This is a genomic window from Nonomuraea sp. NPDC049607 (genome assembly GCF_040675375.1).
GTDB lineage: Bacteria > Actinomycetota > Actinomycetes > Streptosporangiales > Streptosporangiaceae > Nonomuraea.
Genome location: NZ_JBFAOV010000042.1, coordinates 1 through 55454, shown reverse-complemented (window position 1 = coordinate 55454; position 55454 = coordinate 1). Strand labels below are relative to the sequence as shown.

Here is a 55454-nt window from a genome sequence, read left to right as displayed (position 1 = left end):
AGATCGGCTCCGGCGGGGGTGCGGGCCGGGCTGCGGCCGGCGAGCACGGCTCGAGACGGACCTGAACGTGGAGACCAAGTCTGTCGATTCCCGCGGCGCCTCGCTCATCGGGTTCGGCATCACCCGGCTGTTGAACTTCGACCTCATCACCCGGTTCAAGCAGATCAACGTGATGAAGGTGCACCTGCCCCCGCCGCACTGCTGATGGTCAATGTGCGGGAATCCTCTTACCGCAACTCAACCGCGGGTCTCACCGTCGTGCGCTCCACCGGCGTCACCAACGTCCGCAAGATCAGCACGGGCGAGTACTGCATCGAGCTCGACGCGGACATCAACGTCGCCAAGACCGTGCCCGTCGCCACCCCGCGCTCGCCATCCATCTGGGAAGCCGCGATCTTCATCGACAACAACACATCCAAGTGCGGGGACCGTTGCTTGTGCGGCCGCCTTCTCTGGCATGCCGCCGAATCGGAATGGCGTGTCGGCAACAGCGGATCGCGGGGAAGGGGGGACCAACCCGGCAGTCCGGCTCGGGCTCGATCCTGGACAGGTCCTCCAGCCAGGCCCGCACGGTGTCGACGGCATGGGGCGGGGGTGGCCATCAGGAGCAGCCCTCTTCGCTGGCCCGGCCCTCGTGGGCATCGGCGTCCGGCGGGGTTTCGGTCCGAAGGCCGCCCGCACCCTCAAGATCGGCCGCTCCACTGCCGGCCCAGCGCCGAGCAGCGGCCCTGCTCTCGCGCGGCCCGTTTCTGCCGGGTTCCGGGGCCCGAAGCTGAACGTCGAGACGATCCTGTGCCCGGCCCGCCGCGGGCGTTAGGCGTCTCGGCTCACGATGCCGTAGTCGACCTGGGTGAAGAAGCCCAGGAACTCCGCGAGGGTCAGGCGGAACGTGCCGGTGTCCGTCGCCGCGTCGAGCTTCTTGTCCAGGTTGGGGGAGTTCTTGTGGTGGGGGTTGATCAGGGTGATGGTCGACGCCCGGGTGTCGAGCGCGGCCAGGGCGGCGGCCATGGCCGCGAGGTTGTTCAGCGACCCGCCGCGCGCCGGGTTGGTCTCGTAGTCGGGAGCCGGCCAGTTCCCGGCAGGCTGGAGATCCACGGCGCCGATCATGTAGGCGTGCCGGGCGAACAGGTACGGCTGCGACGCGGGCATGCTCACCGGCGGCGCCAGCGCGGCGAGGAGCTTGACGACCCGGCTCGCCCATGGGGCCTCTGACCGGCGGGGGAGCAGGTCCTTGATGACGGCGGCGCACGCGTCCTGGAACTTCGCGTCGGATTCCAATGGGGTGAGGCCCTCTTCGCCCGCCTTTATGGCGGTTCCTAGCTTCTCGACGATGACGGCGAGATGCGGGTCGAGGCGCTCGAAGTCGTCGAGCCGGGCATCGCCGAGCTGCTTCCGGAACAGGTCGACCAGTTGCCCGCCGACGTCGCGCCAGCTGATGGCCGCGGTGGGGATCGCCAGGCAGGGCGAGGGGTTCGCGGCTTGATGACCGACCATGAGCAGCAGGTTGAACAGCTCCGAGCTGGGCCGGTCGAGGGAGTCGGGTGGGCGGGAGATCGACTTGTTCAGATTCGTCACCTGGACCGAGCCGCTGCGCCGGAAGCGATGGCCGTACAGGCAGGAGAGGATGGCGTGACTGGCGACGCTGCCGTTGCTGATGGCGACGTAGCCGTTGACGTCCTCGTCGGGGGTTTCCTTGTCGGCGAAGAGGCCGTGGGCGCCGGCCAGGACGGCGTACGCGCGCTCGACGATCGGCACCCACATGGCGGTCCGCAATTTGTAGGACTTCTCCAGGTACTCGTCGCCCGGATCGTCGTCGGCGCCGAGCGTCCTGCGCCGCCGGTGGACGGGGCCTCCGATCTGGACCCGGGCGCGGGCCCCCAGGAGGGCGTTCTGGTTGCTGTGCGGGAAGATCAGGGTGTCCAGCTTGACCTGCTGGGGCACGCGGAACTCCTGGTTCTTGTCCTTGATCGTGCGGGTGAAGGTGACCACGTACGTGTCGTCGTCCTTCTTGACCATCCGCCGGATGTGGTCGGGGTCATGCTGGGCGATGGCACCGAGCAGCGACAGCAGGAAACAGTCGCCGAGCTCGCCCTGGCGTACGTCGTCGGGGCTCGGGCCGCCCCCGAGCCAGAGCTCGTTCTTGGCCGTCAGGGTGACCGTCGTCGGCAGGTTCACGCCGGAGACGTCGTTCATGGTCTCCAGCACCTCGTCCGAGGGATGGGTGTACAGGTTGCCGGGCTTCGCGGGCGTGGGCACGTCGATCATGCGACCGTCCTTGGTCGCGAAGACGTTCGGCGGCCCGAGCACGATCGCCTTGCCGACGGCGCCCGGCGCCGCCTCCTTGTCCAGGCTGGGCGACGCCTGTAGCGAAAACTCGTCGATGGTCACCTCGAACGCGGCGGAGATGTCGAAATAGTCCGGCTCCGCGTGCTTCGACATCGCCTCCACGTACGTGTCGACCATCTGTGTGAACACCGGCTGGATCACGACGTCCGGGAGCGTGTTCAAGACCTTCTCCCGATCCGCCTCCGTGCACTCGGCCCACAGTCGCAGCAGCTTCGGCCAATCGCCCAGTCTCCCCTCCGTGGCGAAGTACAGGACGGCCTCCTCGGCCACCGCCTGGGCGAGACGCGGCCGTAGGATGATCTTCTGGAGCTCTTCCGGGGTTTTGACGCCGATCAGCTTGACCAGGTCGGCCGCCCTCGCGACGACGGTCTCGACGACGACGGTCTCGGTGCGTTTGGTCTTGGTCAGCGGCTCGATCGTGCTGAGCGGCTCCTGGCCGATGACCTGTGCCTGGTGGACGACGAACGCGGTCTCCTCGACGACCGCCACCGTGCCCTCATCGTCGCTGTCCTGATTCTCCGCCCTGACCTGGGCGCCGCCGGGCTGGACCTGATCGCCGGCCCCGCGCTCCGGGGACGGCCACCGGCGCGTCGACTTCCGCTTCGGCCGCTGGTTGAACTGCTTCATCGGTTCACTCCTGTCAACGCGGCCAGAAGGAGGGGAAGGCATCGCAAGAATCCATCGCGTCCCAGCCCGCGTCAATACGGATCGCGTGCAGGATCGGGGACGTGAACGCCGCGACTGTGGTCCTCCGGTGGCCGGCGTTCGGCCGCGCTGATCACGGGGACGGCTGTTGCACTAAAAGGCGGTGGGCCGCTCGGACAGCCAGCGAGAAGCGAGATCGGCGACGATCGCTCCGCCGCGGTCGTTCAGGTGCACGTGGTCGACGAGGAGGTCGCGCCCGCCATGGCGGGCGATCTCGTCCCAGCTGCGCCCGAGCAGGTAATGCTGGGCGGCGATGGCGAAGGCCAGCGGGAAACTGAAGGCGTACGGCTGCCGTCCGCCCTGTGTCCGCAGGTGGTCGGCCATGCGCTCATGCACGGGCAGGTACTGGACCTGTGCCCGGTGCGCTATTTCCTTGATCGCGGCGTTGTGTCCGGCGAGCGATCGGTTGATCGTGGTGTCCAGGTCCTCGCCGAGTGGCGGCAGGGACATCACGGCGATCCGCGCGGCGGTGCGGGCCTGGATGCGGGCGATGATCGCGCCGAGGTTGGCTCGGTAGCGCTCCAGCGCCACGCCGTCGCGGACGTCGTTGGTGCCGATCAGGAGCAGGACCGCGGCCGGCCGGCATGCCAGGATGTCGGTGTCGAGGCGCTTTAGCAGGTCGGCGGTGGTGTTGCCGTTGATGCCCGCGTTGACGAACTCGTAAGCGCGGTGCTCGGGCCGTGCGCGCAGGGCCGCCACCCAGTCCGCGCCGAGCGTGCCTTGGGTCATGCTGGCGCCGGCCGCGACCACGCGGGGGCGCTCGCCCGGCGGGCCCTGAGCGCACAGGTCGGCCGGAGGGTCGTCGGGCGGGCGGAGGAAGGTGAGATGGGCCACGGCGCCGGTGCCGGTGAGCGCGACGGGCACCAGCAGGATCACGGAGATGACGATCCGTCTTCTCATGGTCAGTACCCCAGGCTGATGCTGTGGCCGACGGTGGCAGGGTCGGCGAGTGCGGCAAGGATGGCGTGGGCCAGGTCGGCGCGGGCGATGGTGATGCCGCGGCGCACGTTGCGGTCGATGGCGGTGCGGTAGGGGCGGCGCTCGCCGTCGGTCAGGCGCGGAGGCCGCATGATGGTCCAGTCCAGACCGCTGGAGAGGACGGCCTCGTCGGTGCGGGCGAAGTCGGCGAATCCTTCTCGCAGAAGACGGCGTAGCAGGGGTTTGACCAGGGCTCGGTTCAGCGGCCCGTCGCCCTCGTCGACGATGTGCCCGCTGGCGGTGACGACGATCAGGCGGCGGGTCGCGGTGGCTCGCATCGCCGTCATGATCGCGCGGGCGCCGTCGGCGCACACCGACCCGCCCGCGCCCGGCCTGGGCCCCAGGGTGGACACCACGGCGTCCTGGCCGGTCACGCCGGCGCCGATCGCGTTGGCGTCCGTCAGTTCAGCGGTCACCACGTCGAGCCCGGGGCGGTCCGGCCGGCCGCAGCCGGGTCGGGTCGCGGACGATCGCGGTGACGTGGTGGCCGGCGGCGAGTGCCTGGTCGAGCAGCTGCTGTCCGGTGCCGCCGGTTGCGCCGAAAAGGGCGAGTTTCATCAGGGACTCCTGGTTAGTAAACGCTCGCTAACTGATAGGGTGACGTTAGTGAGCGTTTACTAACTACGTCAAGTCGCGAAGGAGCAGCAATGGGCACCAGGGACGCGATCCTCGACGCGGCCGCCACGGTCATGGCGGAGCAGGGCCTGGCGAACGTGACCACGCGACAGATCGCCCGCACCGCCGGATTCACCGAGGCCGCCCTCTACAAGCACTTCACCAACAAGGCCGACCTGCTCGTCGCGGTGATGCGCGAACGCTCACCCGGCTTCGGCCGGCTGGCCGAGGTGCTGCACGGCAAGGCCGGAACCGGGGACGTCGTGGACAATCTCACCGCCATCGCCACGGCGGCGATCACCTTCTACAGCGGCGGCTTCCCCATGTTCGCCTCGATGTTCGCCGACCCTGCCACCCTTGCCGCCCACAAGGCCGAGATCCGGCGCAAGGACGTCGGCCCCCACAAGGTCAACGAAGCGATCGCCGCGTACCTGCGCGCCGAACAACAACAGGGCCGCCTGAACCCGGACGCGGACGTCCGGGCCGCCGCCGGTCTCCTGGTCGGCGCCTGTTTCCAGCATGCCTTCCTCGGCCACATGTCCACCCCCGCACGCTCCGACACCCACGAGGCGGCCGCCGCTTTCGCCCGCACCCTGTACGAGTCCCTCGCTCCCTGAGGTCGGGCGCTGGGACAAGCCGATCTCGGGGCGCCCAGGACGTGTGGGCCGCCGCTCAGCGCTGTCGAGCAGGGAGTCCGATGGCCTGGGCCCTCCCGCTCGGGTCCGTGAGATCGCCCTCGTGCAGAGAACGCCGCCGGCGGACCGTCCACTTGAGGAAGGAGGCGATCGCGGTTGATGGCCCATGGGATCGACCAGTCCGGGCGCCGACCTCAACCCAGCGGCCTGGACGCGATGCGCGTGAGTCGGCGCCTAACGTTCGCCCGGAGTGACAACGCCGGATTCGTACGCCAGTACCACCGCCTGGACCCGGTCGCGCAGCCCGAGCTTCGTCAGGATGCGCCCCACGTGGGTCTTGATCGTGGTCTCCGACAGGAACAACTCGACTCCGATCTCGGCGTTGGACGCGCCTCCGGCCAGGCTGAGGAAGACTTCACGCTCACGCTCCGTGAGCACCTTGAGCACGGCGTCCGGGTCGGTGTCGGCCTTGGCGACGAGCCGCCCGATGAGCCGGCGGGTCGTGGCGGGCGCGATGATCGAGTCACCCCGGTGCACGTGCCGGATCGCAGCGATGATCTCCTCACCTGGCGCGTCCTTCAGCATGAACCCGCTCGCACCGGCGCGCAGCGCGGCCAGGGCGTGCTCGTCGAGATCGAACGTGGTCAGCACCAGCACCTTCGGCGGGTCGTCCAGCCGCTGGATCTCCCTGGTGGCGAGGACACCGTCCATCCGGGGCATGCGGATGTCCATCACCACCACGTCGACGTGCCGCGACTCCAGCGCCGACAGGGCCGCCAGGCCGTCAGCGGCCTCGGCGACCACCTCCATGTCGGGCTGGGACCTGACGACCATGGTCAGGCCGTTGCGCAGCAGCTCCTGATCGTCGACGATCATGATCCGGATGATGGGAGACTCCTCGGCTCGTAAGGCAGGGTGGCCGACAGTTCGAAGCCGGCGCCGGGGCGTCTGCCGGCCTCCAGGGTGCCTCCCACCATGCTGAGACGTTCGCGCATCCCGGTCAGCCCGACGCCGGCCTCTCCGGCGGGCGGGCCGGCGCCGTCGTTCGTGATGGTGATGTGCAGTCTGTCCGCGCGCCAGGCCAGCGTCATGTCGGCGGCGGCCGTCGCCCCCGCGTGTTTGATCACGTTGGTCAGTCCCTCTTGGACGACACGATAGGCGGTCAGGTCGACGGCGGGGCGCAGCGGCCGGGCGTCCCCGACCTCCTGTACGGCGAGCCGGACGCCTGTGTCGCGTACCTGGTCGAGCAGGTCGCAGAGATCGCCGAGGCCCGGTTGCGGAGTGGTGCCGCCGTCGGCGCGCAGCACGCCCAGGAGCCCGCGCATGTCGCGCAGGGCCTCGCGCCCGACCCCGGCGATGGTGGCGAACACGTCCGCCCCGGGCGAGCCTGGGGCGGACAGCCTGCCACCTTCCGCCTGGCTGACCATGACGGCGAGCGAGTGGGACACCACGTCGTGCATCTCGCGGCTGATGCGGTCGCGCTCCGCCCGCGCCGCCTCCTGCCGGTCCCGCGCACGGTCGGCCTCCGCGCGCTCGGCCTTCGCTCTGAGCTCGGACATGAACAACACCCGGATCCGGCTGAGGCGGCCCAGCGACCACAGGCACGCCGCTGCGGCGACCAGGCCGACCGACAGTCCGATCCGCCATGCGACCAGCTCGTAGGAGCCCGACGAGCCGCCCCATGAAGCCGGATTCCACAGGCGGGCCAGGACCAGGGCCACCCCCGTCAGGGCGACACCCAGACAGGCCAGGCTGGGCAGCAGGCCGAGCCGGCCGCAGGCCGTGTAGAGCAGCAGCCCGAAGACCAGCGTGCTCGGCAGCAGCACCGCCGGATAGTAGGCGCCGCCCGGGTCATGCAGGGGCGGGAGTGCCACCAGCAACAGCATCGCCGCGGCGGCCACGCCGTACGCCACCAGCGGGCGCAGCCGACGCGGAACGACGCACCCATGCAGCACCAGCAGGCCGAGACCCGCGAGCAGGCGGAGCGGCAGAGGACTGTCCGAGGCCCGGAGCAGGCTCAACGAGACCAGGCCGAGCGGCAGGAAGAGCAGCACCGCGAGCAGGGCATCGGTGCTCACCTGATGCCGGTCGAGAAACGAGTCAACCGCGGCATCGGAAGATGACGGGGACTCTCGCACGCCCACCATTATGGTCGGTGTGCGTGAACGAGGTGCCGGCGGCGGGAGAGGTAAGCCAGCGCCGCCACCGCCAGAGCCGCACCCCACAGCGGCCACAACATCTCCGGCAGCCAGGCCCCCAGTTCGGTGTCCGCCCCCGCAGGGCCGACCTGCTCGCCGGTGAGCTTCTTGCGGACGTACATCAGCCCGGCGGAGGTGACGGGGAGGGCGACGGCCAGAGCCGAGTAGGCCGGGAGCCGTGCCGGAATCGCACGCCCGCGCAGGAACGGCACCCAGCGCGGCCAGATCTCGCCCCACGGCCGGACCAGGCCGAAGGTCAGGCCCGCACCGATGAGACCGAGCGTGCTGAGACCGGCGCCGATCGGGGTGATCTCGGCGATGTGGGCCAGGAACCGATCACTGATCCCGACAGGCACGCCCAGCAACCAGCCGAAGCGGGTGACGGCGTAGACGACGGGGACGGCGACCGCGACGGCGGTCGCGTACCGCCCGACCCGTAGCGCGCGGGCGGCGCCACCGGGCCGCCCGGCCCCTGCTGTCAGCGCGCGCGTCCCCAGGAGCATCAGGCTGACGCCGGCCGCCATCAGGATGAGCAGGTTGACGCTCGGCCACGTGAGCATGGGCGCGATCATCGAGAACTCGGCCTGGCCGGCGAGCGCGGCGACCAGCATCACCGGCAGATATCCAGCGGTCATCATGATGCGCACGTCAGGCAGGAACACCGCCAGGCCGGCGCCGAGCGCGACGGCCACGACGGCGGGGGCCCGGTCGAGCGGACCTCTGCCGCCGAGCACCGCGACGACGCCGGCCACCAGCGCCGACACCGCGAGCACGGCCCCGCCGGCTGCCGCCGGAAGAGGATCGAGCAGGGTGCTGCCCGCGCCCGTACGGCCGGCGTCGAAGGGATATGCGGGCCCTCCGAGAGCCCAGAGCAGGCTGAGGGGCAGATAGCTCACCGACCAGACGGCGACGATCAGGGTCGGCACGATCGTGGGACGGTTTCGTGGGGGAGAGGTGTTCACCCGGCCAATCTGCTGCCGCGGGGGTGCCCCGCACATCGTCACGGGGTCTCGGCCGGCTCCTCCGGAGGTCGCGACGGCGTCGTCCCAAAGGATGACGCTCGACGCGAGAGCGGGGCGCCCCAAGCGGGGGAGTCCATGGCCGCGAACAGTGCATTCCCTCACTGCAAGGGTGCGCTGTTCGCGTTCCGACAGAAACCCCCCGCTCGGGGACGCCGGGCTGGGGGTTTCTGGCTGTTCGTCCGGGTTACTTCAGTCCGTAGGCCTTGTGGATCGTCTGGTCCACGGTGTTGCCTTCCTGGTCGGTGGCCTGGGCGCGGAGGCCGACGGTGCCGTCGGTCCGGGACAGGGGCGGGTGGGTGATGGTGCCGGTGAAGGTGCGGTCGCCGGAGGCCGACATGGGGACGGGTACCCAGTGGGCGCCGCCGTCGAAGGTGGCCGAGAGCCGGAGCGTGGTCAGTTTGGCGTCGGGCTGCCCGAAGGAGCCGTTGTAGCCGGTGACGGTGATGCGGCGGGCGAGCCCGGCCGTGGTCTGGTTGTCCAGGTCGAGGTCCAGGTCGTAGCTGAGGTTGAGCCGGCGGACCGGCGCGCAGGGAGCCAGGATCTGGGTGACGAGCCAGCCCGCGCACAGGCCGTCGGTGAGGTCCTTCATCCCGGATTCGGGGCGCTTGGAGCGGAAGGTCCAGGCCGTTTCGACGTCGGTCGCGAACCGCTGTCCCGGCTGAGGGGTGTGGAAGGTGTCGGTGAGCCGGTATTCGGCCTCGCCGGACGGAAGGGTGAAGGTCGGCAGCCTGATCCCGACGGGCCCGAGCGCGCCGATCTTCTCCTCCAGGGGCACTTCCTGACCGTTGCGGTAGAGGTGCAGTTCGTCCTTGCCGCCGGCCCACGCCTGGAAGTTGGCACTCCAGGTGAAGGGCTCCTGGTGGTTGGGTTCGGGGCCCATGACGGGCACCGCCGCCGTGAACAGGTCGCCGGTACGGCACGCGAAACAGGTGACCGTGCCCGAGCCGATCACGCGGTCACTGTCGCGCGGGCCGCCGGGCACTCGGGGCTGCATGCCCCACCGCTCCGTGCGACGTCCCGCCTTGGTGAAGACGTCGAGCGCGACCGTGGTGTAGCCGGTCCTGGAGGGGGTGCCCTCGTCGTACCGCATCCGGACGTCACGCTGCCACGTCACGTCGGGCGAGACCGGCCCGACGTACTCGGTCACCGTGGTCCGTGCCTGCAAGGTGCCGTCGAGACCCCACGCGACGAACGGTTCGGAGCCGTTGATCAGCACGGGGGTCCAGCTCATGCGCACCGTGCCGGGGCGGTCCGAGTGGAAGCGGTCGTCGATCTCCTGGAGGTTCTTCCTGGTCACCCGGTAGTCGAGGCCGGCGGGGATCCGGCCACGTTCGGGGAAGAACAGCGAGTACATGTACGGCGTGGCCGGGCTGCCCTCGACCTTGACGTCGACCGGCTTGCGGGCCAGCGCCCTGCCCTGGTCGGCGGGCAGGCTCATGGTCGGGATCGGGTAGAAGGCCCAGCTTCCGGTCGGGTCGAGGAAGGCCCGTCCCGACGCGCCGTAACCGAGCACGCCCACCGCGCCGGCGGCCGCCAGGGCCTCCACGCGGTCGAGCCCGTCGCCGGAGCAGGTCGTCTCCGGGCAGAGGTCGCCGAGGTCGAGCAGGGCGAGCTTGCCCCGTACGTCCAGGCCGGACAGGTCGGTGCCGTGGCCCACGTCCACCAGCGGGATGGTCTGCTTGCCGGTCAGCTTGGGGATGTCGGGGGTGATGCCCGCGTAGCGGGGGGCGAGCGCGCGTCCGGCGGCCTTCATCGTGACGAGCGGCGCGCCCTGCCAGAACTGGCCGGTGAGGTCGAGGGCGCCCTGCTTGACCGGTTCGGTGGGCAACATCCAGTAATGGTGCAGCCCGTACGCCGGGTAGGAGGAGAGGAAGTCGGCCACGATGCCGCTCGCGGTGGTGCGCCGCAGGGCGTAGTGGGACAGATAGGTCTCGGTCGTGCGGGGGGTGTCCAGGCGGACCTCGCGGGCCTTGCGCAGGTCGAGGGTGACCGTCGTGTCCCGGTCCACCTTGACCTCGGGCGCGGTCGGCAGCGACTGCTGCCACTCGCCGTTCTCACCTCGCCAGGCGGCGATGGTGTTGACGCTGAAGGTGCCCGGATAGACGCTCGCCTCGCCCTCGACCGTCTGGTAGAAGGAGTCCAGGTCGTCGCGGTCGTCGGTACGCAGGAACATCCACGGGACGGAGACCGCGTCGGTCGCGCCGTCCGGCATGATCAGTTCGGTCTTGAGCTTGACCCTGCGCGGCTCGACGAACGCGCCCACGGCCGTGCGCACGACCACGTCGCCGCCGGTGGCCGCCACCGAACCCTCGTACCAGGTGGCCGGTCCTGACGGGTCGAAGGAGACGGCCACGTCCGCGGCGCCGTGGGCGGGGACGGTCACCGTGTCGCGGTCCAGCTTGAGCGCCCGATCGGGGGTGGTGCCCCGGTGCGCCGCGATGCTCGCGCGCAGGGCCAGCGTCACCGGCTGGTCGCCGTTGTTGGTGTAGGTGATCGTCTTCGTGGCCGGGCCGCTCTGCGGGGAGCTCAGGAAGCCGAAGTCGAGGTTGCCCGAGCCACGTACCTGCTGGGTGACCGCCCTGGCCACGTCGATGCGCCCGGCGCCCTGCTGGTAGGCGGTCAGGCCGTCGTCCTTCGAGGTGCCGATGAGCGCCGCCTTGAGCTGCGGGCCCGTCCAGTCGGGGTGTTGCCCGGCGAGGATGGCCGCCGCGCCCGACACGTGCGGGGTCGCCATCGAGGTGCCGGAGGCGGCGGTGTGGAGCTCGTCCACGGGTGAACCCATCGACGTGCCCCGCGCGCGGGCCGCGACGATGCCGACGCCGGGCGCGACCACGTCGGGCTTGAGCCCGTAGTCGAACGGGCTCGGGCCTCGGCTGGAGAAGGGGGCCAGTTTCTCCTCGCGGTCGATCGCGCCGACCGTCAGCGCCGCCGCCGCTGATCCCGGCGCGTTGACGGTACGGTTGCCGCCGTCGTTGCCGGCGGCCACGACGAACAGCGCGCCCGTCTCGGCGCTGAGCGTGTTCACCGCCTGGTTGATGGGGCCGTTCTGGTCCTCGTACTCGCCGCCGATGCTGATCGAGACCACCTTGGCCTGCGCGGCGGCCCACTGCATGCCCGCGATGACCTGCGACGAGGTGCCCGAGCCCGACGAGCTGAGCACCTTGCCCACCAGGAGCGTGGCCTCGGGCGCCACGCCCGTGTACCGTCCGGAGCCGGCGATCGTGGAGGCGACGTGGGTGCCGTGGCCGTGGCCGTCGCGGGCGTCGGGATCGTCGGTGAAGTTGGCCATCGCCCCGATCCGGCCGGCCAGGTCGGGGTGGTCGGGATCGACGCCGGTGTCGAGCACGGCGACCTTGACGCCCTTGCCCTTGTAGCCGGCGGCCCAGGCCTGCGGCGCGCCGATCTGCGGCACGCTCTTGTCGAGCACGGGCTTCATCTTGCGGTCGAGCCAGATCGTCGTCGGCGCGGTCGTGCGTGCGGAGGGGGACACGGCGGCCGCGGCCCAGAACTCCCGCGCCGCCTTCTTGTCCACCTTGACGGCGGCGCCTCCGACGCTGGCCAGGGCGACGGGCGAGGCGGTGGCCGGGAGCGCGTCGGCCCGTGCCGACAGCGTCGCGGCGGCCTGCTTGGCGGTGCCGTACTGGACGATGACCGGCAGGGTCGGGCGTTCGGCGTCGGTGTAGCCGTTGGCGGTCAGGTACGCCACGTCGAACAGGCCCTTGTCCACCTGGCCCGAGGCCACCGGGGCCATCGCGTCGGAGGGGAAGACGTAGAAGGAGTCGCCCTTCCGCAGGGTCACGAAGGACACCGGCGCTCCTCCGGCGCGCTTGGCCGGTTCCACGTCGGCGCGAGGGGTGCCGTCGGCGGCCTTGCCGTACGTCACCACGTCGCCGGTGATCAGGGTGAGCCGGGTGGCGGCGGGTAAGGCGCCCGGGGTGGGGGGCGGGGTGTCGGCGGACTCGGGTGAAGGGGAGGGCGTGGCCATCCCCATGGACAGGACCAACCCCAACGCGGTCAGCCCGGCGAGCGGGCGGCGAGCCATGGTTCTCCTCGGAGTAGTACAAGATCGAGCACCCAAACCTCCCATTCCGCGCCATATCCGGAAAGATGACCTTTCGACCTCTTCACGCCGTTGGCGGGAAGAGGACACGATGGGCGCATGCTCGATTCCCTGGGCCTGTCGACGGCCGAAGAGGCGCTGTACCAGACGCTGATCGAGGTCTCGCCGATCACGGCCGCCGACCTTGAACGGCTCGCCGGCCCGCAGGCCGCGCTCTGCGCGAGGCTCCAGGAACTCGGCCTGGTCACCCGGCTGCCGGAGGACCCGCCCAGGTACGCCGCGGTAGCGCCGAGCATGGGCCTCGACACGCTGATCAGCGCCAGGTCCAGGGCACTGACCGCCGCCCGGGGCCGCATCGCCGGGCTCAGCGCCGCCTTCCACCGGGCGGGCACCGAGCGCGACGCCGCCGGGCTGGTCGAGGTGGTGATCGGCAGGCAGGCGGTGAACGACCGCTTCGAGCAGCTCCAGCGGGAGACGCACCGCTCGATCCGGGTGTTCGACGCGCCGCCGTACGCCGGGGTGATCGGGGAGAACGCGCGTGAGTTCGACCTGCTGGCGAGGGGCGTGAACTACCGCGTCCTGTACGACAGGAAGGCGATGGAGCTGCCCGGGGCGCTGACGGTGGTCACCGACTACATCACCGCCGGCGAGCAGGCCAGGGTCGGCGAGGTGCCGATGAAGCTCGTCCTGAACGACCGGCCGACGGCGATCGTGCCGCTCCGGCACGACCTGCACCTGGTCGAATCCGCGCTGGTGGTGCACGACCCGACGCTGCTGGAGGCGCTCGGCGCGCTGTTCGAGATGAACTGGCAGCGCGCCGTCCCGCTGGGCGTGCGGCAGGGGCAGGCCCGGCTGCCCGAGGAGCGGAGTCCCGCCGACGCGCACGAGGACCTGCTGCCCCTGCTCATCTCGGGGCTGACCGACGCGGCCATCGGGGCGCAGCTCGGCTGGAGCGTGCGCACGGTGCGCAGGCGGGTGCAGGCGATGATGGTCCAGCTCGACGCGCAGACCCGGTTCCAGGCCGGCTACCAGGCCGTCCTGCGCGGCTGGCTGCGATGACGCTCGAAGCGCTCGGGCTGGGCCCGGCCGAGGAGGAGCTCTACGAGCTGCTCGTCGAGTGCTCGCCGGCCTCCCTCGACCGGCTCGCCGCGGGCTTCGCCGGCCCCGGCCTGCCCGCGCTGCTGAGCGGGCTGGAGAGCAAGGGCCTGATCAACCGGCTGCCGGACGAACCGCCGCGGTACGTCGCCGTCGCCCCCGACGTCGCGCTCGACGCGCTGCTCACCGTCGCGGAAGAGGGGCTCGCACGCGCCAGGGAGCGTGCCGCCGATCTGGACGACGCCTTCCAGCAGCGTGCCTCCGGGCAGCAGCAGCCGCTGGTCGTGGAGGTGATCACCGGCGCCGCCGCGGTACGGCAACGCCTCCACCAGCTCCAGCGCGCGGCCCGCCACCAGGTACGGACCTTCTCCCAGCCGCCGTACTTCGACCGGCACGCCAGCGTGGCCGCCCACCGCGAGCTGCTGGAGCGCGGCATCACCAGCCGGGTCATCTACGAGCGCGACTTCATCGACCGGCCGGGCGCGCTGCGGCTGATCGAGGAGATGATCGGCGCGGGCCAGCTGGCCAGGGTGCTGCCCAGCCTGCCGATGAAGCTCTATCTGGTCGACGACCGGTTCGCGCTGCTGGTGCTGCGCTACGAGTCACCCGACTCCGCGGCGCTCCTGGTGCACCCCTCCGGGCTGCTGGAGGCGCTGAGCAGGCTGTTCGAGGGGACCTGGGAGCGGGCGCTGCCGATGCGGCTGACCGGTTCGCGCGAGGCACCGCAGGACGACGAACGGTTGATCGCCCTCCTGCTGACCGGCCTGACCGACGAGGCCATCGCCCGCCAGCTCGGCATCGGCTACCGCACCGCCCAGCGGCGCATCGCCGAGCTCATGACCAGGCTCGGCGCCCACACCCGCTTCCAGGCCGGCGTACAGGCCGCCCGATCCCAGGCCCGCAGCACCCCTGAGGACCCGCGCGGCGCGCCAAGGGCGTCGGGTGCCTGAGATCGCCGCTCATCGAAGGTCGTCTGCTGTGCCACCGGGCTCATGGAGGTGGTCGGGAAGGGAGCAGTGCCGGGAGGGGTGTTCGGCCAGATGGGCCAGTCGCGCCTTCGACGCCTCGTCTGCTGGTGCGTAGATGACCATGCGGGCCTCTGGTGCGCCGGTCACGGTAAGAGTGGTGGTGGTCAGACGCAGATCGCCGACTTCGGCGTAGCGGAGGACCTTGATGTGCGGCCCGGGGGAGGCCACGTCGTGAGCGCTCCAGATCCGGGCGAAGTCGGAGCCGGCATGGGGCCGGCCTTCAGCCCCGCCCTCAACGCGGCGTTGACCCGTGTCGCGCCGACGGACACGGCGAACGCCAGCGGCTTGATGTCGACCGCGACCCAGCTCGGCCAGGTCGCCGGCATCGCCGGCCTCGGAGCCGTCTTCCTGGCCCTCGACGTCCCGTCCCCATCGGCGGCGACCGCCGCCACGGTCACCAACGTCAGCGTGGCGGCACTGGTCTTGCTGTCAGGGGTGTTCGCCGCGTTCCTCCCGAACACCATGTGGTCACCGCCACCTCCATCCGGCCCGAGCCCGGCCGCCACCTGAGTCCCCTGCGGACGAGCGGTCCGTGCGGCCTCGACGCCCTTGAGCCCGCCCACTGCCGCGAGCTGACCGAGCCTGCGACGGCAGCTTCAGCTCTGACCTCAGGCCCGGGGTCGGGGTCGGCGCACAGGACGTCCTGGAGCCCAGTCTTCGCCGACAAGAAGTCCGGCAAGGAACGCCCAGCGCGCATGTGAGGGCAATGCGCGTGATTCCTTGGGGGGCTTTCCGGCGTGAATCCTCAGCCCCCCTGAGCGGTCACTCCCTACAGGTCCAGGCGCGCAAGCAGTTCCCGCGTGGCCAGAACCTCGGCGGTCAACGCCAGGTTCGGGCAACCGTCGGTGCCCGCAACGGGAACGCACGGCAGGCGATGGAGTTCTACCGCGACGTCTTGGGCTGCGACCTGGAGATGGGCACGTACGCCGAGTTCCCCACACCCCGGGCAACAACGTTGCGGTCTTCCTCGGCGGCGACGACGCCGAACTCCGCGGCTACTTCGAGAGGCTGTCCGTCGGCGGCACTGTGACGTTGCCCTTGGACAAGCAGTCGTGGGGGGACGAGGCCGGCTCGCTCATGGACCAGTTCGGGATCACCTGGACGGTCAACATCATCCAGCAGCAGTCCTGATCGACCACGGACGTCAGGCCGGCTCTTCCAACGCTGCGTTGATCAAGTCAGTGGGTTCGTCCCTTGCCTGCGCGGCCTTCCGGGGCGCCTCCAGCCCCCTCCGGCGGAGACCACCGCGGGCACGTCCTTGCGCTTCGGGACGTCCGGGTGGGATCAGGGGCGCGGCACCAGGCCGGGGGTGTTCCCTACTGCGGTTCGGGGGTGTTCGGGATGGGAGGTGAGGTCCGCGCTGCCTACATTCGCCGCATGAATCATGTGACTCGCCGGGCAGCGCTCGCTGCCGGAACCGCCCTCTCGCTCGTGGCCGCGCACGGCCGATGGGAGGTGGCAGGGGCGGCATGGATCTATCTGATCCTGCTGTTACGCTTCTCCCGCACCAGCCGGACGCTTCCGGCGATGGGCGGCATCGCACTCGCCACCGTGGTGTCCACCACGTTCTGGCTCTACGAGAGCGGGCTGCCGGTGTTCAGCCCGGTGCTGGCGCTCTCCCTGGTCATGGCGCTGGCGGGCGTAGTGCCGTACGTTCTCGACCGTCTCGTCGCGGCGCGCTTACCCGGGGCGTGGGCCACACTGATCTTCCCCCTTGGGGTGGTCGGCGTGGAGTACGCGCTCGCGAATGTCAGTCCCGTCGGCAACATCCTGAGCTCGCTGGCCGCCACCCAGCACGACAACCTCCCGCTGCTCCAGCTCGCCTCGGTGACCGGTGGCTATGGCATCAGCTTCCTCATCGCCTGGTTCGCCGCCGTCTGCAACCACCTCTGGCAGGACGGATTCACCTGGCGGCGGGTGGCACCCTTCGGGGCCGTGCTGACGCTGGTGCTCGTCGGCGGAAGCATGCGCCTGGCGTTCGCGGCGCCCGCCGGCGAGACCGTACGGGTGGCCGGGGTCAGTCCCGCACGTTCGGTTCTGGAGGCGTCCAACAAGGCCCTGAACGGTTTCCCCTCGCCTGAACAGCTCGCCGGGGCGGATCCCGACACGGTTCGGCGGGCGCTCGACCCTGTCAACGACTCCCTGCTGACCGCCACCGAACGCGAGGCGAGCGCCGGAGCCAAGATCGTGGTCTGGCCGGAGGCGGGCGGTGCGGCACGCGAGGCCGACAGGCAGCGGCTGATCGACGAGATCGCCGCCATCGCCGTCAGGACCGGCAGCTATGTGAACGCCGGAATGATCGTGATCACAGGTGCGCCGCCGTACATGCGTAACGAGACGGTGCTCGTCGATCCGAGAGGGCGGGTCCTATGGACGTACGAGAAGGCCCGCCCGGTGCCGGGCATGGATCCGTTCGACCCCGGGGACGGCAGGGTGCCGACCGCCGACACCCCGTTCGGCCGCCTGGCCAACGTCATCTGCTTCGACGCCGACTTCCCCGCCCTGATGAGGCAGGCCGCCGACGTGGACCTGATGATGGTGCCGTCCAACGACTGGTACGGCTTCGGCGCCACGCACACCGAGAAGGCGGTCGTCCGGGCGGTGGAGAACGGCTACTCGCTGATCCGGCAAGCCAGCAACGGCCTGGCCGCGGTCTTCGACCCGCAGGGCCGGACGCTCACCTCGGCCGACTACTTCACCACCAAGCAGCAGACGATGTCCGCGCATGTGCCTGTCGCCAGTGATCCGACGATATATGCGCGCATCGGCGACGTGTTCGCCTGGCTCTGCCTCGCGGCGATGGCCGCCCTCGGGGCCGCGGCCCTGCGCACCAGGCGGCTGACCGTCGCCGGGCCCTGGGTGACCGGTGCGAGGCAGGAGATCGAGGTTCAAGGACCGGGTCCCCGACCTCAGGGCGCTTGAGGCCGCGCCGGCTGCTCGTGGCATGAGCGAGAACACGGTGAAGTCGCACGTCCGGGCCCTCCTGCACAAGCTGGACCTGCGTGACCGCGTGCACGTGGTGATCTACGCCTGCGAGGACGGGCTCGTCGCTCGCCACCATTTCCATCCTGACGGGCGGTACCAGGTTCACCCCTTCGGGTGAGGCCGGACGATTCCGCCCGCCCTAGCTTCGAGATCGTGCGTTTCCTACGTCTCATACCTCTCAGCGTCGTCATGCCCGTCGGCTGGACATCCCCGTCCTATGCCGGTGACCAGGAGCTGATCGACGGGTCGTCCGTCGAGACGATCACGCTGCCGACGGACCGATGCTCCGTGGACGACCCGGTCGTCCAGATTCTCCCCGAGTTCAAGATGGCCGATCCGCGCTACACCAAGATCACTCATCGAGCTGGATCCTCGCGCCCGCACGAGACGAGGTCATCATGACGGCGTCCTCCACGCGCTCCGGTTCTGCCAGATCAACAGGTATCGATGTCACGTGGTTCTTCGCGATCGCCGTCCTGCTGTGTTTCGCGCTGTCCGTTCCGATGGCCTTCCGGCTGGTCCCGACGGACTTCTACAACCTGATCACGCCGATCCTGCAACTGACCCCGCTGCTCGCAGCGATCATCATGTGGCTTGCCCGACGCCCCGGAACGTTCCGAGAGACGTTCGCCACCAGGTGGCGCGGCACACCCAAGTGGGCCGGCATCGGCATCGGCCTCATCGCCGCGATCGCCGCGATCCAAACCGCCATCGCACTGGCATTGGGGATCTGGCGGCTCAACCCGCTTGACCAGATCCTCACGGCGACCATGTGGATCGTTCCGGTCTTCCTCATGCAGTCGGTCTTCGCCGTCGGCGAGGAGTTCGGCTGGCGCGGCTGGCTGGCGACGCGCGCCGCGTCATGGGGATTCTGGCCGCTGGCCCTTGTCAGCGGTCTGGTCTGGATCGTCTGGCACCTGCCGGTCCTCGCCGTCATCGGTGATCGACCACCCTGGGACATCGTCATCTACTTCGTGGGCATGCTGCCATGGGCTCCGCTGTTGCTCGCACTTCGCCGGCAGTCGGGGAGTGTCTGGCCCGCGGTCCTGACGCACGGAGCGATCAACAGCGTCCGGGTGTACCTGCTGCAATCCGTCCCCAACGCAACCGATCACCTGCTCATCGAAGTGATCGGCTGGGTGCTCACGCTCGCCGCTGCCGTGTGGCTGATGCGCCCGAGCCGGGCGCGGGTCCTTTGAAGGTTAGGTTGGTTCGGGTTCGAGTTCGGCCGTTGTCCCGTTGCGTAAGCCCACGTCAGAGCGCTGCGGGGGGTCCATGGGCACGCGGTTGATGACGAGACGGTAGCGGCCGTCGGCGGTGACCCGGTCGGTGAAGGCTGCCGGGGCCCGCTTCAGCTCCTCATCGACTCCCTCCGCCCGCCGGCGGAATGTTGTGGTTGAAGCGGAACATGTTGCCGGGGTCGTGGGCCGTCTTGACGGCGACCAGCCGCTCGTACGCCTCCGGCGTGAACGCCTGGCGCACGTCCTCCGGGTCGGTGTGGGCGACGCCCGCCATGAAGTTGAGCATGCGCGTCCCGCTGTTCCACGGGGCGAGGGTCTTGATGACCCGGTCGTGCCCGGCGTACACGGCCTGGTCCTCGCCGATGCCGAGGACACCGGCGGAGTACAGCTGGAACTGGGCGGTGGTGTGCGCGACCGCGTTCGGCAGGCGCGGCGGACGGGCGAGGGCGCCGCCGAGATGACGGATCTCGATGCCGACGGCGCTGTTCGACCCGGGGCCCACCAGCGCCAGGATCGCCTCGACGGCGTCATGGTCGAGGTGGGTGAGCTGGAAGCTGTTGATGTGGTACGAGCCGGGCGTCGGCGGATCGTTGTGAATGGTACCGACCTCGGTGTACGGGATGTCGGTGACCGTGTCGAGCAGCGGCGTGGCGATCTCGCGCAGCGGCTCGACCAGCCGGGCACCCTCCTGGGGCGAGCCGAGGTAGCTCAGGCGCAGGTGCATGGCGAAACGCCCGCGCAGTTCCTCGGGGACTTCGGGCACATCTGGCCAGGGCATCATGAAAAAGGAGGAGCTGAGCTCGTCGGGCACCCCGGCGACCCATGTGCGGTAGAAGTGCAGCACGTCCCGGATCGACTCGGCCGGGAAGTACAGGCCGCCGCCGTAGATCCGCGACACCTCCACCAGTTCCACCTCAAGTGAGGTGACCACGCCGAAGTTGCCCTTGCCGCCGCGCAACGCCCAGAACAGGTCGGTGTTCTCCTCCTCCGAGGCGGTGCGCAGTTCTCCGTCGGCGGTGACGACCTCGATGGTGCGGACGTGGTCGGCGGCGTAACCGTAACGGCGGGACAGGACGCCGATGCCGCCGCCCAACGTGTAGGAGACGGCGCCGACGAACGGCGCCGAGCCGTTCAGCGGGGCCAGGCCGTGGCGGGCGGCGGACGGGATGACCTCCCGCCACAGCGCACCCGCCTCCAGCCGCACGGTGCGGCGCTCGGGGTCGATCCGGTGGCCGTCCATGCGCCGCGTGGAGATGAGCAGGCCCCCGTCGGCGGGCAATCCCACACCGTGGCCGGTGGCCTGTACGGCGACGCCCAGGCCGTGGTCGCGGGCGAAGCGCACCGCGGCCACCACGTCGTCGGCGCCCGCCGCGCCGACGATGACGGCCGGGTGGTGTACGACGGAGCGGTCGAAGCCCTCCGCCTCCTCGGCGTACCCCGGGTCGCCGGGGAGGAAGACCGGTCCTTTGACGCTGTCGGCCAGTCTCGTCACCGCCCCGGCGGTCAGAATGGGGGCACCCGTCGGCTCGGTCTGCTCGATCACTGACATGTCCTCACGTGTCGTCGTTCAGGTGGTGCGTCGGCCGGTCCAGGTCAGCCCGTGGTGAACTCGAAGGTCGGGTTCCGCCGGGCCCCCACCCGCTCCAGCGCCTCGGCCAGCAGGTGGACCTGGTCCAGGGAACTGCTGGCCGGGTAGAGCACCAGGTCGTCGACGCCCGCGTCCGACAAAGCGATCAGTTCCTTGAGCAGGCGCTCGTCGGAGTCGAGCGAGTCGGCCCGGACCGGCTCGTAGTACGGGGACTCCCTGGAGCCGTAGTAGTGGGCCACATACTCGTCGGTGAGCTGGACGGCCTCGGAACCGCAGCAGAAGTAGCGGCCGGTGAGGATGTGCGGCTTGCCAGGCCGCTCAGCCGCGGCCCACGCCTCGGTGGCGCCCTGCACGCCGTTCACCAGCAGGTCCAGGCTCAGCGTCGGCGCCACCCAGCCGTCGCCGAAGCGGGCGGCGCGGGCATAGCCCGCAGGGATCAGGCCACCGATGAGCAGCTTGGGACGGCCCTTGCCGGGCAGCGGGGTGGGGCCGGAGACGCTGGTGACCTCCCCGTCCCAGACACGGCGCATTTCGGTCAGGGTGTCGTCGAAGATCTTGCCGTGGCCCTTTTCGGGAGCGCCGCTGAGGGTGAAGTCGTCCGGCCAGCCTCCGATGCCCAGGCCCGCCGTGAGCCGGCCCTCCGAGATCAGGTCGATGGTGGCGAGCTGCTTGGCGAACAGGATCGGGTTGCCCCGCCATCCGACGTTCAGCACGCTGGTGAACAGCTGGACGCGCTCGGTCACCGCCGCGGCGACGCCGAGGGAGACCAGCGGGTCCAGGATGTCGTAGACCAGGCGGTCGATGGATCCCAGGGAGTGGAAGCCGAGGCGCTCGCTGTCCTCCGCCCACTGCTTGACCTCCCGCGCAGGACGTCCGGGAACGGCGATCGGCAGACCAATTCCAATATTCACGAGCACTCCGTCTCAACCAGATCTCACTACGGGCACAACGATTCGGACAGTCCGTTTCCGGCTGTCCTCATGCGCCGGCGAGGCGCACAGCCGTGACGATATTCAGCGAGATCGGCATCGGTCTTGTACGGATCGGACACGCTCCGGGGATCTCCCACCTGACCGGGACCGCGGGAGCAGGCCGTTGCGCACCAGCGGGTCATCTTCACCGTGCACGAGAGGAAACGCCTCGGCCGTAGCGCGGCCGAGCTGCCGACCATCGCCGAGGACCTGGAACCGCCCACCGGTCCGGTGCAGGGCCTCTACGACTCCTCGGTCCGTGAGGGCGGCCGCTCGCCGGCCTCAGACGACATGATCGCCTACGCTCGCAGCCTGCACGCCCGCGGCGTACCGGTGCCCGACATCGCCCGCAAGCTCCTCATCCCCACTGGCAAGAACAAAGGCCACAACTCACCCACCACAAGAAGGGCAGCGGCAGGGCTCCCAGGCCGGATAAACCTGTGGCGTAACGAAAGATCCTTTGACATGGTGACCACGTTCTTGGCTGATTCGAAGGGAAACGACCATGGGCCGTGCAGTTACGTTGATCCGCTCGTCCTCCTTGTCCGACGTCGCCGAGTACGCCTACGCGGCCACGGCACCCCCCGGATCCCGCCTGATCTTCCTTGCCGGCGCCTGCCCGCTGAACAAGGATGGATCCACGGCGGCGGTGGGAGACTACGCAGGTCAGGCAGCGAAGGCCCTCGAAAACATGCAGACCGCGCTGACGGACGCCGGCGCCTCCCTGCATGACATCATCAGCACCAGGGTTCTCGTGGCGTCCAGCAGGCAGCAGGACCTGGGGGCCGCCTGGGCGGTAGTCCGGGCCTTCTTCGGTGATCACGACGTTCCCAGCACATTGATGGGCGTCACAGTGCTGGGTTACGAAGATCAACTCGTGGAGATCGAAGCCATCGCCGCCGTGCTCGACTCCTGAGGTTGATGAACTGATCGACGCGGCGTTCGCCACGGGAGGGGCACAGCCGGCCATCTCGCAGCCTTCCAGGCGCAGTGCCCCGCCGATCACGGCGTCTACGGCCTGCAGTCCGGGCGCCCGGGAGTCCGCGAGGTCCACCAGGCCGGTACGGGCTCCGGTGAGGACCGGCGCTTCCTCGAACTCACACTTGGTCAAGATCAGTGGGTGCTGCACCTCGGCGTACGACAGGTCCGATCGGCCCGCGATCCGGGCGCCGGACAGATGCAATCCGGGCGTCTGCCCGGCAAGGCGTTCCCGGGCGCCGAGCAACATCCTTGCGATGATCGCAGCCCGAACGGAGGCGCCAGGAAGATCCACAGGACGCACTGCGGCAAACGCCTCCCAGAGGGCGTCCGAGAGGGGGTCGCCGGGTTGCTTCCTGCGCACGGGCACCCGACCGCGAGCAGGCACGCAACCCGGCAAGCTCCGGTCACGACACTAGCTGTTGCTGATCTTCCCCCAGCCGGACTGCAGGGGGACGAGATGGGTGATCTTGAGTCGGTAGTGGTTGGTCAGGCCTCGCGTGACCGCACCGCATGTCGTTCCACCGCACGTGTAGGTCGGACCAACCTTGACGTTGAGGTCAACGTCCCACAGTTCGCCGGTCATGTACGGGGATGCCTGCCAACTGATCCAGCCGTTAGTCGCCGCCAGGGTGCCGGTGGTGCACGAGCCGTATGTGTTGTCCGGCTTCTGCGGGGTTGAACAGGTGCTGCTGGCCGCGTAGGCAGGCGACGAGACCGCCGTGGACAAGGCGGCGGCGACCACCACAGCGGTCAGCCCCCAGCTCATTCGTCTGAACCTCATGAACAGACCTTCCATCTCAGAAGCGGCTGAACACCGCTTCAGCCCTCGTTGTCACGTCGACCGTAGAGAGCCACCGTTGGACCCCCGTTGGGTGGTTGTTGGGCCAGACGCCTGACTTGTCGAATCTGGTAGGGGCCGGGCGTCGTGACGGCGCGACGTGGCTCGATGCGGCGGCGAGATCGGTCACTGTTTGACGCTGTAGCTGCTGGAGATGGCGTAGTCGTCGTAGGGCGCCTTGCAGAAGGCGCTCGCCGTCCCGCTGGGGACAGGTGCCCAGTCTCCCCAGAACCACTTCAGGTACCCATCCCTGGACTGGCACAGAACGCCGGCGGCGACGTACCCGACCCCCCTTGAGCACCGAGCGCCGGCTGCGGTGGGGGAGTAGACGTAGCTGGTGCAGCCTGACGGCAGGGGGTCGGCCCAGGCCGCACTCGGGATCAGGGCCGGCAGGGAGAGCATCGCGGCACCGGCGAGGGTCAAGGAGAGCTTTCGCAGATTCATGCCGTCAAGGTAAAAGGGCCCCGTTTGGCTCAGGTTGGTTTCCAGTTGGGGCCCACCGTCCCCATCGCCCTTGCGGAGCAGGTCCCGGCCGGGGCGCCGACGTCGTTCGTTCCGGCCCGCTACGCCGAATACCTGACCGAGGCCCGCAGGAGCTCGGCGGCTGGTCATTCCGCCGCTGCCTGCCGAGGACGTTCCCGCCGAGGCGCGGGCGCTGCGGGATGAGCTGTCGAGCATGCTGCCGTTTGTGCCGATCGCTTCCCGGCGGGCGGAAGTCGACCCAGCCGGTGGCGGCACCATGTCGTCCTCCGACGGGCAGCGCTTCCCCGTCCGCGGCAAGTCTCTCACCAGCCGTGACATGGTCATCCACGGCGGCCGGGGCCTGTCGGCCTACACCCACGTGTCCGATCAGTGGTCGACCTACGGGACCAAGCAGATCGTCCCGACCGCCCGCGAGGGCCACGACACCCTGGACGAGTTGCTCGGCAACGCCACCGACACCCATGGCGCGACCTTGGTGAACTCCGGGCTGTTCGACATCGAGGGCCGGCGGCCCCTGCGCCCGACGATGGCGGTCAACTTCGGCAGTCCCGCTCACGTCCTGGCATTGCGCGGCGCGACCGATGGCCTGCCGTACGACGCTCAGACGCGCTGACGGTCACCTCGTCCCCAACGTCCTGCGGCGAGGCTAGGCCTCCTCGGGGAGGGCGAGCATCTTGTTGAGGATCGGGACCAACTGCTCCTCCTCGTAGTCCAGATGGGCCTCCAGCTCGGTGGCGAGCCGGTCCAACTCCTCGCCGATCGCCGTACCGTCGTGGTCGAGAAGCTGCCTGATCCGTTCCGTGAGCCGGGCCACCACCCGGTGCTCCGAGCGGAGCCGGGTCAGGGTCTCAGCCAGCTCGGGGTGCTCGGCGCCGAGATGGGGGAAGAGCGCGTTGTCCTCGCCTTCGTGGTGGGCGTGGAGGGCATCGCAGAACGTCAGGCAGTGTGTACGCAAGTCCACTGCACCCGCCCGCGGTGACCGCAGGTCCGCCAGGTCCCTGCGGAAGCCGTCGTGCAGTTTGATCAGCTCGTCGCCCCATGCGACGATGCGCTGTTCGTCCGTCATGCCAGTTCCTTTCGCGAGAGGTTTCCGTGGACGGCGGAGAACAGGGCCGCCAGCAGGGCCGCGCCGGCCGCGATGCCGAAGGTCCATCCGGCGCCCCCGCTGGAGAGCACCGCCGCCCCCACTGCCCCGGCCACGCTGCTGCCCACGACCCTGACCAGTGCGTTCACCCCGCCGGCCGCCGCGGTCTTGGCGGGCTCCACGTGCTCGACGGCCATCGTTCCGAGCGGCACGGTCAGAACGTCGTGCGTGTCTCACTGCGGGGATCTCCCGACACCAGGTGATCGTCATAGAGTCCAGCGCGTGCCAGGCGGCGCCAGGGCCGGGCCAGGCGGACCGACACGTCGATATCCGCCTCTGACGCGTCCAGGTCGAGATCTGCCACGGCCAGCGCCGGTCGGCCGTTCGCCGGACAGCGCGCGAGCCAGCGGCCGCCCGGCGCGACGATCCCCGACGGGACGGTCGCACTGAACTGCGCCGGGACGGAGTACCCGATCCAGTAGCCGTACAGCCTCCCGTATGCCTGCGCGACAACCGCCCGCGCCGCGTCGTCGACCATCACCGACAGCAGCACGCAGTCCACGTTCAGGCGCTCGTACTCGGCGAACACCTCGGGGAACTCGGCCTCGATACACAGCGCGCACCCGAACCGGATGCCGTCGACCTCGAAGACGACCGGGGACGAACCAGGCGCGTACATGTACGAAACCTCGGTGTTCGACAAGAACCGCTTGTCGTACCGCGTGACCAGCCGGCCTCGATCGGACACCACGTACAGGCTGTTGTGCGGCCGGTTCGGCGGGGTCAGCGGGTGGATCGAGCCGAAGGCCACCCAGAGCCCGAGCTCTCCCGCCAGTTCGGCGATCGATTCGGCCTCCTCGCGCAGCACGTCCCATCGGACCCGGCTCCAATCCGATGCGCTCAGCGTCCCAGGCGGCCCCGAAGACATCACGTGCTTGCTCGGATACGTGATCGCCCCCTCCGGAAACTGCACCAGCCGCGCCCCGGCCGCGACCGCCTCTCGCATCAGAGCGCGCACCTGCGCGCCACTGGCCCGCAGCGCACCGGGATCGGTCGGATTCTCGGGTACCGTGCTCTGCGCAACCGCCAGTCGCAACGTCCTCGCCATCCGCGGACGATATGGCAGATGCCGAGCCGGCACCACGCCTTGTGACGGCGGCGTGCCGAAGGCGATGTGACCGGCAGCCGACAGCGAGGCCGGGACCCGCGTTCTGGAGAGCAGGCTACGGACAACGGCGTTCAGGCGGACCGCGGGCGCCACAACATCACGCTGGTGGAGGTGTGGCCTCTGCTCGGATTGCGCCTGACTACCTGACGCACGGCCGTGCTCGAACTGGCCTTCACCCACCTTGGCGCGTCCGAAGCGCGGACGGAGTACGTCCACGGCAAGATCGTCTCCGGTGTCGGGTAGGCCGACACCCGGCACATGGCCGACGCCGTTTCCCGAACGTCAAGGGCCCGGCTCCCGTCAAGTCGAGAACCGGGCCCTTGACCACTTGTGGGGCCTCAGGCCGGGTGCGTCACGCACCTTTCCGGGATGAGGCACCCATCAGAGGGGCCTCCGTGTTCTTCAGGCCTTCTGCGTCTCCGCGCCGCGCATCGCCACGTCATCGATCCGGAAGGCGGACCCGGTGGGGGCGCTCCAGACGAAGGTCCAGTCGACGCGGGTCGCGCCCGTCGGCGCGGTGAACGTGCCGGCCGCCTCGGTCCAGGCCGTTTTCTGGGCCAGGGAGATGGGGTCGGTACGCAGCACCGTGCCGTTCTCGTCGCGCCAGCGCACGTTCCAGGTGACAGTCGGCATGGTGGCCACGGCCTCGCGGTACCACAGCGAAACGCGGTAGCTCTTACCGGCGATCACACCGCTGTAGCCGGGGTACTTGTCGATCGCCACCGCGCTGCCGGACCCCTCGGTGCTGGTCAGCTGCAGCGAGCCCGTGCCGCCGTGCGCGTCGCCGGTCTGGTGCGTCACGCTGGATCCGTACCAGGCGGAGTAGGGCGCCGTCGAGACGTCCTCGAAGTTCTGCTCGGTGATCGGCGGCGTCGCGGGCGCCTTGCCGTCGAACGTGCTGCCGGCGTCCTGGCCGTACTGGGGGCCGACCCACTCCGCGGCCGTGACGCGTCTGCCCATGTCGTAGATCCTGAACTGCCACGGTCCCGTGTAGGTGTTGTCGTGCCAGGAATTGTTCGACTCGTAGACGATCGACTTCTCGATCTTCTCTCCGAGGTACGGGGACCAATCCGGGTGCGCCGTGCCCCAGTTCGACAGCAGGCTCATCTGCCCGCAGTACTGCGTCGAACAGCCGCCGTCGACGGTACCGGGGTCGAAGGAGAACGTGTTGTGGTGGATGTCGAGGTTCTTCGTCCACCAGCGGCAGTCGGTGTAGAGCGGCTGGTCCTTGATGGCGGGCGCCGAGCACTTCGAGGTGTTGGCCGGCCCGACGATCAGCGTGCAGTCGCTGGTGGTCGAGGCGGCGCTGCCGCAGAACCGGTCGGCGTTCGCCCACGCGGTGATCCCGCCCCAGTTGTTCTCGAGCAGGTTGCCGGTGACCTCGATCTTGCTGGTCCGCGCGGGGATGCGCGGCTCACCGTCCGCCTCGGACAGGTAGATCGCCGCATCGGGGAACGAGTCGCCCTTGGCCGCCCGCTCGGCGCCGGCCTTCCAGGTGTTACGACGGAGGGTGTTGTTCCGGATCACGGCGTTGTAGCTGATCTCGTAGAAGATCCCGATCGACTCGTTGTCCTCGATGAGGTTGTTCTCGATGAGGAAGTCGTTGTTGTTGGTGTCCGCCCAGATCCCCGGCCCGTGGTTGTGGTGCACCCAGTTGCCGGTTACGTCGGCCCCGTTCACCGCCCAGAACTTCAGGCCACCGGTGCATCCGCACCCTTGGCCCTGGTGTTCCCAGTCGTCGGTGTTGTTGCCGGTGACCTCATTGTCCGCCACCACCAGGCCGGTGATGTGGTCGCCGTGCTGGGACGCGTTCAGGCCGAGCTGGCCGTTGTCCTTGATGCAGTTGCCGCGGATCTGGTTCCTGGCGCCGGCCATCAGCGCCGCGCCGGAGTTGTCACGGAACGTGTTGTGCTCCAGGACCCAGTCGTTGGCGGCGCTGTGGTTGACCACAGCCTCTTCCTGCGGCGCGACGAACCCGGTGACGGTCAGGTACCGGATGGTGACCCCGGTGGCCGTATCGCCGAACGCGTACTGGTTCACCCCCTTCCCGTCCAGCACCGCGCCGGGCGCGCCGATGAACGTCGCGTTTTCACCGGGCAGGATCTGGGCGTATTGGGCAGGTTCCAGCGTGTGCGTGCCGGTCTCGAAGTAGTACGTGGTGTTCGCCTTACGTAAATCCACGCCGCTGTTGTCGCCCGCCGGCACCACTACCGCGCCGGCGGGTGGTGTGGTGGGGCCGTTCAGCGACGAACTTCCGCAGACCGCAGCTTTTGTCGCCGTTGCCGTCGTAGCCTTGATCGCCGGATTGACGGCATCGCCATTCGCCGGCGTCGCGCCGCCCATGACGACAATGGCTAGTGCGACCAACGCCATTGGCCACGTTCTTCGCATTCGTGTTCTCCTCGGGTTTTCGGCCAGCCCTTACTGTCATTTACTGCTGGCCGTCAACACTGTAGCTCCCGCTCGCTCACAAGATCGAAGCTTGGACAAATTGGACAAACGAGGGATCAATCGGGCCCACGCTCAGTGACGCCGACCGCCCCGTCACGCCCGTCATCGGGCTGGACCGTGGACGACCACCTCGCCCCTGTGCGAGCAGCACGGCGTCCGCCTGTCGGGAGTTTGCCGACGTAGGCGTAGTCGTTGCGCAGGAACTCGGCGCGATCGTCGAAGTCGGCCGTCCGATCGGGACGGCCGGGCCTGCCCGCCAGGACCTCCACCTGCAGCACCCCCTTGACCGCGCTGCCCTCGACCGGCAGCCGGATCGTACGCTTGGAGCGCGACAACCAGCCCCCTCCGCTTCCCCCGGACATGTCCATGCTCTGCGACCATCAGGCGCTCCGCCTCGGCGCGCAGGTCCTCCTGCGCGGGGACCTCGGAGCGGAAACGGTCGAGCTGGGCCAGCTCATCCATGACGAGTGCTGCGGGGTAGGCCCCGCCCAGTTCCGCCCGGACCTTCGCGCGAGCCCGGTTGACGGGCGAGCGGACCGTTCCGACGCGGATGCCGAGCGCCTCGGCGGCGCTCTCCCGCGGGGGACGATCCTGAGAGAGACCGTCTCAATGCCCGGCAGCGCGCGGCATCGCCGCCCGCCTGACCATCCAGCCGTTCCAGTCCAGGACCCGGCCGGCATCCTGGACGAGCAAGAGCGCTGGGACCAGTTCCAGCGCTGCCTCGCCGACTCCGCCCTGCCACTCGACGTCCGGGCCGCCGGAGCCTTGCTCCTGCTGTTCGGCATGCCCATCTCACGCATCCGGCGGCTGCGCGCCGAGCACCTGCGCGATCAGGACGACGGACCTACCTGAACGTCGGACGCCACCCGCTGCTCAACCCGCCCCGGCTCGCGAACCTCCTCCGCCAGTTAGCCACCGCCCCGGTCAACCGCACCCGCATGGCCGTCCCCGTCACCTGGCTGTTTCCCGGTCGCCCCCCGGGCCAGCCCGCGAGCTCCGGGTTCGGCGGCAAGCTCCTCGAGCATGGCGTCGACATCCGCCCCGCGCGCAACGCCGCCCTCATCGCCCTGGTCGAGGACATCCCCGCGCCGATCTTGGCCGACATTCTCGGCCTGCACATCAACACCGCCGTCCGGTGGGCCAACGTCGCCAAACGGGACTGGAGCGCCTACCTCGCCGCCCGCAATGCTATGGTCCCGCCATGACTCAACAGCGATCAACGGGACCGACCGGCTTCCAGTAGTGCGCCAGGAAATACCTGGCGGTGCTACCCGGGGAGCCTCATGTCCCGCACTGCCCATCACATTGATCGTGCGATTCCCGACGGGGGTGGCCTGAGGGGAGTCCCATGGCGATCAGTGACAATAGTTGATCGCCGTTACAGCGCCGCATGCCTGCGACAGGCACGACGGGCCGGTCACCGGCCACTTCCGATGTCCCTCCGCCGCAAGGTCGACGTCTACTCCTGGGCCAGGGCCGACCCGCGGGACCAGTCGGTATCAGAGTGGGCCGACGTCGAGGAGCGTCGGACGCGCCAACGCCTGCGCCTCAGGCTCGAAGCCATCCGCAAGAGGGTCAAGGCCACTGCCGATGGCTCTCTTGCCGTCGAGGCTGTCGGTGATCTCGAAGTTCACCCCGCGCGACACCGTCGCAACGCCATCTGGCAGTACTGATCACGGAATACTGCATCCATCGAATAAGTGCAGCCGGAGGCCGTCACGACCGACCAGGCGTCCGATTTGGACACGGTATTCGGGATCTTCTCCATGCTGGGCCATCGGTTCGCGCCTCGCTTCGCCGACCTGGGGGACCAGCGGCTCTGGCGCGCCGAGGTGCCCGACGTGACGACGCCGTCGCACGGGCCGCTGGAGGCGATCGCCCGTAACAAGATCAACCGGCAGAAGATCGCTACGCAGTGGTCGGACATGACCCGGGTCGCCGGATGCCTGGTCACCAACCAGGTCCGCTGGGGCTGGTCGTCAACGCGGTCGCGCTGTGGAACTCGAAGTACCTGTCGGCCGCGGTCGACCGGCTGCGCGCCGCTTCTCCGGCACGGTCAGCCGTGCAGCGCGACGTCGTACAGAGCCGCGAGCGCTTCGTCGATGGGATGGGGCTGCGGCCTGCCCGTGGAGTCGAGCCTGTTCCACCTCTGCATGTTCACCGCGACGGACATCTGCCGCTTGGCGTCGGCGCTGCTCATGGCCAGCGCTCCGGCGCCCCAGACGGTCCCGCCATGCCCCCAGAAGGTGCCGCCGGGCGTCTCCATCGGGTACAGGCCCAGCCCGTACTCGATGATCTTGCTCTCCTGGGAGACGACGCGGACGGTACGCCGCATCTCCGCCAGCGACGACGGGCCGACGATCTCACCGGCGAACAGCGAGGCGTAGAACCGGTTGAGATCCGCGACGGTCGAGATCAGCGAACCCGCCAGTCCCGCGAACGACATGTCGAAGACGCTGAAGTCGCGCGGCGGCTCGATCATGCCGAACCACGCCTCGTAGATCCGCGACTGCGGGCCGCCGAACCGCGGCTCGTCGGGAAGCTCGGTGTCCCGCAGCCCGGCGCGCTCGATGACGTTCCGGGTGATGTACGTCTCGGCCGTCGTGCCGGTCACCTGCTCCAGAAGCTGGCCGAGCAGGAGGTAGTTGGTGTTGGAGTACAACCCCGGAGTGCCGCCTGGCACGCTGAAGGCGGGGGCGGAGACGCCCTTCTCGATCAGCTCGATGGGGTGGAACCGGGTGAGCCGGTGGTCTTCCAGGCTCTGCGGCCTGGTGTCGGCCAGGACCGGGAAGGCCTTGAGGGAGGGGTAGACGTACGGGAGGTATTCGGCGAGGCCGCTGGTGTGGTTGATCAGCATCCGGACCGTGATCGCGTCGCCGCGTTCTCCGGGAATCAGCTTCGGCAGGTAGCGGCCGATCGGCGCGTCGAGACCGATCTGACCGCCTTCGACCAGCTGCATCACCGCGGCGGCGGTGAAGGTCTTGGTGATGCTGCCGACCCGGTGCCGCATGTCGGCGGAGACGGGGCGGCCGGTGGCGAGGTCGGCGACCCCCGCGGCGCCGCGCCAGACCTCGTCGCCGTCCCGTACCTCGGCGAACAGGCCGGGCATTCCGGCGCGGTGGACGTTCTCCAGGGCGGCGTTCAGCTCTTCGGGACTTCTCATGACACGCGTCCTTTCGTCGGTGCCGGACTGATGTCCCTATTATGCACGCACTGCGTGCATCGCCAAGTGCATACGTCTACCGATCCCGCATCACCCTGGCCCTGCGCGTGCGCAGATCCCCAGGCGCCACCACCGGCTCGTGGTCCTCAGTCCGCGAGGCCGGGATCAGCTCTTGGCCGACGGTGTGCAGAATCGCACCTCGGGGTAGCGCTGGGAGGGCTTGTCCAGGAGGGGCTGCGGCCTGCCGCGCAGGTGCAGGTCGAAGAAGGCGGCGACGTACTCGCGTTCGCGCAGGCGGCGCAGGTGGCGACCCGGCCGCCGGGGAGGGTGGTGGCGAAGTTCTCGTAGGTGTGGTCGATGCCGGCCACCACGTACCCCCTGCTCGCCAGGTCCTCGGCCAGACCCGTCAGCGAACTGCGAGGCCAGGTGAAGCCGGGCGACAGCACCACCAGCGGCAGGCTGCGCCGGCGTCCCGAGGGCTCGGCGTCGGTGAAGGCGTTCGTACGCGTCCGGCTCAGCCCGTCTGGCGGGATGGTCTCCAGTTCCTTGATCCCCGAGCCTTTCAGGAGCAGCTCCGACTCCTTGGGCGTGACGTAAGGCGCGCGCCGGCCGGTGTGCGCCGCCGTCGGGTACCACAGGGAGACCATGAGCTCCCTCGTCTTGGCCGCGGGGACCCACGGGTCGGAGCGGGAGGTGTCGGTCAGGTGCAAGGTCGTCGTGCCGACGCGGTGAGGGCCGGTCGGCTTCGGGAGATACGGCGTGCTGGGCGCCGCGGCAGCGGGCGAGGCCCAGGCGATGGAGGCCGTGAGGGCGAGCACTCCCGCGACGGCGGCCACGATTGCGGGCCTTCTTCGCGCGGGGGAGGGAGTGTGGTGCGTCATGGGGTTGATCTTGTGGTTTCGGATCGGCGCCGACATCGGCCGCGAGTCCGGGACGTCCTCGGCCGAAAGGTTGATCTCCGGAGACGAGGCCGAAACGAACGGCCGAGCCGCTGCTCAGCGTTGGGCCGGCACGTCGGAGCACGTCGTCTTAGGCGATGTGTCCTCGCCGAGGGCCTGATGATCCATAGGCTTGGGCGTGTGGGTGACGCCAGGGCCGGCGAGTGGACGCAGATGGGCGAGCTGGACGAGCCGGCCGGGTTCTTGGAAGTCCGTGGCCGCCGCTACCGCTACCCAGACGGCAACGAGGACGTATGGGACATCCTCGTGGGCGGCGCGACCGTCGCAGTCGTCGCCGTGACCGAGGACGAGCAGGTGGTGCTGGCCCGGCAGTACCGGCCGGGGCCTGGACGGGTGCTGCTGGAGCTGCCGGGTGGAAACGCTGACGGAGACGAGCCGGTCGAGGTCGCGGCCGCTCGGGAACTGCTGGAGGAGACCGGCTACGAAGCTGCGACCCTCGAAGTGGTCATGCAGACCTTCCTGTCGTCGTACGCCTCACATCGCCGCCACGCGGTCCTGGCCCGCGGTTGCCGGAAAGTCGCCGAGCCGAGTCTGGACGACGCCGAGTTCATCGAGACCGTGCTGATGCCGGTCGGCGCGTTCGTCCAGCACGTGCTCAGCGGGCAGCTGACCGACACCGACGTCGCCTTCGCGGGGCTGGTCGCCGCCGGATACCTGAAGCCGGCCATCTGACTGTCCGCGGTTCTTCCATCGGGCCCGGGCGTGGGTTTCCTCCAACCGGCTTCCGACGTCCGGCGTTCATTAGGGCGGAAGGAGTCGTATGGACAGATATGAAGGATTCCGGGAGTTCGTCAGCGCCCGTCAGCAGGCGTTGATGCGCACCGCGTACCTGCTCACGGGGGACGCGCACCGGGCTGAGGACCTCCTGCAGACCGTGCTGACCCGGATCGCCAGACACTGGCCCAAGCTGGCCAAGGACGGCAATCCGGAGGCATATGCCCGGCGGGCCCTGGTCAATGAGCACGTGTCCTGGCTGCGGCGCAGACGCTCGGACATCCTGACCAGCAGACCGCCGGAACCGGCCTACGATCCGGAGTCCGCCGGGCTGCACCGGATGGTCCTGCAACAGGTGCTCCTCCGGCTGACTCCGCGGCAGCGCGCCGTCCTCGTGCTGCGTTTCTACGAGGACCTCAGCGTCGAGGAGACCGCCGACGCGCTGGGCTGCTCACCCGGCACGGTCAAGAGCCAGACCCACTACGCCTTGGGCCGCCTGCGCGTCCTCGCGCCCGAACTGGCCGATCTGTTGTCCGAAGTCGATCCGGTGGAGGTGCCGCGATGACGAGGTTCCGTGACGAGCTCGACTCGATCGCCCGACAAGCACCCGACGTCGATCTCGCCGAGGTCGCGCTGCGGGGCGCCCGGCGTACGCGAACGGCTCTGATCAGCGGCTCCGCGACCGCGGCCGTCGCCGCACTGACGCTGGCCGTCACTGTTCTCATCAATCCCGGCGGGCCCGCCGGCGTCGGCACCGTCACGAGCGGTACGCCCTCGTCCGGTGCGACCTTCCACGGCATCCCCGCGCGGCCCACGCCGTCGCCGGAGGACCTCGTCCCCGTCCGCGCCGTCCTGCCCGCGTCCGGGGTGGGGCCGGTGCGCTACGCCTACTACGACTTCTGCCAGGACACGTGGAAGCCCGGCGAGGACAACGCGCCGGTGGCCGACGAGACGTGCCTGCAGTGGAAGGTGGTCCTGCAGGACGGAACCCGGTACCGGGTCGCCGATGCGCTGAGCGTCTACACCGACCAGACCAAGAAGAACTACATGAACACCGCCGCCCCGCTGGCGATCTCCCGCGACGGACGCCGCATCGCCTACTACGCCCCCGACCGCGAACGCTTCACCGTCCGCGAGCTCGACACCGGCCAGGTCTGGGAGATCCCGCAGGTCGTCAGGCGCAAGGCCATGGTCAAGGGCGGCGGACTGATCACCTTCTCGCCGGACGGGCGCCGGCTCGGACTGAGCCTGAGCGGCATTCCCCAGGTCATCGTGGACGTCGAGAGCGGGCGGGTCGTCGAGGAGGCGCCCAAGGGCTGGTTCTTCCTCAATCCCGCCGACGAGGGCGTACCCACGGTCGTGGAGCATGAGCGCGCCCGGTTCGGCGTGCTCTCGGACGGCAAGGTGACGGTCTTCGCCGAGCCGAAGACCTGGGCGCTGACGGGAGCCGTCGGCCCGGACGGCGCGACCGTGGCCATGCTGACCGGCCCGACGGCGCAGGGGGAGAGCATGACGAACGGCGAACCGTACGACAAGGTCGTCACCGTGGACTGGGCGAGCGGCAAGGTCAGGTCCGAGGTCAAGCTCGACCCGCCGCGGCGGCTGCGTCCTTACCGGCTGGGGTCCTGGCTCAACGAGCGTGAGGTCCTGGCCTTGGGCAGCGCCGAACCAGATCCGGACTCCGGCCGGTCGCCGGATCTGGGCGACACGGCCTACGCCATCGACGTGACCACCGGCAAGATCCGGAAGCTCGGCGACTACCGGCTGCCACCGTGGGGCGGCAGCATCTCGGCGCCCGGCTTCCCCGGCGGCTGACGAACCAGGACGACCTGGTCGGCCTCGGCCTCTTCAGCCGGCAACCATCCGCATCACCCCCGGTAGATCACCCCGCCCGCACGTTCCGACGGCCCCGAACCCAGGACGCCGATCCATCGGGCCGTTCGGTTCACGTGGTGATGTACCGCCCTGTACTCGCCGATGTCACGGCCCGGGGAGGCGCTGTCGATCTACTCGATGCGGTTCACCTTCCTCAACCCGTACGCCTAAGCCTTCTACCACGAGCATCTGGTCAATCTGATCGGCGGGCTGTCGATGCGCAGGCAGGTCCCGCACTCGGTACTGTCGTCGAGCGTGGAGACGGCCTGGACGTTCACCTCCGAGCGGACGCCCGAGGCCAAGCCGCTGCCGCTGCTCGCCGTCCGCTACGCACCGGCGGATCTGGACGGCTTCGACCGTGCCCGTGCCGGCACGGTGACCAGGGTGCCCGTCCGGGTGGAGCGTGACCCCGGTGCACCGCAGGCCCAGGTGGCGTCGCTCAGGCTGGAGATGACGGGGAGAGCTGGCTGCCTGTGCCCGTCGTCCCGGTCGGATCTGGCTGGACCGTCATCCGGGCTTACGCCGCCCGTTGATCGACCCGCGATCGTGAACCACGGCCCTTTCACGAGACGGTCGATGGGCGTGCCCAAGATGACCAGTGCGGGGGTCTTCGCTGGTGCCGTCGTTCGGGAGCGGCGGGACGTGTCAGCCGACGTCCACGCCCGGAGGGCAGTCGACGGGCTCGGAGGTGCCGTCGGCGTGCTCGATCCGGCAGCCGTTCTCTGTGCCGTCGGACGGGGTGAAATGCCCCGAGATAGCGACGAAGAGGGCCAAGCCGATGGCGGCGGCGATGAGCCCGATGACGATGCCGCCGTAACCACCGCCGACGCCGACGTCACCGGCGGGCGCGGCCTTCGTCGGGTCCTGAGGGTCGTAGAGGACGTCGGTCTCCCTGCCGACGCCCAGCTGCGACTCGGTCCAGGACTCGCTGGTCACCTCCCGCCCTTCGGCGGTCGTGAAGGTCAGCACCGGACGCCGGTGCGCCCTCAGATGCTCGCCGCGTCCCGTGAACGTGGTGGCCACGTCGGTGACCACGCCCGGCACCCGCCGCGCCCCGCGGACGAACCGCCTGCCGTGCACGATCCCCCTGACCGACACCAGCACGACCACGGCGCCGAACGCCACGAACAGAAGGGGCAGGTACTCGAATACTTGCTCCATCGCGCTCCCCTTGGAATCGGCAACACCCGGACAACGATCGACAACGGTTCATGGTTCGCGGCGCTACTCGTCGCCGGTTTCCGAACATCCGCGTGCAACGGGAACGGCCGGAACACGCCAGGAAGGGGCCGTGGGCTGCTGTAGTCGCGGCTCAGCGGGTTCGGCGGCAGGCGCCACCATCCCCTGCAAGGTGGCGTGGCCCAGAGTTCAGGGCGGTACGCCCGGCCTGTGCGAGATGCTGCAGCGCACTGTGGCGGAGCTGCTGCAACGTCCACCCCTGGCGGTGCCGCCGTGCCGGCAGGTGGGGCAGGATTGGGGCCGGTTGGGAACGCCACGATGGACACGGAACCGCCTCCCGCAAGGCGATGTGACACATGAGGGAGCCGAGCCGCCTGCGCGGTGGCGGGCGCCGAGCTGGGCGGAGGTGACCCGTCGGTTGCCGGTGTGACAGACAATGCACGTTCTCACTCCGATGTTCCTCCTGCGGATGATGCGTCCTCGGATCCTGCGAAGACTACGACGAGCTCCAGCCCGCCGCCCGGGTTGGAGTTCGCTCGCGCCTCGGCCCCGTGGGCCTTCGCGATCGCTGCGACGATCGACAAGCCGAGCCCGGCGCCCTGTCCGGGGGTCGTGTGGAGCCGTCGGAAGGGCGTGAAGAGGTCGCCGAAACGTTCCTGGGGCACGTGCGGGCCGGTGTTACGTACCGTCAGCGCTCCACGGGAGAGCGTTACCTCAACGGTTCCGCCGGGATGGTTGTAGCGGACCGCGTTGTCCAGGAGGTTGGTGACGAGCCGCTTCAACAGGACAGGGTCCCCATCGACGGTGAACGGCTCCGCCCGCCCCGTCACGCTGACGCCGCGGATCTCGCCGACGTCCTCGGGAAGCCCGATCTCGATCGCTGCCGCTGGACGGCCGGCGGAGTCCGCAACTCGTGGGAGGCGTTCGCGATGAACCGCCGCTGCCCCTCGACGGACCGGCATGGCGCAGGGCAAGCACTGTGCGCCACTGTGTATGGCCAGTCCAGGCATCAGGGGTCACAGGTTGTCGGCGGCCGTTGTCGTGAAGCGCAGCAGCAGTTTGCCGGTCGTCTCGGGCGCTTCCACCATGGGGAGGTGCCCGACGCCGGGCAGCAGCTCGACCCGCGCGTTCGGCACCGCGTCGTACTGGTGCGCCGACGACGGCTCCCAACGAGGGTCGGCAGCGCCGAAGATCACCTGTACGGGGACCTGGAGGGCGGCCAGACGCTCGGGCACGCTCCGTTCGGTGATGTAGGCGGTGTTCTGGCGCAGCACCGTCCTCATCACGCGGTAGGTGATGCCCCGTACGTCGGCGACCACGTCGTCCGAGAGGTCCACCAGGCAAGCGGCCGTCGCGATGATCCCCTTGCGGATCATCGCATCCGAACGCCTCGGCCACAGGAGCGGGCCCAAAGGCGGGGCCAGCAGGAGTCGAAGGATGAACGGCTGCCGAAGGAGCGCCTCCGGGCTCGGGCCGCTACTGATCAGGCGAGCGAACCCACGAGGTCGGGACGTTGCTCAGCGAGCGCGGTGGCGACGTAGCCGCCTCTGGAGTGCCCGGCCACGGCGACGTGACGAAGGCCGAGGTCGTCCAGCAGCGCCGCCACCTGACCCGCTTGTGCGGGCACGTCGTACGACGGCGCGGGCGGGGACTGGCCGCAACCCGGGAGATCGACCCGGATGAGGTGATGGTGGGCGGCCAGTACCGGGACCATCGGGCTCCAGAAGCCGCCCGAGGCCCCCGATCCGTGGATGAGCAACAACGGCGGCGCCTGCCGCGGGCCGTCATGGACCACGTGCATCCCATGCGAGTGCTCAATGTCGAATTCCGGGGTTGAGGAACCCAGGAACAGCCGTTGGCGCTGAGATTGATCTTGAGTGGAATGCGACTTCCGGTTTCGGTGTGTGATCGTCTCGGCTTCGAGATTCGGGCATCTGGCGTGATCGTCGCTTTGACGGTGATCGGTGATCATGTCTACCGTTGTCGCCCATGCCTGTGGGGTTTTTGTCTGATGACCAGGTCAGGGCGTATACGGCGTTCGAGGCGCTGCCGTCGCTGTCGGATCTGGAGAAGTTCTTCTTCCTGGACGCGTTCGATCGGGATGTGATCGCGAAATCGCGCCAGGACTCGCATCGCCTGGGCGTGGCCGTCCAGATCGGGACGGTTCGCTACAAGGGGCTGTTCCTGGAGGATCCGCTGGCGGTGCCGTGGCCGGTGGTGGACTATCTGGCCGAGCAGCTGGGAATCGGCGATCCCTCGCAGGTCAAGAGGTACGGGGAGCGGCTGAAGACGGCGTACGAGCACGCGTGGATGATCCGGGACGCCTACGGCTACCACGACTTCGACGATCACGAGTCGTGGGAGGGGCGGGTCCTGGCGAGGCGGTTTCTGACGTTCCTGCACGGCCGGGCGTGGACGCATGCCGAGGGGCCGACGGCGCTGTTCGATCAGTCGGTGGCGTGGCTGCGCAGGCACCGGGTGCTGCTGCCGGGGGTGACAGTGCTGGAACGCCTGGTGGCCAGCGTCCGGGAGCAGGCCGACGAGCGCCTGTATGCGACGGTGGCGCGTCAGGTGGAGCGTGCTGATGCGGCGTTGCGTCGGGAGCTATCGGGGCTGCTGGTGGTTCCTCCAGGGGCGCGGATGTCGGAGCTGGAGCGGCTGCGGCAGGCGCCCAAGAGGCGGTCGGGCACGGAGATGGTGCGGGCGCTGCAGCGGGTGGACGACATCGCCCGGTTGCGGTTGGGGCGGGTGCGTATCGACAAGGTGCCGGTGCGGCGGGTGAAGACGCTCGCCAAGTACGGGGCGGGTAGCAAGGCGCCGCTGCTGGCGCGTCTGCAGGAGCCGAGGAAGACGGCGACGATGCTGGCGGTGACCCGGTCGTTGGAGGCCGAGGCGATCGATGACGCCCTGGATCTGTTCGCGCTGCTGATGGCCTCGCGGCTGATCTCGCCGGCGCGTCGCAAGTCTTCGGGCGACCGGCTGGCGATGCTGCCGAAGCTGGAGAAAGTCTCCCGGCTGTTGTCGCGGGCGGGCCGGGTACTGGTCGAGCAACTCGACCTGGTCGCCGAGGCGGGCGCCGACCTGGACCCCGCGGCGCTGTGGACGGCCGTCGTCGCGGAGGCCGGGGCGAGCAAGGAGCAGGTGCTGGCTGCGCTGGAACAGGTCGAGCAGCTCGTTCCCGACGACGACGGGGCGGCCGAGGCAGCGTTGCGCGCGGCGCTGGTGGACAAGTACAACACCGTCCGCCCGTTTTTGAAGCTGCTGGGCGAGTCGAAGGCGCTGGGCGCGGCGGCGGGCGGCCGCAAGGTCCTGGCCGCGGTGCGCGCCCTGCCGGAGCTGACGCGTCGGCACGTCTCCCGCAAGCCGCTTCTGCCGAAGGAGATCGACGCGTCCCTGGTGACGGCGGCGTGGAAGCGGCCGGTGTTCGCCAATCCGGAGCTGCCCCAGGGGGCGGTGGACCGTGACGCGTATGTGGTCTGTGTCCTGGAGGGGCTGTTTCGGGCGCTGCAGGTGCGGGACGTGTTCGCCGCGCCGTCGCTGCGGTGGGCCGACCCGCGCGCCCACCTGCTGGACGGCAAGGCGTGGGAGGCGATCAGCGAGGACGTGCTCGCCTCCCTGTCGCTCACCGACCCGGTCGAGGCGCATCTGGACGCCAAGCTGCTGGCGCTGGACGCGGCATGGAAGCAGATGGCCGGCCGGCTCGAAGAGGCCGGTGACGACGCTCTGGTCCGGGTGGTCACCCCGGCCGATGGGCACGCCCGGTTGTCGGTGGAGAAGCTTGGCGCACTGGGTGAGAGCCCGTCGCTGAAGTGGCTGCGTGCGGCCTGTCAGGCGATGCTGCCGCGCATCGACCTGCCCGAGCTGCTGCTGGAGGTGCACTCCTGGACCGGGTTCCTGGACGCCTACGTGCACCTGGCCGACATCTCCACGCGCATGCACGACCTGCCCCGATCGCTGGTCGCGCTGCTGATCAGCGAGGCATGCAACGTCGGCCTCACCCCGGTGATCAAGGACGGGGATGAGGCGCTGACCCGCGGCCGGCTCTCGCACGTCGACCAGAACTACGTGCGGGCCGAGACGCACGCCGCGGCGAACGCGATCCTGATCGAGGCCCAGCGCGGCGTGCCGATCGTGCAGCTGTGGGGTGGCGGGCTGCTCGCCTCGGTCGATGGGCTGCGCTTCGTCGTCCCGGTCCAGACGATCAACGCCGCCCCCTCACCGAAGTATTTTGGGTACAAGCGCGGTCTGACGCTCTTGAACGCCGTCAATGACCAGGTGATGGGGATCGGGCAGATGGTCGTGCCCGGCACGCCGCGCGATTCCTTGTACATCCTCGACACCCTGATCAACATCGACGCCGGGCCGCAGCCCGAGGTCGTCACGACCGACCAGGCGTCCGATTCGGACACGGTATTTGGCATCTTCTCCATGCTCGGCTACCGGTTCGCGCCACGCTTCGCCGACCTGGGCGACCAGCGGTTCTGGCACGCTGAGGTGCCCGACGGGACGGCACCAGCGTACGGGCCGCTGGAGACGATCACCCGCAACAAGATCAACCGGCAGAAGATCCACACCCAGTGGTCGGACATGACCCGGGTCGCCGGGTCCCTGGTCACCAACCAGGTCCGCGCCTACGACCTGCTGCGCATGTTCGCCCGCAACGGGCGGCCCACCCCACTCGGGCAGGCATTCGCCGAGTACGGGCGGATCGACAAGACCCTCCACCTGCTGTCCATCTTGGACCCGATCGACGACACCTACAGGCGCAAGCTGAACAAGCAACTCACTGTCCAGGAGTCCCGGCACCGGCTCGCCCGCAAGATCTGCCACGGCGGCAACGGCCAGATCCGCAAGGCATACCGTGAGGGACAAGAAGATCAACTAGCGGCTCTTGGTCTGGTCGTCAACGCGGTCGCGCTGTGGAACTCGAAGTACCTGTCGGCCGCGGTTGACCAGTTGCGCTCCCAAGGCGTCCCGGTGAACGACGAGGACGCCGCCCGGCTGTCCCCGCTCGGCCACGCCCACCTCAACGTCCTGGGCCGCTACTCCATCTCCTCCTCCGCGCCGGCCGAGGGACTGCGGCAGCTCGGTGAGATCCCCGACCTCCCCGACAACGGCGGCGTGAACGAGGAGGGGGTGTAGACCCCCGGGCTCACGGGTCACGACAAAGCATCCTGGTCCCGACGCTTACCTCGCAAGCCCGGTGTGCGGGCCGGCGTGGTGGAGCGCTGACGCCGCCCGCGGTCACGGCGCGCGGTGGGCTAACGCGGCGTGACCAGGCGGGCCTCGTAGGCTGCGATGACGAGCTGAGCGCGGTCGCGGGCGTTGAGCTTGGCCAGCAAACGGCCGATATGCGTCTTCACGGTCCCGGGACTCACCTGGAGCTGCACGCTGAGCTCGGCGTTGGACAGTCCGTGGGCGACCAGGGTGAGCACCTCGCGCTCCCGGTCCGTCAACGTGTCGAGCCCGTGAAAGGGCTGCTGGACCGGCCGGCGTACGAACTCCGCGATCAGTCGGGTGGTGACGGTCGGCGCGAGCAGCGTCTCACCCGACGCCACCACCCTGATCGCCTTCAGAAGGTCGTCCGGAGGCGCGTCCTTGAGCAGGAACCCGCTGGCACCCGCCCGCAGCGCCGAATAAACGTACTCATCGAGGTCGAACGTGGTCAGGATGAGCACCCGGGTGTCCCCGGCGATCTGCCCCGTCGCGGTGATGCCGTCCATCTCGGGCATTCTGACGTCCATGAGCACCACGTCGGGTGACTCCGTATGCGTGAGCGCCACCGCCTCCCGCCCGTCGCCCGCCTCCCCGACCACGGTGAGATCGTCCTCCGAGTCGATCAGCAAGCGGAAACTGCCACGCAGGAGCGCCTGATCGTCGGCGACGAGCACCCGGATCACGAGCCTCCTCCTGCCGCACCCACCCCGACCGGGCCCGGCCCGGCCCGCGGACGCCCTGACCGGACCCACCGACTCCGCTTCCTGCGGCTCACACTCGTGATCTTCGTCATCACGTCCATCATGACCGATCCGCGCCTACCGCTCGCACCACGTCGACGCTCTCTCGGAACGCCGGCCGTCCGTACCACTGCGGCGCCCTGTCGAATGGCCTGCCGTTCGCGCATGCCCGCGCTCGCCGGAACGTGTCCGGCGCCGCACCTTCTCCCCTCGTCGAGAAGGGGTGGAACTCCCAGATGGTCAAGGGATCTCCCATGACGCGTGCACGCCGAACCCCCTTCCCGGAAGCGGGCCGGCCTCGAAGGTGCCGCCGTACAGCAGGGCCCGTTCGCGCATTCCCGCCAGCCCGTGTCCACCCGGCCGCCCCGGCAGCACCCGCCGCCCAGGCCCGTCGTCGACCACGGAGATCCGCAACCTCCCATCGGTGACCGACACGCCGGCCTGGCAGTGGGCGGGAGCGGCGTGCTTGACGACGTTGGTGATCGCTTCCTGGAGGATGCGGTGAACGGCCGGTGCCATGCTGTCGGGCACGGTCCCGATCATCGACAGATCGACCTGCACGCCGGCCTCCGCCGCGCGGTGCGCCAAGGAGGGCAGGTCGGCGAGCCGGGGGAGCGGTGTGCTGTCGGGCACGCTGCCGGGTGCGCGCAGCACGCCGAGAATATGGCGCATCTCCGTGAGCGAGCCGCGCCCGATCTCCTCAATGACCCGCAACGCCTCGCGCCCTTCCTCCGGATGTTTGTCCAGGACCTTGGCCGCCACCCCCGCCTTGACAGTGATCACGCTCATCGAATGGGCGACGACGTCGTGCAGCTCGCGCGCGATCCGCAGGCGTTCGTCGGCCGCCGCCTGCTCGGCCTGCCTCCTGGCCTCGCGGGCGGCGAACTCGCGGCGGGTGCGCGCCGCCGTGCCGAGACTCCAGCTCGCTGCGAGGGCCAGCCAGGCCGCACCGAGGATGAAGACGGGGTCGGGCCAGCCGTTCGAATATCGTGCTGGGCCCGGCATCGAGACCAGCAGAGAGCCTCCGTTGACGAGCAGGCCCGACACCAGGGCGATCGCCGATCGCCACACCGGCCGACCGGTCGCCACGGGATAGATGGCCAGGGCCACCACGATCGTCGGCAGCAGCCGGTTGGCCTGCACCGCGAGCACGGCAAGGCCGATCAGCAGCGCACCATAGTAGGCGGGCTCCGGCCATACCCGCCGCACCGCCACAGGCACCGCCAGCAGCCAGCACAGCGCCATCGTCACGGCGTTCGTGGTCAGTCCCGGCGGACTCGCCGTAGACGCCAGCGCGAGCAGCACCGCGACCACGGCGTCGGCCAGGATGAGCAGCCAGGGCGGAGGCCGTCGGGCGAGCAGATTCACAACACGACGTTATCCAGGAACGGCCGGGGGCGAATCGGAGCACGGGCCGTCAGACCAGGGTCGTACTCCGCCCACGTACGCCCGCGCCGTATGCCCCTGGTCCGATCCCAAAGATCGGATCCGGCTCCGACGCGCGGACCCACCGCCGCACAGCATCGTTGCCGCCATGAACCGACGCAGACTCATCACCCTGTGCCTGGTGGCCTGTCTCGCCGTGCCGCTCGGCGGCATCGCGCTGGCCTCGGCGCAGGCCCACGACCTCGCGTGGAAGGACTGTGGCGACGGCCTGCGATGCGCCAAGTTGGTCGTTCCCGTCGACTGGGCCGATCCTGGCGGGCCCAGAACCTCGGTACACGTGGCCAAACTGCCCGCGACGGGCAAGAGCATCGGACCGCTGATCGTCAACTTCGGAGGGCCAGGCACCAGCACGTCGATGCTCAGGCGGAAAAGCCAGCCCGACGCTCCGGCGGAGCTGCCGAACCTGCTGGACGAGCTACAGAGGAGCTTCGACGTCATCGCCATCGATCCGCGCGGCCTGTCGGAGCCCGCGAGCCGCAAGAGAGTGAGCTGCGCGGAGCCCGGGGCCTCCACCTTCGGACTGCTCCTGGCCAGGACGAAGCAGGACTGGGACGCCCACGCCGCCAAGAACGCGGCCCATCAGGCGAGCTGCCGCATCATGGCCAAATCAGCCTGGCGCGGGATGACGGCATGGAACGTGGCCCACGACATCGACGCCCTGCGCGCCGCACTCGGCCAGGACAAGCTCATTTACGCGGGCAACTCCTACGGCACCGTCTACGCCCAGGCCTACCTGGAGCTGTTCCCGCAGCGGATCGGCCGGATGTACTTCGACGGCACCGCCGATCACACCCAGCAGGACTTCGAGCCCTGGATACGCAACTACGCGCTCACACAGGAGCGCCATCTCACCCGCTTCCGCGACTGGTGCGCCCGCCGCACCGACTGCGCCCTGCACGGCAGGGACGCCGGCAAGGCGTGGGACGAGCTCGTTGCCAGGGTGCGCCGCGGGCCACTGCCGGCGTCGGCCGGACGGACGGTGCATGAAGGGCAGCTGTACGCCGGCGCGATCAAAGGCATGAATCCGGCACTCTGGCCCCAGCTTGCCACCGCCATCCGCAAGGCCCTCGACGGCGACGCCGGCGACTTCCTGGAGGAGCTGCTCCCTGATGAGGGCCGCGCGTCCGTGAGCGACGACTCCTTGTGCAACGACTTCATGCCGAAGCTGCCGACATACGAGGAGTTCCAAGGCATCGAGGCCAGACTTCGCGAGATCGCGCCGAGGTTCGGTTGGATCGAGGGACGCTTCGAGCTCGGGCGGTGCTGGGGGCGCAGCGGCGGCGCGTCCTGGGCACCGCACCCGTTGCGCGTGAAGGACGCCCCGCCGATCCTCTTCGCGATCGGGGAGCTCGACAACAACACCAACTATCGCGGGCAGGCGCACGTGGCCGAGCAGATCCCGTCCGCGCGCGTCCTGTGGCACGGCGACGGCCACGCGGCGTGGGCCGCCAACACCTGCCTGCGGCGGCACGTCAACGCTTACCTGACCACGGGGGAACTGCCCGCGCCGGGCACGCGCTGCCCGGCCGAGCGGATCCAGAAGGTGGGCAAATGATCGAGGTCATAAACCTGACGAAAGTGTACGGTTCCACGCGCGCCGTCTCGGAGCTGACGTTCGACGTCAAACCCGGACAGGTCACCGGCTTCCTCGGACACAACGGCGCCGGCAAGTCCACCACCATGCGCATGATCCTCGGCCTCCACACGCCCACGTCGGGCAAGGCGTTGATCAACGGCGTCCGCAAACACGACCTGCGCGACCCCATGCGCGAGGTCGGCGCCATGCTCGACGCGGCCGAGGTGCAGGGCGGACGCAGCGCGTTCGCTCACCTCCAGGCGCTGGCGTACGCGGGCGGGATCGGGCGCCGCAGGGTCGTGGAGGTGCTGGAGGAGGTCGGCCTGGCCGGCGCGGCACGCAAGCGGATCGCCGGATTCTCCCAGGGGATGCGCCAGCGCCTCGGCATCGCGGCGGCACTGCTCGGCGACCCGGGCGTGCTCATCCTCGACGAGCCGGCCAACGGCCTCGACCCCGACGGCATCCGCTGGCTCAGGACACTGCTGAGGTCTCTAGCGGCTGAGGGGCGCACCGTCCTGCTGTCGAGCCACCTGATGACCGAGATGTCCCTCACCGCCGACCGGCTCATCATCATCGGCCAGGGCCGACTGATCGAGGACACCACGACGGCGGACCTGCTGGCCCGCTTCCACAGCGGCGTACTGATCCGATCACCCCACGCGGCCCGCCTGTCCAAGGCACTCGAAGCGGCCGGCGCAACCATACGCCCCGCTCAGGACACCGACGCCGGTGAGGAGCCGGTGCCCGGTGGGCCCGCGGCGGCTGGAGCCGATACGCGCCCCGTGCGAGACACCGGCGCCGGAGCGGAATTGCTGGTGACCGGCCTGACCGCCGCCGCCATCGGCGACATCGCCCTGGCGAACGGCTGTGCCGTTCACGAACTGGTGTCGCGCCGGACATCACTGGAGAAGGCCTTCATGGAGATCACCCAATGATCGACCTCGTCGCATCGGAATGGCTCAAGCTACGCTCGCTCCGAGCCACCTACTACGTCCTGGCCTCCACGCTCTCGGCCCTTGCGCTCACCGGCTTCACCGCCTACTCGATCTCGCACTACTTCGACACCAACGGCCCCAGCGGCGATCCCGTCGGCACGGGCCTCAGCCTCAGCGCCGACATTCCGCCTGTGCTGTTCGGCATGCTGGGCATGTTCGCCATCTCCGGCGAGTACGCCACCGGCATGATCAGACTCACGCTGACCACGATCCGGAGCCGGTGGACGCTCCTTCTGGCCAAGGCCGCCGTGGTGGCCGCCGTGGCCGCTGTCGCTGGCCAACTGCTGGCGTTCGTCACCTACTTCACCGCACAGGCCGTGGTGGCCGGGCGTCCGATCGGCGCCTCCTTCGCCGAACATGCGGCCCTGGCCGAGGTGCTGACCACCGGCGCCGGCTCAGCCGTCGCCGCGGTGATGGGGCTGAGCCTGGCCACGGTCCTGCGGTCGACACCGGGCGCGCTCATCGCGCTGGTCGTCCTCCCGCTCTCCCCGACCGTGCTCGAGCGCTTCCTCCCGGCTCCGTGGAACGACTGGATCAGCTCCCTGACGATTCCGTCACTGGCCAGGCAACTGGCCGCCGTACCCGACGCCGGAGCCTTCGGTCCCTCAACGGCCGCCGTTGTCCTGGTGGGTTACGTCGTGGTGTCCCTCCTGCCGGCAACTCTGGCGATCAACCACCGCGACGCCTGACCGGACCCTTATGGGCGGCCATGTACGTGGTTAGGACAGCCATCACGTACGTGGCCGCTCGCCGCTTCGCTACGGGCCGGGGCCGGGGCCGCGCCCGAGGTAGGTGAGGTGAGTGTCAGTTGGGTGCGCGTGCGGAACGTGACGGTAGACAGCGGACATGCGTGGCGCCCGTCGGCGCGGACCACAGCCGCGCACGAGGGAGATCCAGAACGTGGCCGGGATGAACTGGTGTTCCGTAAGGGGATCCCCCACCGGAACACCCGCCGCCCGGGCAATCGCCCCAGGTCAGAGTGTTCCTATTAGGTGTTCCGCTAACTGTTCCGGTGAAGGCCCCCTATCCGGCCCGGCGCTCGGGTCGCCGCCACCAGGGGCAAAGTAGCTCTGCGTAATCGTGGTTCGAGTGGCTCGCAGTCATGGAAGCCGGCTTGAGGCGGGGGCAATGTAGCTGAGAGTTGTGTCTCAAGTTCGCTACGTCGCGATCACAGCTCGGACGTACCGGTTGGTAGTCGAATGGCTACACACCATGTTTCTCCTGACCCTCCGCTGGAGATCGGGAGAAAGGGTGCAGGCATGCGACGTGACTGGGAGTTAGAGGACCTGATCGAGTGCTGGACGCTGGATGAGGAGGAGTTCGCGCTGCTGGCGAACAAGTCCGGGGCGACGCGGCTCGGCTTCGGTCTGATGCTGAAGTTCTTCGAGCAGGAAGGCCCGGTTCCCGCGACATGCGGGTGAGGTGCCGCGGGCGGCGGTGGACTACATGGCCGGGCAGGTGAAGGTCGATGCTGCGCTGTTTTCGGAGTATCGGTGGTCGGGGTCCACACCCTGCCCATAGCGGTGTGCACTGCCCCGATGAGGCCCTGTCAGACGCCTTGGCGTATGTACAGGTCGCGCAGCAGGCCGATCTCGCCGCCGTGATGCGAGACCTCGACCAGGGCGTGCAGCGCGAGATTCAGGTAGGTCTCATCGGCCCAACCGCCGGGACCCATGCCGATCGGGGCCAGCAGACGCTGGTCGCCGAGGGCGGCGATGCGGGAGGTGAAGTGCTCCCAGTCCTCGGCGAGCGCCTCGATGCCCTCTTTCGCGGTGCCCGGCCACTCGTCGCGCTCGCCGAACTCGGGGGCGTCGTCGAAGAGGTAGATCACGTAGCCGCGCAGGCAGAGGTTGCCGATGTGCCAGACGCGCCAGGCGATCGTGGTGACGGGGTCCGGCGCATCCGGGCTCGACTCCGGAAAGACCGCGTCAACGCGGAAGACGCCGTCGTCACCGGGGCGCAGGCCGACGCAGTCGCTGACCGGCTCCCAGTGGTACTCGGCGTCGGTCAGGCTCTGAAGGCGCCTGAACAGCATGGATCGCGCGCGTTCGAAGCTGGCGAGGATGTCTCGGGTGGCGGGATCGGTCATGTCCACCTGATGCACCCTATAGTCCGGGTCATGGAGCGCTATGTCGCCCACGGCGTCAGCCGCGCCGCCATACGGACCGCCCTCGCCGATCTCCTTCCCAGCCAGCCCCGGCCAGCGAGCCGTAGTCCACGAGCCGCAATCGTGATCTAGCTCATCGCTACTTTGGGGCTGGGGACAGCTTCGGGCGCGGAGGGCCTGGAAGGGCTCATCGTCCTGAACGACCTGTTCCAGCACGGCATCGCGGTCAAGGTCCTGGAGGGCATCGGGGCCGGCGAGCGCACCGAGCGCTCCCTAATCCTCGACCTGGCCCTGGCCCTGTCAGAAGACCGACGCCGCGACATCGTCTGCAAGACCAAGAACGGCCTGGAGGCGGCCCGCCGCCGCAGCCGGGTCGGCGGCCGCCCCCCGGTGGTCGACGACGACAAACGCGCTGCCATCCTCGCCCGCCGCGAGCGCGGGGAATCCATCCGCACCATCGCCGCCGGAGTCGGCGTCTCGGTCGGCGTCGTCCACAAGACCCTCGCCGACGCCAAGGAGTCGTAGGCTCCGGAGGTTCCTTGAAGAAGAACTTCTCCAGGTCTGCCGTAGGGGACCGCCCCCCGCGCCGATGGGCCGCACTCAGCAGGTCTCAGCCCTCGACAGGCTCTCTAGTCGCGATTGTCGTGATAGCTGACTTCGGCCAGGCGGTAGGTGACGCCGGTGACGATCGGGTCAAAGTACTCGCGGTACTCGCAGATCTTGCCCTCGGCGTTGAACTTGAAGATGCACACGTAGGTGTTCTCATACTTCTGGTCACCGCCCTTCATGACGTTGTCGGAGTCGAATCTGGCGATGATGGTGTCGGAGCCGCGGTCAGCCCAGGTCTCATGGAGGGGGAAGCGCAGGCTGTCAAACTGCTCCGGCACTCCCTTCCAGTTGTCATAGATGGCCTGCTTGCCTTTGAGATGGGAGGGAAACATCTCGGTGCCGAAGGGGTAGTAGTGGTCCGCGTCGTCGGCCCACAGCTCGATCCAGGAGTCGATGTCCTTCTCCTCCAGCAGACGAAGAAAGGTCCGCACCGTCTCGACGTTGCCGTCGCCTGGAGCCTCGATCGTCCTCACGCCCACTGCCTGTGCGGGCAGGTCCTTGTTGCCGTCGCCCCAGGTCGCTGTCATCACCACCGTAGTGATCAGCCATCGGCCGCCGGTCCGCGCCAGCTCCCAGCGGTAGTCGCCGCCGAGCGTCCACAGCGGAGCCCCATGAGATGTGGCGAGGCGGTGGGTGGCCTGGAAGGACGCGGTGCACACGGCACGGTCCCCGTCGATCTGTACCAGGTGGTTGGCGATCAGATGCTGGGTGGCGTCGTAGCCGCCCAGTGCCGCCGACCAGGCATCGACGATCTCCTGTGGAGTGAGCCGGACCGGGTCGCCGCCGTTGAGGCTGGTGTAGTCGAGGAGCACCTGGTCGGCGAACAAGTCGCGCAGGAGCGCCCATTCACGGCGGTCCGCATGCACGGCCATCCGGGTGCAGGTCTCGACGACCTCGATCCTGGTCTCGGACGGGGACGGCGCGGTGCTCTCAAGGGACTCGGTCATGGCGAGATGGGCTCCTGTCGGGGCGATGAATGGGATTGGCGAGTGCGGGGTGTTCACAGCGTGCGGGCGAAGTGCTCAGCCGCCGCGTCCGCGGCGAAGCCGACCTGGGGTGACTGGTCGTAGAAGTCGAACTGAGTGCCCTCGGTCCACAGGAAGTGCCTGGGCCCCGCGAGGCCGTCGTGGAAGCGGCGGGCGCCGTCCGGGATGGCGGCGTCCTGGCTGTGCACGAGTAGCACGGGCGCGCTCACCTTCGGCGCGAGCGCGACGGCGTCGAAGTCCAGCCACCCGGGCCAGGCCATGACGGCGAACCGGTTGGGCCACCGCGGGATCCCGCCGCGCCGCGGGTTGAGGTAGAAGTCGATGTCGAAGGGCATGGCCGCGTCCGGGTCGCTGGCGCTGACCACCGGCACGTAGACGACCTCGCCGCTCTCCTGGTACGTGCGCCGCGCCGCGGCCGCCGCTGCCTTCTTCGCCTCGATGCCCTCCGGACCGCCGTAGTTCTCCTCGCAGAGGCGGCGGTCGTGCAGCCACGGTGCCACCAAAGCGAGCGAGCCCACCCTGGGATCCTCGGCGGCGAAGGCGCTCACGTACATCGCGCCGGCGCACACCCCCAGCGCGCCCAGCGGTCCATCGGCCACCGCCGGATGCCCGGCCAGGAAATCGGCCGCCGCCCGCAGGTCCCGGCCCTTCAGCTCCGGCGACTCGACCTCGCGCGGCTCACCGCCCGAGGCGCCGTACCCGGTGAAATCGAAGGACAGGGCCGCGAAGCCGCGCCGGGCCAACTGCTCGGCGTACCGGTCGGCCATCTGCTCCTTGACGCTGGTCCACGTCCCGGCGACCACGACGCCCGCCACCGGAGCAGCGTCGTCATCAGGCAGAAAGAGGTGACCGGCGAGCTTGGCCGCGTCACCGGCGAAGCTGACCTGTTCTGGTTGGGGCATGTCGAAACTCCTTCAAGACCGGGTGGGGCGATGTGGAGAGGGTGATCGGGAGGGTACGGGGTTTCACGGCTACTCGATACGGATCGTTCCGTTTCGCTGTCTAGGTATACACGAAGTCGAGACGGAACGTTCCGTGCTGGGTGTGTCTAGAATGTGCCCATGTCCCCTAGACATCCCGAGCGCCGCAGCGAGCAGTCGGCCAAGGCCGTCGTCCAGGCCGCGCTGGAGTTGTGCCAGGAGATCGGCTACGCCAAGGTCAGCATCGAGGGCATCGCCTCCCGCGCCGGTGTGGGCAAGAACACCATCTACCGGTGGTGGCCCTCGAAGGCGGCCGTGCTGCTGGACGGCCTGCTGGAACTGTGGGGAGGCGCCGCCCCCTTCCCCGACACCGGTGACATCGTCGCCGACCTCAAAGCCCAGATGAGGGCGGCCGTCGCCAGCCTCATCGCCGACCCGGTGGGGCTGCACTACCGCGCGTTGATCGGCGAGGCCCAGCACGACGCCGCTCTGGCACAGGACCTGCACGAACGCCTGATCCGCCCGATGGTGCTCCGCGCCAACGAACGCATCGAGCTAGCCCAGCGCCAGGGCCAGATCCGCGGCGACCTCGACCCCGAACTCGTGGTCGAGCTGCTGTACGGCCCGGTCTACCACCACTGGCTGCTCACCGGCCGCACGCCCGAGCCCGCCCGCCTCGACGCCATCATCGACGCCACCTTCGCGAGCATGACACCCCAGGGATGATCGATCTCTCTCTTTGATCAGGGCCTCCGTTGCGCGCGGCCGTGAGCGCGGCGCGCGCAGGCCCTGCCTCCCGTACGGATCTGGCGCGACCAGTAGTTCTACAGAAGGCGCCCGTAGCCGGAGACGACATTCTCTAGGACATGCACAACATCTGGAGTGAAGAGTTCGGCGCCGCGACCGACGCTCCCATCCTGCTGATCATGGGTTCGATGTCGCAGGGCATCCTGTGGCCGGACGAGTTCGTCGGCCGCCTCACCGCCGGGGACCGCCGGGTCATCAGGTACGACCACCGCGACACCGGCATGTCGGACACCGTCGACTTCGCGGCCGAGCCGTACACGTGGGACGACATCAAGGGCGATGTCTACCGCGTGATGGACGCCCACGGGCTGCGGAGCGCGCACCTGGTCGGGCACTCGGCGGGTGGGCTGCTCGCCCAGCTCATCGCGGTGGAGCGGCCGGAGCGGGTGCGCTCGCTGACCGTCATCGCCGCCTCGCCGCTCGGCGGGGGCGAGGGCGAGGTGCTGGTACGGGCGCTGATGGGGCAGCCGCAGCCGGAAGGCAGCCTGCCGGAGCCGTCGCCGGAGTTCGTGGCCTTCTTCCGGGCGCTGATGGCGGGCCCGCAACCGTCGGGCAGGCGCGCGATCGTCGACGGCATGATCGCCGAGCAGCGGGTCCTGCACGGCACCGGGTTGCCGTTCGAGGAGGACGCGGCGCAACTGCTGCAGGAGCGGATCTACGACCGGGCCCGCGACCTGTCGGCGGTGGCCAACCACCGGCTCGCGGCCGCGGCCAAGCCGGACTTCGAGCCGGTGGGCGTTCTGCATCAGGTGAAGGCGCCCACGCTGGTCATCGAGGGCAGCCACGAGCCGGCCAAGCCGGGGCATGGCGCGATCATCGCCGAGCAGATCCCGGGGGCTCGGCTGATGATCGTGGAGGGCATGGGCCACACGCTTCCGCCCGAGACCCACGAGGAACTGGTTGCGGCGATCCTCGCCCACACAGCGGTGTGATAGGTGCCGTAACACCCGCCTCGCCTGCCGGCCGGGAAGAAGGCCCTTGCTCCATCGCCGGCCTCCGCCCGGCGTGCACACAGATCGCAGGCGCTGGTACCGGCCCTGACCGCATCCGGCTGCAGAGCACTTTCCTGCACACCCCCGTCCTGGACGCCTTCGACGGCATCCTGCACACCCCGGCCTCCACCGTGGCCCGCGACCTCAACGAAGGAAACCTGTGACTGAAACTGATGTGATCATCGTAGGCGCCGGCCCCGCCGGCCTCATGCTGGCCACCGAGCTGCGGCTGGCCGGCGTACGTCCGCTGGTGCTGGAGCGCAAGCCGAGGCGCCGCGACATCCCCAAGGCCGGCGGCCTCGGCGGGCAGATCCTGGAGCTGCTGCGCTACCGGGGCCTGCTGGAACGCTTCGAGGCGGCCTGCACCGGCCCCGTCCCGCCGCCCCGGTTCCCGTTCGGTGGCGTGCATCTGGACTTCACCCACCTGGCCGACCCGCCGCTGCACGCCCTGCCGCTCCCGCAACAGCAGTTGGAGCAGTTGCTCGACGACCGCGCCGGCGAGCTCGGCGCCGAGATCCGCCGCGGCCACGAGGTGACCGGGATCAGCCAGGACGACACGGCGGTGACCGTGGACGTGCTGGGTCCGGACGGCCCGTACCAGGTGGTCGGCCGCTACCTCGTGGGGTGCGACGGCGCGCGCAGCCGCGTCCGCGACCGGGCCGCCGTTCCGTTCCCCGGCATCACCTATCCGGAGGTCAACCGGCTGGCCCAGGTCACCCTGCCCGACGAGGTGACCGTGCTCGGCAACGGCGACCTCGACGTCCCCGGCTTCGGCACGATCGGCGCGGGCTTCACCCGCACCGACCACGGCCTGTTCGGCATCGGCTCCGCACCCGGCTCCAGGTCCGTCTCCCTCTACACGATCGAGGACGAGAGCACCGAGTACGACGACGACGTCCCCATGACCGTGCCGGAGCTCCAGGACAGCATCCACCGCGTGCTCGGCGCGCGGCTGCCCGTGGCGGAGGCGACCCGGCTGTCGCGGTTCACCTTCAAGGCCCGCCAGGCCGAGCGCTACCGCGACGGCCGGATCCTGCTGGCCGGCGACGCGGCGCACCTGTTCCCCGCCACCGGAGTGGCGCTCAACGCCGGGCTGCTCGACGCGGTCAACCTGGCCTGGAAGCTGGCCGCCGACCTGCACGGCCGCGCACCGGCTCACCTGCTGGACACCTACCACGGCGAACGCCACCTCGCCGGCGCCCGTACCATGCTGCACACCCGGGCCCAGGTGGCACTGCGACGCGGGCGCGACGCGGCCGCCGAGGCGCTGCGCGAGGTCTTCACCGAGCTGCTCACCGACGAGCAGCCGCTGCGCCGCATGGGAGCGCTCGTCGCCGGCACCGACATCCGCTACCCGATGCCCGGCACCGAGCCCCACCCGCTGGCCGGCACCTTCGCCCCCGACCTCGTCCTGCACACCGACCAGGGCGTCACCAGCGTCGCGGAGCTCCTCCACGCCGCCCGGCCCGTCCTGCTCGACCTCGCCGGCCGCCCGGAGCTTCGCGAGCTCACCTCGCAGTGGGGGGATCGCGTGGACGTGCGGACCGCCAAGACCGACGAGCGTCCGGCCGACGTCCTGCTGATCCGCCCGGACGCCCACATCGCCTGGGCCGCGGCGGTCGGCGAACCCGACGGCACCGCCGCGACCGCGCTGCGAGAAGCGCTGTCGCACTGGTTCGGCACTCCCTGACGGCCGGCCGCGCCTGACCCGGCCGCCGCCGGAGGGCAGGTTCGACGCGTACGTCCGGGCGGCGACGGAGGCGGCCGACAGCGGCGGCGCGTCCGTCCCGGTACTGGTGATCAATTGCTCTGAGGAAGGTTTTGCGTGAAGAGGTTGCTCGCCCTGACCTGTGCGGGTCAGTTCATGGTGCTGCTCGACAACACGATCGTCGGCGCCGCCCTGCCGGACATGCAGCAGCGGCTCCATACCGGGCTGACCGGGCTGCAGTGGATCGTCGACGCCTACGTGCTGCTGGTGGCCATGCTGCTGCTGTCGGGCGGGGTGTTCGCCGACCGGTTCGGCCGCAGGCGGGTGTTCCTGGCCGGGGTGGTGGTGTTCACGGCCGCGTCGGTGGTGTGTGCGCTGGCGCCCTCGATCGGCTGGCTGATCGCCGGGCGGGTGTTGCAGGGGGTCGGGGCCGCGGCGCTGAGCCCCGCCTCGCTGGCGCTGCTCACCGCCGCCCATCCCGCGCCGGGGGAGCGTGTCAGGGCGATCGGGTTGTGGGCCGGGTTCAGCGGCATCGGCCTGGCCGCCGGGCCGCTGGCGGGCGGGTTCTTGGTGGAGTCCTTCGGCTGGCCCGCCATCTTCCTGGTCAACGTGCCCATCGGGGTGGTCCTGCTGCTGGCCGGGCTGCGCGTGCTGGAGGAGTCCCGCAACGCGGGCGCGCCGCCGATCGACGTCCCCGGCACGGTCCTGTCCGTCGCGGGCGTGGGCGCCTTCACCTACGGCCTGATCGAGGGCGGTTCCCGAGGCTGGACCTCGCCGGTGATCCTGGGCAGCTTCGCCGCCGGGCTGGCGCTCCTGGCCGCGTTCGTCGTGGTCGAGGGCCGGGTGTCGACGCCGATGCTGCCGCTGCGGCTGTTCCGTCAGCGGCTGTTCACCGTGTCCAACACGGCGATGGTCGTGGTCGGGTTCGCGCTGACGGGGTCGTCGTTCTTCTTCTCCCAGTTCTTCGTCCACGTCCAGGGCACCTCGAT

General features: G+C 69.5%; 55 protein-coding genes and 2 pseudogenes (1 of these 57 running past the window's edge). 26 read left to right on the top strand and 31 right to left on the bottom strand.

The window, feature by feature from the left end; genetic code table 11:
- Positions 1 to 205, top strand: partial view of a Tn3 family transposase gene (locus AB0J97_RS44715; protein ID WP_364101457.1) — the 3' portion only. Its footprint begins 11 nt before the window's first position; the window shows 205 of its 216 coding nt (coding positions 12–216); the start codon falls outside the window, past its left edge; it ends in the stop codon at positions 203 to 205.
- 22 nt (positions 206 to 227) lie between these two features.
- Here AB0J97_RS44715 and AB0J97_RS44710 read toward each other — a convergent pair whose 3' ends face one another.
- The 5 genes from AB0J97_RS44710 to AB0J97_RS44690 all read right to left on the bottom strand — a co-directional run bounded on the left by AB0J97_RS44710 (position 228) and on the right by AB0J97_RS44690 (position 4587).
- A complete protein-coding gene (locus AB0J97_RS44710; RefSeq protein ID WP_364101454.1) occupies positions 228 to 419 on the bottom strand; it encodes a hypothetical protein in 192 nt (63 codons plus the stop codon).
- A gap of 394 nt (positions 420 to 813) precedes the next feature.
- A complete protein-coding gene (locus tag AB0J97_RS44705; protein ID WP_364101451.1) occupies positions 814 to 2973 on the bottom strand; it encodes a hypothetical protein in 2160 nt (719 codons plus the stop codon).
- Between the two features lie 171 nt (positions 2974 to 3144).
- Positions 3145 to 3951: a GDSL-type esterase/lipase family protein gene (locus AB0J97_RS44700; protein ID WP_364101448.1), complete on the bottom strand. Its 807-nt coding sequence runs from the start codon at positions 3949 to 3951 to the stop codon at positions 3145 to 3147.
- Between the two features lie 2 nt (positions 3952 to 3953).
- Entirely contained in the window at positions 3954 to 4445 is a 492-nt protein-coding gene (locus AB0J97_RS44695; protein ID WP_364101445.1) for an NAD(P)-binding oxidoreductase, read from the bottom strand.
- Positions 4435 to 4587 (bottom strand): NAD(P)H-binding protein, encoded by a 153-nt coding sequence (locus AB0J97_RS44690; RefSeq protein WP_364101442.1) that lies wholly within the window; start codon positions 4585 to 4587, stop codon positions 4435 to 4437. The genes AB0J97_RS44695 and AB0J97_RS44690 overlap by 11 nt, the downstream gene beginning before the upstream one ends.
- Positions 4588 to 4676: 89 nt before the next feature.
- Between AB0J97_RS44690 and AB0J97_RS44685 the strand changes: the two genes are divergently transcribed.
- Positions 4677 to 5261, top strand: coding sequence for a helix-turn-helix domain-containing protein (locus tag AB0J97_RS44685; RefSeq protein WP_364101439.1), 585 nt, complete (start codon positions 4677 to 4679; stop codon positions 5259 to 5261).
- A 252-nt stretch (positions 5262 to 5513) separates the two neighbouring features.
- Here the strand turns inward: AB0J97_RS44685 and AB0J97_RS44680 are convergent, their stop codons facing one another.
- The 4 genes from AB0J97_RS44680 to AB0J97_RS44665 all read right to left on the bottom strand — a co-directional run bounded on the left by AB0J97_RS44680 (position 5514) and on the right by AB0J97_RS44665 (position 12541).
- Positions 5514 to 6155, bottom strand: a complete 642-nt coding sequence (locus AB0J97_RS44680; RefSeq protein WP_364101436.1) for a response regulator transcription factor — start codon at positions 6153 to 6155, stop codon at positions 5514 to 5516.
- Positions 6152 to 7357: a histidine kinase gene (locus AB0J97_RS44675; RefSeq protein WP_364101433.1), complete on the bottom strand. Its 1206-nt coding sequence runs from the start codon at positions 7355 to 7357 to the stop codon at positions 6152 to 6154. Before AB0J97_RS44675 ends, AB0J97_RS44680 begins: the two co-directional genes overlap by 4 nt.
- Positions 7358 to 7425: 68 nt before the next feature.
- Entirely contained in the window at positions 7426 to 8439 is a 1014-nt protein-coding gene (locus AB0J97_RS44670) for a hypothetical protein (RefSeq protein WP_364101430.1), read from the bottom strand.
- 244 nt (positions 8440 to 8683) lie between these two features.
- Positions 8684 to 12541 carry a S8 family serine peptidase gene (locus AB0J97_RS44665; RefSeq protein WP_364101427.1) on the bottom strand — a complete coding sequence of 1286 codons (3858 nt, stop codon included), beginning with the start codon at positions 12539 to 12541 and terminating at the stop codon, positions 8684 to 8686.
- Positions 12542 to 12658: 117 nt separating this feature from the next.
- Here AB0J97_RS44665 and AB0J97_RS44660 point away from each other — a divergent pair, with 117 nt between their 5' ends.
- Both AB0J97_RS44660 and AB0J97_RS44655 read left to right on the top strand, forming a co-directional pair.
- Positions 12659 to 13618 (top strand): transcriptional regulator, encoded by a 960-nt coding sequence (locus AB0J97_RS44660; protein ID WP_364101424.1) that lies wholly within the window; start codon positions 12659 to 12661, stop codon positions 13616 to 13618.
- Positions 13615 to 14604, top strand: coding sequence for a LuxR C-terminal-related transcriptional regulator (locus tag AB0J97_RS44655; RefSeq protein ID WP_364101422.1), 990 nt, complete (start codon positions 13615 to 13617; stop codon positions 14602 to 14604). The genes AB0J97_RS44660 and AB0J97_RS44655 overlap by 4 nt, the downstream gene beginning before the upstream one ends.
- Before the next feature lie 9 nt (positions 14605 to 14613).
- Here the strand turns inward: AB0J97_RS44655 and AB0J97_RS44650 are convergent, their stop codons facing one another.
- Positions 14614 to 14988: a hypothetical protein gene (locus AB0J97_RS44650; RefSeq protein ID WP_364101517.1), complete on the bottom strand. Its 375-nt coding sequence runs from the start codon at positions 14986 to 14988 to the stop codon at positions 14614 to 14616.
- Between the two features lie 1071 nt (positions 14989 to 16059).
- Between AB0J97_RS44650 and AB0J97_RS44645 the strand changes: the two genes are divergently transcribed.
- From AB0J97_RS44645 to AB0J97_RS44630, 4 genes and pseudogenes are all read left to right on the top strand, one after another.
- The gene (locus AB0J97_RS44645) at positions 16060 to 17604 is read left to right on the top strand and encodes a nitrilase-related carbon-nitrogen hydrolase (protein WP_364101419.1); all 1545 of its coding nucleotides are present in this window, start codon (positions 16060 to 16062) and stop codon (positions 17602 to 17604) included.
- A 28-nt stretch (positions 17605 to 17632) separates the two neighbouring features.
- Positions 17633 to 17785, top strand: a pseudogene (locus tag AB0J97_RS44640) (hypothetical protein); the annotation flags it as partial.
- Positions 17786 to 17820: 35 nt separating this feature from the next.
- A complete protein-coding gene (locus AB0J97_RS44635) occupies positions 17821 to 18069 on the top strand; it encodes a hypothetical protein (protein ID WP_364101416.1) in 249 nt (82 codons plus the stop codon).
- The gene (locus AB0J97_RS44630; RefSeq protein WP_364101413.1) at positions 18066 to 18866 is read left to right on the top strand and encodes a CPBP family intramembrane glutamic endopeptidase; all 801 of its coding nucleotides are present in this window, start codon (positions 18066 to 18068) and stop codon (positions 18864 to 18866) included. Before AB0J97_RS44635 ends, AB0J97_RS44630 begins: the two co-directional genes overlap by 4 nt.
- A gap of 160 nt (positions 18867 to 19026) precedes the next feature.
- Here the strand turns inward: AB0J97_RS44630 and AB0J97_RS44625 are convergent, their stop codons facing one another.
- Both AB0J97_RS44625 and AB0J97_RS44620 read right to left on the bottom strand, forming a co-directional pair.
- Positions 19027 to 20451, bottom strand: a complete 1425-nt coding sequence (locus tag AB0J97_RS44625; RefSeq protein WP_364101410.1) for an FAD-binding oxidoreductase — start codon at positions 20449 to 20451, stop codon at positions 19027 to 19029.
- A gap of 50 nt (positions 20452 to 20501) precedes the next feature.
- Entirely contained in the window at positions 20502 to 21407 is a 906-nt protein-coding gene (locus AB0J97_RS44620) for an LLM class flavin-dependent oxidoreductase (RefSeq protein WP_364101407.1), read from the bottom strand.
- Between the two features lie 565 nt (positions 21408 to 21972).
- On the opposite strand from AB0J97_RS44620, the gene AB0J97_RS44615 reads away from it, so the two are divergent.
- Complete coding sequence (locus AB0J97_RS44615; RefSeq protein WP_364101404.1) at positions 21973 to 22383, top strand: Rid family hydrolase; 411 nt, start codon at positions 21973 to 21975, stop codon at positions 22381 to 22383.
- 477 nt (positions 22384 to 22860) lie between these two features.
- On the opposite strand, the gene AB0J97_RS44610 is transcribed toward AB0J97_RS44615, so the two are convergent.
- Together AB0J97_RS44610 and AB0J97_RS44605 are read right to left on the bottom strand one after the other, a co-directional pair.
- Positions 22861 to 23214 (bottom strand): hypothetical protein, encoded by a 354-nt coding sequence (locus AB0J97_RS44610; RefSeq protein ID WP_364101401.1) that lies wholly within the window; start codon positions 23212 to 23214, stop codon positions 22861 to 22863.
- Positions 23215 to 23412: 198 nt separating this feature from the next.
- A complete protein-coding gene (locus tag AB0J97_RS44605; RefSeq protein ID WP_364101398.1) occupies positions 23413 to 23730 on the bottom strand; it encodes a hypothetical protein in 318 nt (105 codons plus the stop codon).
- A 232-nt stretch (positions 23731 to 23962) separates the two neighbouring features.
- On the opposite strand from AB0J97_RS44605, the gene AB0J97_RS44600 reads away from it, so the two are divergent.
- Positions 23963 to 24382 carry a Tn3 family transposase gene (locus tag AB0J97_RS44600; RefSeq protein ID WP_364101395.1) on the top strand — a complete coding sequence of 140 codons (420 nt, stop codon included), beginning with the start codon at positions 23963 to 23965 and terminating at the stop codon, positions 24380 to 24382.
- Between the two features lie 33 nt (positions 24383 to 24415).
- Here the strand turns inward: AB0J97_RS44600 and AB0J97_RS44595 are convergent, their stop codons facing one another.
- The 5 genes from AB0J97_RS44595 to AB0J97_RS44575 all read right to left on the bottom strand — a co-directional run bounded on the left by AB0J97_RS44595 (position 24416) and on the right by AB0J97_RS44575 (position 28807).
- Positions 24416 to 24835 (bottom strand): hemerythrin domain-containing protein, encoded by a 420-nt coding sequence (locus AB0J97_RS44595; RefSeq protein ID WP_364101392.1) that lies wholly within the window; start codon positions 24833 to 24835, stop codon positions 24416 to 24418.
- Positions 24832 to 25065: a hypothetical protein gene (locus AB0J97_RS44590; protein WP_364101389.1), complete on the bottom strand. Its 234-nt coding sequence runs from the start codon at positions 25063 to 25065 to the stop codon at positions 24832 to 24834. Before AB0J97_RS44590 ends, AB0J97_RS44595 begins: the two co-directional genes overlap by 4 nt.
- Positions 25066 to 25067: 2 nt before the next feature.
- Positions 25068 to 25961 (bottom strand): carbon-nitrogen hydrolase family protein, encoded by an 894-nt coding sequence (locus tag AB0J97_RS44585; protein WP_364101386.1) that lies wholly within the window; start codon positions 25959 to 25961, stop codon positions 25068 to 25070.
- 462 nt (positions 25962 to 26423) lie between these two features.
- Positions 26424 to 28394, bottom strand: coding sequence for a right-handed parallel beta-helix repeat-containing protein (locus AB0J97_RS44580; protein WP_364101383.1), 1971 nt, complete (start codon positions 28392 to 28394; stop codon positions 26424 to 26426).
- 134 nt (positions 28395 to 28528) lie between these two features.
- Positions 28529 to 28807, bottom strand: coding sequence for a hypothetical protein (locus AB0J97_RS44575; RefSeq protein WP_364101380.1), 279 nt, complete (start codon positions 28805 to 28807; stop codon positions 28529 to 28531).
- A 25-nt stretch (positions 28808 to 28832) separates the two neighbouring features.
- On the opposite strand from AB0J97_RS44575, the gene AB0J97_RS44570 reads away from it, so the two are divergent.
- Complete coding sequence (locus AB0J97_RS44570; protein WP_364101377.1) at positions 28833 to 29324, top strand: hypothetical protein; 492 nt, start codon at positions 28833 to 28835, stop codon at positions 29322 to 29324.
- A gap of 86 nt (positions 29325 to 29410) precedes the next feature.
- Complete coding sequence (locus tag AB0J97_RS44565) at positions 29411 to 29677, top strand: hypothetical protein (protein ID WP_364101374.1); 267 nt, start codon at positions 29411 to 29413, stop codon at positions 29675 to 29677.
- A 294-nt stretch (positions 29678 to 29971) separates the two neighbouring features.
- Here AB0J97_RS44565 and AB0J97_RS44560 read toward each other — a convergent pair whose 3' ends face one another.
- A complete protein-coding gene (locus tag AB0J97_RS44560; protein WP_364101371.1) occupies positions 29972 to 30106 on the bottom strand; it encodes a hypothetical protein in 135 nt (44 codons plus the stop codon).
- 66 nt (positions 30107 to 30172) lie between these two features.
- Here AB0J97_RS44560 and AB0J97_RS44555 point away from each other — a divergent pair.
- Positions 30173 to 30424: pseudogene (locus AB0J97_RS44555) on the top strand (Tn3 family transposase); the annotation flags it as partial.
- Between the two features lie 104 nt (positions 30425 to 30528).
- Here AB0J97_RS44555 and AB0J97_RS44550 read toward each other — a convergent pair.
- A complete protein-coding gene (locus AB0J97_RS44550) occupies positions 30529 to 31635 on the bottom strand; it encodes a serine hydrolase domain-containing protein (RefSeq protein WP_364101368.1) in 1107 nt (368 codons plus the stop codon).
- Positions 31636 to 31781: 146 nt separating this feature from the next.
- Entirely contained in the window at positions 31782 to 32516 is a 735-nt protein-coding gene (locus AB0J97_RS44545; protein ID WP_364101365.1) for a hypothetical protein, read from the bottom strand.
- Positions 32517 to 32714: 198 nt separating this feature from the next.
- Here AB0J97_RS44545 and AB0J97_RS44540 point away from each other — a divergent pair, with 198 nt between their 5' ends.
- The 3 genes from AB0J97_RS44540 to AB0J97_RS44530 all read left to right on the top strand — a co-directional run bounded on the left by AB0J97_RS44540 (position 32715) and on the right by AB0J97_RS44530 (position 35123).
- Positions 32715 to 33266: an NUDIX hydrolase gene (locus tag AB0J97_RS44540; RefSeq protein WP_364101362.1), complete on the top strand. Its 552-nt coding sequence runs from the start codon at positions 32715 to 32717 to the stop codon at positions 33264 to 33266.
- An 88-nt stretch (positions 33267 to 33354) separates the two neighbouring features.
- The gene (locus AB0J97_RS44535; protein WP_364101359.1) at positions 33355 to 33873 is read left to right on the top strand and encodes a SigE family RNA polymerase sigma factor; all 519 of its coding nucleotides are present in this window, start codon (positions 33355 to 33357) and stop codon (positions 33871 to 33873) included.
- Complete coding sequence (locus tag AB0J97_RS44530) at positions 33870 to 35123, top strand: hypothetical protein (protein ID WP_364101356.1); 1254 nt, start codon at positions 33870 to 33872, stop codon at positions 35121 to 35123. The genes AB0J97_RS44535 and AB0J97_RS44530 overlap by 4 nt, the downstream gene beginning before the upstream one ends.
- Positions 35124 to 35828: 705 nt before the next feature.
- Here the strand turns inward: AB0J97_RS44530 and AB0J97_RS44525 are convergent.
- From AB0J97_RS44525 to AB0J97_RS44510, 4 genes are all read right to left on the bottom strand, one after another.
- Complete coding sequence (locus tag AB0J97_RS44525; protein ID WP_357706038.1) at positions 35829 to 36344, bottom strand: DUF3592 domain-containing protein; 516 nt, start codon at positions 36342 to 36344, stop codon at positions 35829 to 35831.
- 464 nt (positions 36345 to 36808) lie between these two features.
- Positions 36809 to 37144, bottom strand: coding sequence for an ATP-binding protein (locus tag AB0J97_RS44520; protein ID WP_364101353.1), 336 nt, complete (start codon positions 37142 to 37144; stop codon positions 36809 to 36811).
- 234 nt (positions 37145 to 37378) lie between these two features.
- Complete coding sequence (locus AB0J97_RS44515; protein ID WP_364101350.1) at positions 37379 to 37774, bottom strand: alpha/beta fold hydrolase; 396 nt, start codon at positions 37772 to 37774, stop codon at positions 37379 to 37381.
- Between the two features lie 71 nt (positions 37775 to 37845).
- Positions 37846 to 38334: an alpha/beta fold hydrolase gene (locus tag AB0J97_RS44510; RefSeq protein ID WP_364101347.1), complete on the bottom strand. Its 489-nt coding sequence runs from the start codon at positions 38332 to 38334 to the stop codon at positions 37846 to 37848.
- Between the two features lie 17 nt (positions 38335 to 38351).
- Here AB0J97_RS44510 and AB0J97_RS44505 point away from each other — a divergent pair, with 17 nt between their 5' ends.
- Positions 38352 to 41504 carry a Tn3 family transposase gene (locus AB0J97_RS44505; RefSeq protein ID WP_364101344.1) on the top strand — a complete coding sequence of 1051 codons (3153 nt, stop codon included), beginning with the start codon at positions 38352 to 38354 and terminating at the stop codon, positions 41502 to 41504.
- 119 nt (positions 41505 to 41623) lie between these two features.
- Here the strand turns inward: AB0J97_RS44505 and AB0J97_RS44500 are convergent, their stop codons facing one another.
- Complete coding sequence (locus tag AB0J97_RS44500; RefSeq protein ID WP_364101341.1) at positions 41624 to 42262, bottom strand: response regulator transcription factor; 639 nt, start codon at positions 42260 to 42262, stop codon at positions 41624 to 41626.
- A 297-nt stretch (positions 42263 to 42559) separates the two neighbouring features.
- Positions 42560 to 43687 (bottom strand): sensor histidine kinase, encoded by a 1128-nt coding sequence (locus AB0J97_RS44495; RefSeq protein ID WP_364101338.1) that lies wholly within the window; start codon positions 43685 to 43687, stop codon positions 42560 to 42562.
- 166 nt (positions 43688 to 43853) lie between these two features.
- On the opposite strand from AB0J97_RS44495, the gene AB0J97_RS44490 reads away from it, so the two are divergent.
- The 4 genes from AB0J97_RS44490 (at position 43854) to AB0J97_RS44475 (ending at position 47757) form a co-directional block, all read left to right on the top strand.
- Positions 43854 to 45320, top strand: a complete 1467-nt coding sequence (locus AB0J97_RS44490) for an alpha/beta hydrolase (RefSeq protein ID WP_364101335.1) — start codon at positions 43854 to 43856, stop codon at positions 45318 to 45320.
- Positions 45317 to 46276 (top strand): ATP-binding cassette domain-containing protein, encoded by a 960-nt coding sequence (locus AB0J97_RS44485; protein ID WP_364101332.1) that lies wholly within the window; start codon positions 45317 to 45319, stop codon positions 46274 to 46276. Before AB0J97_RS44490 ends, AB0J97_RS44485 begins: the two co-directional genes overlap by 4 nt.
- Positions 46273 to 47025, top strand: coding sequence for an ABC transporter permease (locus AB0J97_RS44480; protein ID WP_364101329.1), 753 nt, complete (start codon positions 46273 to 46275; stop codon positions 47023 to 47025). The genes AB0J97_RS44485 and AB0J97_RS44480 overlap by 4 nt, the downstream gene beginning before the upstream one ends.
- Positions 47026 to 47595: 570 nt before the next feature.
- Positions 47596 to 47757, top strand: a complete 162-nt coding sequence (locus tag AB0J97_RS44475) for a hypothetical protein (protein ID WP_364101326.1) — start codon at positions 47596 to 47598, stop codon at positions 47755 to 47757.
- A gap of 128 nt (positions 47758 to 47885) precedes the next feature.
- On the opposite strand, the gene AB0J97_RS44470 is transcribed toward AB0J97_RS44475, so the two are convergent.
- On the bottom strand, positions 47886 to 48425 hold the full coding sequence (locus AB0J97_RS44470) for a DinB family protein (protein ID WP_364101514.1): 540 nt from the start codon (positions 48423 to 48425) through the stop codon (positions 47886 to 47888).
- A gap of 162 nt (positions 48426 to 48587) precedes the next feature.
- Between AB0J97_RS44470 and AB0J97_RS44465 the strand changes: the two genes are divergently transcribed.
- Complete coding sequence (locus AB0J97_RS44465; RefSeq protein WP_364101323.1) at positions 48588 to 48968, top strand: helix-turn-helix domain containing protein; 381 nt, start codon at positions 48588 to 48590, stop codon at positions 48966 to 48968.
- A 104-nt stretch (positions 48969 to 49072) separates the two neighbouring features.
- Here AB0J97_RS44465 and AB0J97_RS44460 read toward each other — a convergent pair whose 3' ends face one another.
- The gene (locus AB0J97_RS44460; protein ID WP_364101320.1) at positions 49073 to 50056 is read right to left on the bottom strand and encodes a nuclear transport factor 2 family protein; all 984 of its coding nucleotides are present in this window, start codon (positions 50054 to 50056) and stop codon (positions 49073 to 49075) included.
- Positions 50053 to 50940 (bottom strand): alpha/beta fold hydrolase, encoded by an 888-nt coding sequence (locus AB0J97_RS44455; protein WP_364101317.1) that lies wholly within the window; start codon positions 50938 to 50940, stop codon positions 50053 to 50055. Before AB0J97_RS44455 ends, AB0J97_RS44460 begins: the two co-directional genes overlap by 4 nt.
- Before the next feature lie 159 nt (positions 50941 to 51099).
- Here AB0J97_RS44455 and AB0J97_RS44450 point away from each other — a divergent pair, with 159 nt between their 5' ends.
- The 4 genes from AB0J97_RS44450 to AB0J97_RS44435 form a co-directional block, all read left to right on the top strand.
- Complete coding sequence (locus AB0J97_RS44450; protein ID WP_364101314.1) at positions 51100 to 51684, top strand: TetR/AcrR family transcriptional regulator; 585 nt, start codon at positions 51100 to 51102, stop codon at positions 51682 to 51684.
- A 140-nt stretch (positions 51685 to 51824) separates the two neighbouring features.
- Positions 51825 to 52697, top strand: coding sequence for an alpha/beta fold hydrolase (locus AB0J97_RS44445; RefSeq protein WP_364101311.1), 873 nt, complete (start codon positions 51825 to 51827; stop codon positions 52695 to 52697).
- A 220-nt stretch (positions 52698 to 52917) separates the two neighbouring features.
- Complete coding sequence (locus AB0J97_RS44440) at positions 52918 to 54447, top strand: FAD-dependent monooxygenase (protein WP_364101308.1); 1530 nt, start codon at positions 52918 to 52920, stop codon at positions 54445 to 54447.
- Positions 54448 to 54582: 135 nt separating this feature from the next.
- Positions 54583 to 55454: MFS transporter (locus AB0J97_RS44435; RefSeq protein WP_364101305.1), on the top strand; the 872-nt coding region annotated here is incomplete at its 3' end.

What these genes read in the sequence shown, in the direction of transcription:
- AB0J97_RS44645 (WP_364101419.1), top strand. Translation starts at nt 16,060, where the DNA reads ATGAATCATGTGACTCGCCGGGCAGCGCTCGCTGCCGGAACCGCCCTC.
- AB0J97_RS44570 (WP_364101377.1), top strand. Translation starts at nt 28,833, where the DNA reads ATGTCCATGCTCTGCGACCATCAGGCGCTCCGCCTCGGCGCGCAGGTC.
- AB0J97_RS44545 (WP_364101365.1), bottom strand. Translation starts at nt 32,516, where the DNA reads ATGACGCACCACACTCCCTCCCCCGCGCGAAGAAGGCCCGCAATCGTG.
- AB0J97_RS44535 (WP_364101359.1), top strand. Translation starts at nt 33,355, where the DNA reads ATGGACAGATATGAAGGATTCCGGGAGTTCGTCAGCGCCCGTCAGCAG.
- AB0J97_RS44455 (WP_364101317.1), bottom strand. Translation starts at nt 50,940, where the DNA reads ATGCCCCAACCAGAACAGGTCAGCTTCGCCGGTGACGCGGCCAAGCTC.
- AB0J97_RS44510 (WP_364101347.1), bottom strand. Translation starts at nt 38,334, where the DNA reads ATGATCACCGATCACCGTCAAAGCGACGATCACGCCAGATGCCCGAAT.
- AB0J97_RS44485 (WP_364101332.1), top strand. Translation starts at nt 45,317, where the DNA reads ATGATCGAGGTCATAAACCTGACGAAAGTGTACGGTTCCACGCGCGCC.
- AB0J97_RS44470 (WP_364101514.1), bottom strand. Translation starts at nt 48,425, where the DNA reads ATGACCGATCCCGCCACCCGAGACATCCTCGCCAGCTTCGAACGCGCG.
- AB0J97_RS44475 (WP_364101326.1), top strand. Translation starts at nt 47,596, where the DNA reads ATGCGACGTGACTGGGAGTTAGAGGACCTGATCGAGTGCTGGACGCTG.
- AB0J97_RS44630 (WP_364101413.1), top strand. Translation starts at nt 18,066, where the DNA reads ATGACGGCGTCCTCCACGCGCTCCGGTTCTGCCAGATCAACAGGTATC.
- AB0J97_RS44680 (WP_364101436.1), bottom strand. Translation starts at nt 6,155, where the DNA reads ATGATCGTCGACGATCAGGAGCTGCTGCGCAACGGCCTGACCATGGTC.
- AB0J97_RS44700 (WP_364101448.1), bottom strand. Translation starts at nt 3,951, where the DNA reads ATGAGAAGACGGATCGTCATCTCCGTGATCCTGCTGGTGCCCGTCGCG.
- AB0J97_RS44480 (WP_364101329.1), top strand. Translation starts at nt 46,273, where the DNA reads ATGATCGACCTCGTCGCATCGGAATGGCTCAAGCTACGCTCGCTCCGA.
- AB0J97_RS44655 (WP_364101422.1), top strand. Translation starts at nt 13,615, where the DNA reads ATGACGCTCGAAGCGCTCGGGCTGGGCCCGGCCGAGGAGGAGCTCTAC.
- AB0J97_RS44525 (WP_357706038.1), bottom strand. Translation starts at nt 36,344, where the DNA reads ATGGAGCAAGTATTCGAGTACCTGCCCCTTCTGTTCGTGGCGTTCGGC.
- AB0J97_RS44445 (WP_364101311.1), top strand. Translation starts at nt 51,825, where the DNA reads ATGCACAACATCTGGAGTGAAGAGTTCGGCGCCGCGACCGACGCTCCC.
- AB0J97_RS44585 (WP_364101386.1), bottom strand. Translation starts at nt 25,961, where the DNA reads ATGGCGAGGACGTTGCGACTGGCGGTTGCGCAGAGCACGGTACCCGAG.
- AB0J97_RS44615 (WP_364101404.1), top strand. Translation starts at nt 21,973, where the DNA reads ATGGGCCGTGCAGTTACGTTGATCCGCTCGTCCTCCTTGTCCGACGTC.
- AB0J97_RS44610 (WP_364101401.1), bottom strand. Translation starts at nt 23,214, where the DNA reads ATGAGCTGGGGGCTGACCGCTGTGGTGGTCGCCGCCGCCTTGTCCACG.
- AB0J97_RS44665 (WP_364101427.1), bottom strand. Translation starts at nt 12,541, where the DNA reads ATGGCTCGCCGCCCGCTCGCCGGGCTGACCGCGTTGGGGTTGGTCCTG.
- AB0J97_RS44450 (WP_364101314.1), top strand. Translation starts at nt 51,100, where the DNA reads ATGTCCCCTAGACATCCCGAGCGCCGCAGCGAGCAGTCGGCCAAGGCC.
- AB0J97_RS44690 (WP_364101442.1), bottom strand. Translation starts at nt 4,587, where the DNA reads ATGAAACTCGCCCTTTTCGGCGCAACCGGCGGCACCGGACAGCAGCTG.
- AB0J97_RS44685 (WP_364101439.1), top strand. Translation starts at nt 4,677, where the DNA reads ATGGGCACCAGGGACGCGATCCTCGACGCGGCCGCCACGGTCATGGCG.
- AB0J97_RS44490 (WP_364101335.1), top strand. Translation starts at nt 43,854, where the DNA reads ATGAACCGACGCAGACTCATCACCCTGTGCCTGGTGGCCTGTCTCGCC.
- AB0J97_RS44565 (WP_364101374.1), top strand. Translation starts at nt 29,411, where the DNA reads ATGGCCGTCCCCGTCACCTGGCTGTTTCCCGGTCGCCCCCCGGGCCAG.
- AB0J97_RS44660 (WP_364101424.1), top strand. Translation starts at nt 12,659, where the DNA reads ATGCTCGATTCCCTGGGCCTGTCGACGGCCGAAGAGGCGCTGTACCAG.
- AB0J97_RS44580 (WP_364101383.1), bottom strand. Translation starts at nt 28,394, where the DNA reads ATGGCGTTGGTCGCACTAGCCATTGTCGTCATGGGCGGCGCGACGCCG.
- AB0J97_RS44505 (WP_364101344.1), top strand. Translation starts at nt 38,352, where the DNA reads ATGCCTGTGGGGTTTTTGTCTGATGACCAGGTCAGGGCGTATACGGCG.
- AB0J97_RS44550 (WP_364101368.1), bottom strand. Translation starts at nt 31,635, where the DNA reads ATGAGAAGTCCCGAAGAGCTGAACGCCGCCCTGGAGAACGTCCACCGC.
- AB0J97_RS44595 (WP_364101392.1), bottom strand. Translation starts at nt 24,835, where the DNA reads ATGACGGACGAACAGCGCATCGTCGCATGGGGCGACGAGCTGATCAAA.
- AB0J97_RS44705 (WP_364101451.1), bottom strand. Translation starts at nt 2,973, where the DNA reads ATGAAGCAGTTCAACCAGCGGCCGAAGCGGAAGTCGACGCGCCGGTGG.
- AB0J97_RS44600 (WP_364101395.1), top strand. Translation starts at nt 23,963, where the DNA reads ATGCTGCCGTTTGTGCCGATCGCTTCCCGGCGGGCGGAAGTCGACCCA.
- AB0J97_RS44605 (WP_364101398.1), bottom strand. Translation starts at nt 23,730, where the DNA reads ATGAATCTGCGAAAGCTCTCCTTGACCCTCGCCGGTGCCGCGATGCTC.
- AB0J97_RS44530 (WP_364101356.1), top strand. Translation starts at nt 33,870, where the DNA reads ATGACGAGGTTCCGTGACGAGCTCGACTCGATCGCCCGACAAGCACCC.